Annotated in this window: 53 protein-coding genes and 1 pseudogene (1 of these 54 only partly in view); 37 read left to right on the forward strand and 17 right to left on the reverse strand. The window is 65.3% G+C overall.

The window, feature by feature from the left end; genetic code table 11:
- The 6 genes from WAQ08_RS01780 to WAQ08_RS01805 all read left to right on the forward strand — a co-directional run.
- A partial coding sequence (locus WAQ08_RS01780) for a YgiQ family radical SAM protein (RefSeq protein ID WP_422188921.1) occupies positions 1-1777 on the forward strand: 1777 nt, incomplete at its 5' end.
- Positions 1778-1784: 7 nt separating this feature from the next.
- A complete protein-coding gene (locus WAQ08_RS01785; protein WP_422188993.1) occupies positions 1785-2426 on the forward strand; it encodes an alpha/beta hydrolase family protein in 642 nt (213 codons plus the stop codon).
- A gap of 206 nt (positions 2427-2632) precedes the next feature.
- On the forward strand, positions 2633-3397 hold the full coding sequence (minC, locus tag WAQ08_RS01790; RefSeq protein ID WP_422188922.1) for a septum site-determining protein MinC: 765 nt from the start codon (positions 2633-2635) through the stop codon (positions 3395-3397).
- Positions 3398-3442: 45 nt separating this feature from the next.
- Positions 3443-4258 (forward strand): septum site-determining protein MinD, encoded by an 816-nt coding sequence (gene minD / locus WAQ08_RS01795; RefSeq protein WP_422188923.1) that lies wholly within the window; start codon positions 3443-3445, stop codon positions 4256-4258.
- Between the two features lie 4 nt (positions 4259-4262).
- On the forward strand, positions 4263-4526 hold the full coding sequence (gene minE / locus WAQ08_RS01800; RefSeq protein WP_422188924.1) for a cell division topological specificity factor MinE: 264 nt from the start codon (positions 4263-4265) through the stop codon (positions 4524-4526).
- Positions 4527-4592: 66 nt separating this feature from the next.
- Entirely contained in the window at positions 4593-5360 is a 768-nt protein-coding gene (locus tag WAQ08_RS01805) for a ParA family protein (protein WP_422188925.1), read from the forward strand.
- Between the two features lie 2 nt (positions 5361-5362).
- On the opposite strand, the gene WAQ08_RS01810 is transcribed toward WAQ08_RS01805, so the two are convergent.
- Entirely contained in the window at positions 5363-5776 is a 414-nt protein-coding gene (locus WAQ08_RS01810) for a hypothetical protein (protein WP_422188926.1), read from the reverse strand.
- A gap of 123 nt (positions 5777-5899) precedes the next feature.
- Between WAQ08_RS01810 and WAQ08_RS01815 the strand changes: the two genes are divergently transcribed.
- Complete coding sequence (locus WAQ08_RS01815) at positions 5900-6736, forward strand: helix-turn-helix domain-containing protein (RefSeq protein WP_422188927.1); 837 nt, start codon at positions 5900-5902, stop codon at positions 6734-6736.
- Between the two features lie 21 nt (positions 6737-6757).
- On the opposite strand, the gene WAQ08_RS01820 is transcribed toward WAQ08_RS01815, so the two are convergent.
- Both WAQ08_RS01820 and ppk2 read right to left on the reverse strand, forming a co-directional pair.
- On the reverse strand, positions 6758-7642 hold the full coding sequence (locus WAQ08_RS01820; protein WP_422188928.1) for an HDOD domain-containing protein: 885 nt from the start codon (positions 7640-7642) through the stop codon (positions 6758-6760).
- 174 nt (positions 7643-7816) lie between these two features.
- Positions 7817-8671: a polyphosphate kinase 2 gene (ppk2, locus tag WAQ08_RS01825; RefSeq protein WP_422188929.1), complete on the reverse strand. Its 855-nt coding sequence runs from the start codon at positions 8669-8671 to the stop codon at positions 7817-7819.
- 102 nt (positions 8672-8773) lie between these two features.
- Here ppk2 and WAQ08_RS01830 point away from each other — a divergent pair, with 102 nt between their 5' ends.
- Positions 8774-9775 carry a tRNA dihydrouridine synthase gene (locus tag WAQ08_RS01830; protein WP_422188930.1) on the forward strand — a complete coding sequence of 334 codons (1002 nt, stop codon included), beginning with the start codon at positions 8774-8776 and terminating at the stop codon, positions 9773-9775.
- Here WAQ08_RS01830 and glpD read toward each other — a convergent pair.
- The gene (gene glpD, locus WAQ08_RS01835; RefSeq protein ID WP_422188931.1) at positions 9739-11463 is read right to left on the reverse strand and encodes a glycerol-3-phosphate dehydrogenase; all 1725 of its coding nucleotides are present in this window, start codon (positions 11461-11463) and stop codon (positions 9739-9741) included. The genes WAQ08_RS01830 and glpD overlap by 37 nt on opposite strands.
- A gap of 136 nt (positions 11464-11599) precedes the next feature.
- On the opposite strand from glpD, the gene WAQ08_RS01840 reads away from it, so the two are divergent.
- Entirely contained in the window at positions 11600-12364 is a 765-nt protein-coding gene (locus WAQ08_RS01840) for a DeoR/GlpR family DNA-binding transcription regulator (protein ID WP_422188932.1), read from the forward strand.
- Positions 12365-12416: 52 nt separating this feature from the next.
- On the forward strand, positions 12417-13928 hold the full coding sequence (glpK, locus tag WAQ08_RS01845) for a glycerol kinase GlpK (protein WP_422188933.1): 1512 nt from the start codon (positions 12417-12419) through the stop codon (positions 13926-13928).
- Between the two features lie 28 nt (positions 13929-13956).
- Here the strand turns inward: glpK and WAQ08_RS01850 are convergent, their stop codons facing one another.
- From WAQ08_RS01850 to WAQ08_RS01860, 3 genes and pseudogenes are all read right to left on the reverse strand, one after another.
- Entirely contained in the window at positions 13957-14238 is a 282-nt protein-coding gene (locus tag WAQ08_RS01850) for a DUF427 domain-containing protein (protein ID WP_422188934.1), read from the reverse strand.
- A 19-nt stretch (positions 14239-14257) separates the two neighbouring features.
- The gene (locus tag WAQ08_RS01855; protein WP_422188935.1) at positions 14258-14764 is read right to left on the reverse strand and encodes a DUF1993 domain-containing protein; all 507 of its coding nucleotides are present in this window, start codon (positions 14762-14764) and stop codon (positions 14258-14260) included.
- A gap of 129 nt (positions 14765-14893) precedes the next feature.
- Positions 14894-15769 (reverse strand): annotated as a pseudogene (locus WAQ08_RS01860) (MFS transporter); the annotation flags it as partial.
- A gap of 100 nt (positions 15770-15869) precedes the next feature.
- Between WAQ08_RS01860 and WAQ08_RS01865 the strand changes: the two are divergent.
- Entirely contained in the window at positions 15870-16682 is an 813-nt protein-coding gene (locus WAQ08_RS01865) for a trypsin-like serine protease (protein WP_422188936.1), read from the forward strand.
- On the opposite strand, the gene WAQ08_RS01870 is transcribed toward WAQ08_RS01865, so the two are convergent.
- Positions 16568-17056: a response regulator gene (locus WAQ08_RS01870; protein ID WP_422188937.1), complete on the reverse strand. Its 489-nt coding sequence runs from the start codon at positions 17054-17056 to the stop codon at positions 16568-16570. The genes WAQ08_RS01865 and WAQ08_RS01870 overlap by 115 nt on opposite strands.
- A gap of 207 nt (positions 17057-17263) precedes the next feature.
- Between WAQ08_RS01870 and ylqF the strand changes: the two genes are divergently transcribed.
- Genes ylqF through WAQ08_RS01885 form a run of 3 tightly spaced genes read left to right on the forward strand, consistent with a single transcriptional unit; the run spans position 17264 to position 21798 of the window.
- Positions 17264-18301 carry a ribosome biogenesis GTPase YlqF gene (gene ylqF / locus WAQ08_RS01875; RefSeq protein WP_422188938.1) on the forward strand — a complete coding sequence of 346 codons (1038 nt, stop codon included), beginning with the start codon at positions 17264-17266 and terminating at the stop codon, positions 18299-18301.
- Positions 18298-20253, forward strand: a complete 1956-nt coding sequence (locus WAQ08_RS01880) for a 3'-5' exonuclease (RefSeq protein ID WP_422188939.1) — start codon at positions 18298-18300, stop codon at positions 20251-20253. Before ylqF ends, WAQ08_RS01880 begins: the two co-directional genes overlap by 4 nt.
- Positions 20254-20286: 33 nt before the next feature.
- Complete coding sequence (locus tag WAQ08_RS01885) at positions 20287-21798, forward strand: NYN domain-containing protein (protein WP_422188940.1); 1512 nt, start codon at positions 20287-20289, stop codon at positions 21796-21798.
- Between the two features lie 10 nt (positions 21799-21808).
- Here WAQ08_RS01885 and WAQ08_RS01890 read toward each other — a convergent pair whose 3' ends face one another.
- A complete protein-coding gene (locus WAQ08_RS01890; RefSeq protein WP_422188941.1) occupies positions 21809-23215 on the reverse strand; it encodes an alpha/beta hydrolase domain-containing protein in 1407 nt (468 codons plus the stop codon).
- A gap of 162 nt (positions 23216-23377) precedes the next feature.
- Positions 23378-24175 carry an alpha/beta fold hydrolase gene (locus tag WAQ08_RS01895; RefSeq protein ID WP_422188942.1) on the reverse strand — a complete coding sequence of 266 codons (798 nt, stop codon included), beginning with the start codon at positions 24173-24175 and terminating at the stop codon, positions 23378-23380.
- Between the two features lie 111 nt (positions 24176-24286).
- Here WAQ08_RS01895 and WAQ08_RS01900 point away from each other — a divergent pair, with 111 nt between their 5' ends.
- Positions 24287-24823: a winged helix-turn-helix transcriptional regulator gene (locus WAQ08_RS01900; protein WP_422188943.1), complete on the forward strand. Its 537-nt coding sequence runs from the start codon at positions 24287-24289 to the stop codon at positions 24821-24823.
- A gap of 39 nt (positions 24824-24862) precedes the next feature.
- Here the strand turns inward: WAQ08_RS01900 and WAQ08_RS01905 are convergent, their stop codons facing one another.
- Positions 24863-26689: a glutamine--tRNA ligase/YqeY domain fusion protein gene (locus tag WAQ08_RS01905; protein WP_422188944.1), complete on the reverse strand. Its 1827-nt coding sequence runs from the start codon at positions 26687-26689 to the stop codon at positions 24863-24865.
- Positions 26690-26876: 187 nt separating this feature from the next.
- Here WAQ08_RS01905 and WAQ08_RS01910 point away from each other — a divergent pair, with 187 nt between their 5' ends.
- Positions 26877-27650, forward strand: a complete 774-nt coding sequence (locus WAQ08_RS01910; protein WP_422188945.1) for a hypothetical protein — start codon at positions 26877-26879, stop codon at positions 27648-27650.
- A gap of 107 nt (positions 27651-27757) precedes the next feature.
- Positions 27758-29017: an oxygenase MpaB family protein gene (locus WAQ08_RS01915; RefSeq protein WP_422188946.1), complete on the forward strand. Its 1260-nt coding sequence runs from the start codon at positions 27758-27760 to the stop codon at positions 29015-29017.
- On the opposite strand, the gene WAQ08_RS01920 is transcribed toward WAQ08_RS01915, so the two are convergent.
- On the reverse strand, positions 29008-29451 hold the full coding sequence (locus WAQ08_RS01920; protein WP_422188947.1) for a DUF3717 domain-containing protein: 444 nt from the start codon (positions 29449-29451) through the stop codon (positions 29008-29010). The two genes, WAQ08_RS01915 and WAQ08_RS01920, sit on opposite strands and share 10 nt — an antisense overlap.
- A 29-nt stretch (positions 29452-29480) precedes the next feature.
- Positions 29481-30791 (reverse strand): tryptophan--tRNA ligase, encoded by a 1311-nt coding sequence (locus tag WAQ08_RS01925; RefSeq protein ID WP_422188948.1) that lies wholly within the window; start codon positions 30789-30791, stop codon positions 29481-29483.
- Positions 30792-30892: 101 nt separating this feature from the next.
- Here WAQ08_RS01925 and purN point away from each other — a divergent pair, with 101 nt between their 5' ends.
- The 3 genes from purN (at position 30893) to WAQ08_RS01940 (ending at position 34121) form a co-directional block, all read left to right on the forward strand.
- Positions 30893-31540, forward strand: coding sequence for a phosphoribosylglycinamide formyltransferase (purN, locus tag WAQ08_RS01930; protein ID WP_422188949.1), 648 nt, complete (start codon positions 30893-30895; stop codon positions 31538-31540).
- Positions 31541-32398: 858 nt separating this feature from the next.
- Positions 32399-33382, forward strand: coding sequence for a DUF2167 domain-containing protein (locus WAQ08_RS01935; RefSeq protein WP_422188950.1), 984 nt, complete (start codon positions 32399-32401; stop codon positions 33380-33382).
- Between the two features lie 4 nt (positions 33383-33386).
- Positions 33387-34121 (forward strand): site-2 protease family protein, encoded by a 735-nt coding sequence (locus WAQ08_RS01940; protein ID WP_422188951.1) that lies wholly within the window; start codon positions 33387-33389, stop codon positions 34119-34121.
- A 9-nt stretch (positions 34122-34130) separates the two neighbouring features.
- Here WAQ08_RS01940 and WAQ08_RS01945 read toward each other — a convergent pair whose 3' ends face one another.
- Both WAQ08_RS01945 and WAQ08_RS01950 read right to left on the reverse strand, forming a co-directional pair.
- The gene (locus WAQ08_RS01945) at positions 34131-35090 is read right to left on the reverse strand and encodes a response regulator (protein WP_422188952.1); all 960 of its coding nucleotides are present in this window, start codon (positions 35088-35090) and stop codon (positions 34131-34133) included.
- A complete protein-coding gene (locus WAQ08_RS01950) occupies positions 35074-38685 on the reverse strand; it encodes an ATP-binding protein (RefSeq protein WP_422188953.1) in 3612 nt (1203 codons plus the stop codon). The genes WAQ08_RS01945 and WAQ08_RS01950 overlap by 17 nt, the downstream gene beginning before the upstream one ends.
- Positions 38686-38847: 162 nt before the next feature.
- Between WAQ08_RS01950 and urtA the strand changes: the two genes are divergently transcribed.
- The 7 genes from urtA to WAQ08_RS01985 all read left to right on the forward strand — a co-directional run bounded on the left by urtA (position 38848) and on the right by WAQ08_RS01985 (position 45701).
- Positions 38848-40104: an urea ABC transporter substrate-binding protein gene (gene urtA, locus WAQ08_RS01955; RefSeq protein ID WP_422188954.1), complete on the forward strand. Its 1257-nt coding sequence runs from the start codon at positions 38848-38850 to the stop codon at positions 40102-40104.
- Positions 40105-40293: 189 nt separating this feature from the next.
- A complete protein-coding gene (urtB, locus tag WAQ08_RS01960) occupies positions 40294-41208 on the forward strand; it encodes an urea ABC transporter permease subunit UrtB (protein ID WP_422188955.1) in 915 nt (304 codons plus the stop codon).
- 46 nt (positions 41209-41254) lie between these two features.
- Positions 41255-42463 (forward strand): urea ABC transporter permease subunit UrtC, encoded by a 1209-nt coding sequence (gene urtC / locus WAQ08_RS01965; protein WP_422188956.1) that lies wholly within the window; start codon positions 41255-41257, stop codon positions 42461-42463.
- 40 nt (positions 42464-42503) lie between these two features.
- The gene (gene urtD / locus WAQ08_RS01970; protein WP_422188957.1) at positions 42504-43250 is read left to right on the forward strand and encodes an urea ABC transporter ATP-binding protein UrtD; all 747 of its coding nucleotides are present in this window, start codon (positions 42504-42506) and stop codon (positions 43248-43250) included.
- Positions 43251-43376: 126 nt separating this feature from the next.
- Entirely contained in the window at positions 43377-44066 is a 690-nt protein-coding gene (gene urtE / locus WAQ08_RS01975; protein WP_422188958.1) for an urea ABC transporter ATP-binding subunit UrtE, read from the forward strand.
- Positions 44067-44092: 26 nt separating this feature from the next.
- The gene (gene fmdA / locus WAQ08_RS01980; protein ID WP_422188959.1) at positions 44093-45325 is read left to right on the forward strand and encodes a formamidase; all 1233 of its coding nucleotides are present in this window, start codon (positions 44093-44095) and stop codon (positions 45323-45325) included.
- Between the two features lie 16 nt (positions 45326-45341).
- Positions 45342-45701, forward strand: coding sequence for an FmdB family zinc ribbon protein (locus WAQ08_RS01985; RefSeq protein WP_422188960.1), 360 nt, complete (start codon positions 45342-45344; stop codon positions 45699-45701).
- Between the two features lie 125 nt (positions 45702-45826).
- On the opposite strand, the gene WAQ08_RS01990 is transcribed toward WAQ08_RS01985, so the two are convergent.
- A complete protein-coding gene (locus WAQ08_RS01990) occupies positions 45827-47740 on the reverse strand; it encodes a UvrD-helicase domain-containing protein (protein ID WP_422188961.1) in 1914 nt (637 codons plus the stop codon).
- Between the two features lie 285 nt (positions 47741-48025).
- On the opposite strand from WAQ08_RS01990, the gene WAQ08_RS01995 reads away from it, so the two are divergent.
- From WAQ08_RS01995 to WAQ08_RS02015, 5 genes are all read left to right on the forward strand, one after another.
- The gene (locus WAQ08_RS01995; RefSeq protein WP_422188962.1) at positions 48026-48166 is read left to right on the forward strand and encodes a hypothetical protein; all 141 of its coding nucleotides are present in this window, start codon (positions 48026-48028) and stop codon (positions 48164-48166) included.
- Between the two features lie 395 nt (positions 48167-48561).
- Positions 48562-48696 carry a hypothetical protein gene (locus tag WAQ08_RS02000; RefSeq protein ID WP_422188963.1) on the forward strand — a complete coding sequence of 45 codons (135 nt, stop codon included), beginning with the start codon at positions 48562-48564 and terminating at the stop codon, positions 48694-48696.
- Between the two features lie 4 nt (positions 48697-48700).
- On the forward strand, positions 48701-49180 hold the full coding sequence (locus tag WAQ08_RS02005) for a hypothetical protein (RefSeq protein ID WP_422188964.1): 480 nt from the start codon (positions 48701-48703) through the stop codon (positions 49178-49180).
- Between the two features lie 82 nt (positions 49181-49262).
- Positions 49263-49637, forward strand: a complete 375-nt coding sequence (locus tag WAQ08_RS02010; RefSeq protein WP_422188965.1) for a hypothetical protein — start codon at positions 49263-49265, stop codon at positions 49635-49637.
- Between the two features lie 117 nt (positions 49638-49754).
- Entirely contained in the window at positions 49755-50450 is a 696-nt protein-coding gene (locus WAQ08_RS02015; protein WP_422188966.1) for a hypothetical protein, read from the forward strand.
- A gap of 140 nt (positions 50451-50590) precedes the next feature.
- Here WAQ08_RS02015 and WAQ08_RS02020 read toward each other — a convergent pair whose 3' ends face one another.
- On the reverse strand, positions 50591-52084 hold the full coding sequence (locus WAQ08_RS02020) for an amidase (protein WP_422188967.1): 1494 nt from the start codon (positions 52082-52084) through the stop codon (positions 50591-50593).
- Positions 52085-52216: 132 nt separating this feature from the next.
- Here WAQ08_RS02020 and WAQ08_RS02025 point away from each other — a divergent pair, with 132 nt between their 5' ends.
- The 5 genes from WAQ08_RS02025 to WAQ08_RS02045 all read left to right on the forward strand — a co-directional run.
- On the forward strand, positions 52217-53254 hold the full coding sequence (locus tag WAQ08_RS02025; RefSeq protein ID WP_422188968.1) for an AraC family transcriptional regulator ligand-binding domain-containing protein: 1038 nt from the start codon (positions 52217-52219) through the stop codon (positions 53252-53254).
- Positions 53255-53395: 141 nt separating this feature from the next.
- Entirely contained in the window at positions 53396-54391 is a 996-nt protein-coding gene (locus WAQ08_RS02030) for a hypothetical protein (protein WP_422188969.1), read from the forward strand.
- 141 nt (positions 54392-54532) lie between these two features.
- Positions 54533-55228, forward strand: coding sequence for a hypothetical protein (locus tag WAQ08_RS02035; RefSeq protein ID WP_422188970.1), 696 nt, complete (start codon positions 54533-54535; stop codon positions 55226-55228).
- A gap of 147 nt (positions 55229-55375) precedes the next feature.
- On the forward strand, positions 55376-55936 hold the full coding sequence (locus tag WAQ08_RS02040; RefSeq protein WP_422188971.1) for a hypothetical protein: 561 nt from the start codon (positions 55376-55378) through the stop codon (positions 55934-55936).
- Between the two features lie 75 nt (positions 55937-56011).
- Positions 56012-56040: the 5' end (the start) of a hypothetical protein gene (locus WAQ08_RS02045; RefSeq protein ID WP_422188972.1), read on the forward strand. 100 nt of this gene lie beyond the right edge of the window; 29 of the gene's 129 nt are visible here — the first part of the coding sequence; it begins with the start codon at positions 56012-56014; its stop codon lies beyond the right edge, outside the window.

The raw sequence follows: 56040 nt of genomic DNA on the forward strand, positions 1-56040 counted from the left end.
CTACATGGGCATGGCCCAGGCCGCTGCCGAGCAGGGCCAGAGTTGCGCACTGGAAGACGCCGGCGCCTTCGACCCGGTCAAAGACGCGGTCGGCAAGGGCGTGCAGGTCCAGCCCATCCGCCTGGACATCCGCGCATCGGTGAAAGACAAGGTGATGGTGTCGGCGCAGGCTGCGTCTGCGGCCCAGACGGAAACGACGGGCAGCGCGCACGGCCACGCCCATGCCCATGGGGACAAAGCCGACGAGTTGGAAGCACCCGCCGCCGACACCCGCTCGCGCCCTGATGCACGCACCGGCAAGATCGTCATGCCACCGCGCGAGCGCACAGTCATCCGCCTGCCCGCCTACGAGGCGCTCAAGGACGACCCGGTGCTCTATGCCCACGCCAACCGCGTGCTGCACCTGGAGACCAACCCCGGCAACGCCCGCGCGCTGGTCCAACTGCATGGCGACGGCCCCGGCGCCCGTGACGTGTGGATCACGCCGCCCCCCATCCCGCTCACCACGCCCGAGATGGACCTGGTGTTCGACCTGCCCTATGCCCGCGCACCGCACCCCGGCTATGGCGATGCCGTGATCCCCGCGTGGGACATGATCCGTTTCAGCGTGAACATCATGCGCGGCTGCTTCGGCGGGTGCACCTTCTGCTCCATCACCGAGCACGAAGGCCGCATCATTCAGAGCCGCAGCGAGGATTCGGTCATCCGCGAGATCGAGGCCATCCGCGACAGCGTCAAGGGCTTCACCGGCGTCATCTCCGACCTGGGCGGCCCCACGGCCAACATGTACCGCATCGGCTGCAAATCGCCCGAGATCGAGGCGGCCTGCCGCAAGCCCTCGTGCGTGTACCCCGATGTGTGCGGCAACCTCAACACCGACCACGGCCCGCTGATCAAGATGTACCGCCGTGCGCGTGCGCTGCGCGGTGTCAAGAAGATCCTGATCGGCTCGGGCCTGCGCTACGACCTGGCCGTCAAATCGCCCGAGTACATCAAGGAGTTGGTCACGCACCACGTGGGCGGCTACCTGAAGATCGCGCCCGAGCACACCGAGACGGGCCCGCTGAGCAAGATGATGAAGCCCGGCATGGGCGCCTACGACCGCTTCAAGCAGCTGTTCGAGCAGTTCAGCGAAGAGGCCGGCAAGAAGCAGTACCTGATCCCCTACTTCATCGCCGCCCACCCGGGCACCACCGATGAAGACATGATGAACCTGGCGATCTGGCTAAAGCGCAACGGCTTCAAGGCCGACCAGGTGCAGACCTTCTACCCCAGCCCCATGGCCACCGCCACGGCCATGTACCACTCGGGGATGAACCCGCTCAAGGGCATCAGCCGCATCGAGGGCAAAGCCGAGCGCGTGGACATCGTCAAGGGTGAACGGCGCCGTCGCCTGCACAAGGCCTTCCTGCGCTACCACGATCCGAACAACTGGCCGCTGCTGCGCGAAGCCCTGAAGGACATGGGCCGCGCCGACCTGATCGGCAACGGCAAGCACCAGCTGATCCCGACCTATCAGCCCACGGGCGATGGCGGCTACCAGAGCGCGCGCCGCAAGAACTCCACGCAGGCCGGCACCAAGACCTCGGTGGTGACACAAGGGCGCACCAAATCGAGCGGGGCGCCGCCAGCCGGGCGCATCCTGACGCAGCACACGGGCTTGCCTCCACGTGAACAGACCGCTCGCGGCGACAGCCCGCGAACCGGCAACAACAAGCCCACCCGCCATGGCGGCAGGCCCGCGATGCCGCCCGCCCGGGGCAAGAAGCAGCGCTGAACGTGCCGTGCGCATGGTGCAGGAGCACCAGGCCGATTACCCGTCGCAGTGGGCGGCGATCAAGTCAATCGCCGGCAAGATTGGCTGCGTGCCGCAGACGCTGCACCCGCTGTTGCGCGCGGGCTTTCAGGTCACGGCCACCGACAACCTGGCGCATGGGCAGTCCACCGGCGACATCGCCGATGTGCGCCTGTGGGGCCAGGGCCTGCTGGCGGCAAGCCAGGCGCTCGACCCCATCCATGCGGTGATCCGCCATTCGGCAGGCTCAGCCGCGTCGCTGTATGCCTTTGCCCACGGCCTGCAGGTCGATGCCAGCGTGCACATCGCGGGGCCGCCCTCGCTCAAGCGCATGGCCACGGGCTTCGCGCTGGCGCACGGCCTGCCACACGATGAGATCGCCGCCTTCCGCGCAGGGCTCGAGGCGCAACTGGGCGTCCCGATGGCGGAGATGGACCTGCCAGCACTGCAAGACGGCCTGCGCCACCCGGCGCTGATCCTGCACGACCCGCAGGACAAGGAGGTGCCCTTCACCGAATCGCTGGCGCTCCATGAGGCATGGTCACTGTCGCAACTGGTGAGCGTGGAAGGCGTGGGCCACCGCCGTATCCTGCGCGCGCCCGAGGTCATCGCGATGGTGATTGCAGCCTGAGCACACCGGTGGCGCAAGCCGCCCGAGCACGACGAGAAAAGCATGTCAAAACAGGCGCGTGCGACATCCGGACGCCCGCGCATCGCAGCCATCCAAGCCCTGCCCCACCCGGGCGACGCCCCTCAAGGGGAAACTCCCTCGCCGCCCTGCCCGGGAACACCCCGTTCGCTGACTTAAAATCGGCGCTTTCTTAGCGACCGCCGTCCATGTCAGCCTCCACCGGGAACGCATCCTCGCCGTTCGACTTCAAGAGTGCCTCGCTCACCTTGATGTCCTTCGTGCTCAAGACCATGAGCCTGCAGACCCTGGCGCAAGCCATGGAGGAGCGTTTCGGCGAGACGCCCGACTTCTTCAGCCGCGACCCGGTCGTGATCGACCTGACCCATCTGGCCAGCCTGGATGCGCTGCCCAACTTCCCCGGCCTGATCGAGCTGTTGACCAAGTTCCAGCTCACGCCCGTGGCCGTGCGCGGCGGCAACCCCGGCCAGATGGCCGCGGCCCTCAAGGCCGGCCTGGGCGAAGCCCCTGACGGCCAGTCCGCACCCGCCCGTGTCGAGACCGTGGTGCAAGAGGTGGTGCGCGAGGTGATCCGCGAAGTGCCGGTCGAGGTGCCCGTTCAGGTGCCCACCGCCGTGCCCACGATGGTGGTCGACAAGCCGCTGCGTTCCGGCCAGCAGGTCTACGCCAAGGGTGGCGACCTGATCGTGCTGGCCGCCGTGAACAACGGCGCCGAGGTGATTGCCGACGGCCACATCCACGTGTACGCCCCGCTGCGCGGCAAGGCGATTGCCGGCGCCAAGGGCAACACCGAGGCCCGCATCTTCGCGGCCAGCATGGAGCCCGAACTGATTTCCATTGCCGGCACCTACCGCACCACCGACAACCCCCTGCCGCCCGACGTGGTCGGCAAGCCGGCCCAGATCCGGCTGGAGGGCGATCGCCTGGTGTACGAGGCGCTGAGCAAATCCTGATTTTCTGAAGATCGACCGAACAACCTCTCGAAAGGACCGCCTTCCATGGCCAAGATCATCGTGGTGACCTCCGGCAAGGGTGGCGTCGGCAAGACGACCACCAGCGCCAGCTTCGCCTCCGGCCTCGCCCTGCGCGGCCACAAGACCGCCGTGATCGACTTCGACGTCGGCCTGCGCAACCTCGACCTGATCATGGGCTGCGAGCGCCGCGTGGTCTACGACCTGATCAACGTGATCCACGGCGAGGCCAACCTCAACCAGGCCCTGATCAAGGACAAGCAGTGCGACAACCTGTTCGTGCTGGCCGCCTCGCAGACGCGCGACAAGGATGCGCTCACGCAGGATGGCGTCGAGAAGGTGCTGAAAGACCTGGGCGAGATGGGCTTCGAGTACATCGTGTGCGACTCGCCCGCCGGCATCGAAACCGGTGCGCTGATGGCCATGCATTTCGCCGACGAGGCCCTGGTGGTGACCAACCCCGAGGTGTCCTCCGTGCGCGATTCGGACCGCATCCTGGGCATGCTCAACAGCAAGACCAAGCGCGCCATCGACAAGCTCGAGCCCATCAAGGAACACCTCTTGATCACCCGCTACAACCCCAACCGGGTCGAGGGCGGGCAGATGCTGTCGCTGGAAGACATCCACGAGATCCTGCGCATCAAGCTGATCGGCGTGATCCCCGAATCCGAGACCGTGCTGAGCGCCTCGAACCAGGGCGTGCCGGCCATCCACATGAAGGATTCCGACGTGTCCGAAGCCTACAAGGACGTGATCGCCCGCTTCCTGGGCGAAGACAAGCCCCTGCGTTTCGTTGAAGCCGAAAAGCCCGGCTTCTTCAAGCGCCTGTTCGGAGGCAAGTAAGGCCATGGGATTCCTCAACTTCTTCCTCGGCGAAAAGAAGCAGACGGCCAGCGTGGCCAAGGAACGGCTGCAGCTGATCCTGGCCCACGAGCGCAATGGCCGCTCCAGCAGCCCCAACTACCTGCCCGACCTGCAGCGCGAGCTGGTGGCCGTGATCTCCAAGTACGTGTCGATCAACCCGGACGACATCAAGGTGCACCTGGAACGCCAGGACGACCTCGAAGTGCTGGAAGTCAAGATCGAGCTGCCGGACGCCGCCAACCGCTGAGCCGAAAAAGCACCCTTGTTGCAGTGCACAATAGCTGCACGATTGACAGCGGACGAGGGTGCAGCCATGCGGTATGTCGTGTTCAACCAGAAGGGTGGGGTCGGCAAGTCCACCATCACCTGCAACCTGGCGGCCATCAGCGCCCAGCAGGGGCTGCGCACCCTGGTGGTCGACCTGGACCCCCAGGGCAACACCACCCACTACCTGCTGGGTGACGATGTGCCCGAGGGCACCCTGGGTGCGGCCGATTTCTTCGACCAGACGCTCAAGTTCACCGCCCGCCCCAAGGACACACCCGAGTTCATCGTGGCCACGCCCTGGGACAATCTGGACCTGATGCCTTCCAGCCCTGAGCTCGACGAGCTGCAGACCAAGCTGGAATCGCGCCACAAGATCTACAAGCTGCGCGAGGCCCTGGACGAACTGGCCGAGAGCTATGACCGCGTCTACATCGACACGCCGCCCGCGCTGAACTTCTACACGCGCTCCGCCTTGATCGCGGCCAAGGGCTGCCTGATCCCGTTCGACTGCGATGATTTTTCGCGGCGGGCGCTCTACAGCCTGCTGGACAACGTGCAGGAGATCCAGGCCGACCACAACGCCGACCTGAAGGTCAGCGGCATCGTGGTCAACCAGTTCCAGCCGCGCGCCAACCTGCCGCAGCAACTGGTACGCGAACTGGTGGACGAGGGCTTGCCTGTGCTGCAGCCTTACCTCAGCGCCTCGGTCAAGATCAAGGAGTCGCACCAGTTGGCGCGCCCCATGATCCACCTGGACGCGCGCCACAAGCTCACGCAGGAGATGGTGGCGCTGCACGACACGCTGCGCGCCTGAGCTCAGGCCAGCGCCGCACGCTGGGCCGCGCGGCCACGGCGCAGCGCCCACCATTGCACTTCGGCGAACACCGCCACCACCGCGGCCTGGAACAGCACGAAGGCCAGGCCCAGCGTGGTCGGCTGCACCCAGCCCAGCGCCAGCAGGGCCACGCTGTCGATCGCCCAGACGGCATTGATCAGCACCACCGCCCAGCCAGCGGCTGAACTGATTCGCTCACGACGCGACAGCCACAACAGCCCCAGTGCATAAGGCAGCAGCACCAGCCCAGCCACCAGCAACAAGGTCGGCGGCAGGCCCAGCAAGGGGGCGAGCAAGGCGTGGCCGGCGGCCATCAACAGGCCGGTGGCACCACTGATGGCGGCGTCGAACAGCAGGGACACACGGAACAGACGGGGCATGGACATGGCAGACATGGCTTTCTCCGGTTGGGTGATGAAACAAGTGACAACGGCGCCCATGGTGTCCGGGCGCATGCAGCGCGTCGATTACCTCGGAGGTCATGGCCGCGCGGCAGGCATCCCGCTATCCTGCGATCCATGAACCGCCTGCCCATCACCGCCGCTGCGCCTTCGCCCCAGACCCCGCCCGTGGGCACGCTGCTGCGTGACTGGCGCCAGCGCCGGCGCTTGAGTCAGTTGGATCTGGCACTGGACACCGAGGTGTCCGCCCGCCATCTGAGCTTCATCGAAACCGGCCGCGCCACACCCAGCCGCGACATGCTGCTGCGCCTGGCCGAGCGGCTGGACATCCCCCTGCGCGAGCGCAACACCATGCTGATGGCCGCAGGGCATGCCCCGGCCTATGCCGAACGCACCCTGGCCGACCCCAGCATGGCCTCGGCCCAGCGCGCGGTTTCGCTGATCCTGCAGGGGCACATGCCCTACCCCGCCATCGCGGTGGACAGCCACTGGAACCTGCTGCAGGCCAACCCCATTGCCCAGGTGCTGATGAGCAGCGTCGATCCATCCCTGCTGCAAGGCCAGGTCAATGTGCTGCGCGCCAGCCTGCACCCCAAGGGCTTTGCGCCCGACATCGTGAACGGGGCCGATTGGCGCGCCCATCTGCTGGCGCGCCTGCACCAGCAGATCGAGGCCAGCGGCGATCCTGTTCTATCGGCCCTGCTGGATGAGCTGCGTGACTACCCCGTGCTCGCGCAGGAAGGCACGGCGACCCACGCCCCAGATGATGACCTCGGCGGCGTGGCCGTGCCGCTGCGCCTGCGCACCCCCTTCGGCGTGCTCAGCTTCATCAGCACCACGACCGTGTTCGGCACGCCGGTGGACATCACCTTGTCGGAACTGGCGCTGGAGACCTTCTTCCCGGCGGATGAAGCTACCCAACAGGCCTTGAAGGCCCTGGCCGCCACACTGTGAGCGCCCGATTGGCGACAGCGCTCAGGCTGAATCCAGGGTCTCGCGCAGCTCTTCTTCCCAGAAGAGCATGTCGTCCACGCTCACATCCAGCCAGTCCAGCGCGGCCTGGCCGTGGCTGAGCCAGTCGGCGTCGGGCTCCTCGGCCTCATGGCGGCGCATCAGGTGCTCGGCCACCAGGCCTGCCGCCACCAGGGTGTGCACCTCGGGTTCGGCACCGCTGCCGCCCAGCACCTCCAGATCATGGTGCAGGCGGATCGCCGCCACCACGCTGGGCGCCAGGCGCCACACGCGGGCCACCAGGGCCCCCACCACCGCATGGTCGGTGCGGTGGTTGGCGTTCTCGGTGGCGATGGGCGAACGGTCGATGCGGGCGCGGGCCTCGATCATCGTGCCGGCATAGCCCTTCACGCTTTGCATCATCACGGGCATGCCCACGTGCGCGAACAGGCCGAAGGTGTGCGCCAGATCGGGCGACGAGCCCGGCAGTTTCTTGGCGATGAAGGCCATGGCCAGCGCGCGCTTGGTCGAGCGCTCCCAGAAACGGGTAAGCAGCGCGTGGTTGACGCGGATGGCGCGCTGCATCAAGAAGCCGGCCATCACCGAGGCTGTGTGCTCCAGGCCCAGGCGGTTCATGGCCTGGCCCACGGTCTGCACGGGCTGGCCTGCGGCAAACAGCGGGCCGTTGGAGCTGCGGATCAGCGTGGCGGACATGGCCACATCGCTGGCGGCGATCCGGGCGATCTCGTTCAGGTCAGGCTCGGCATGGGCCATGGCCGCCCGCAAGCGGGCCAGCAGTTCGGGGCACGGCGGGATGACGATGTGCTGGAGGGGGCCGGTGCGGCGGGCCTGGTCGAGTTCAGCCTGAATGGCGTCCGTGCGAGTCAGCTCGGGGGCGGTCGTCGTCATGTGTCAACGTGGCGATTTCGGACAGAAAATGAATCACGCGGGTGCGTCACTTCTTATCGGCCAACGCCACCCGGAATGAAGCGCCCAGATCGGTAACTTTGCGAAAGTTCCCCCCGCCCGGCCCTTGACAGACCGCCCCCGGGCGTGGCGCGGTGGCGCTGTCAAACCCAAGCGTCAAGCCACGCCGGGAATGGGCCGCAGCGGGCCGCGGAACACCTCCTTGCGCGGCTTGCCGCTGAGCGGCGGAAACTCCACGGTTTGCTCCGGCACATCGCAATCAGGCAGTTGATCCAGCAGATGCCGGATCAGCGTGAGGCGGCCACGGCGCTGGTCGTTGAAATCCACCAGCGTCCACGGCGCATGCTCGGTGTGCGTGGCACGCAGCATCGCGTCGCGGGCCTTGCCGTAGTCCTCGTACTTCTCGCGGGCCTGCAGGTCGATGGGTGACAGCTTCCAGCGCTTGAGCGGGTCGTCGCGCCGCTCGGCGAAGCGCTGCTCCTGCTCGGCCTGGTCCACCGTGAGCCAGTACTTGAAGAGCAGGATGCCGTCGTCCACCAGCAGTTTCTCGAACAAGGGCACCTGGGCCAGGAAGCGTTTCACATCGGTGTCGCTGCAAAACCCCATCACCCGCTCGACACCAGCGCGGTTGTACCAGCTGCGGTCGAACAGGGCGATGTGGCCGCCCGCAGGCAGGTGCGATACATAGCGCTGGAAGTACCACTGCGTGCGCTCGTCCTCGCTGGGCTTGGACAGCGCCACCACCTGGCACTGGCGCGGGTTCAGCGGGTGGCTGATCGCGCTGATCACCCCGCCCTTGCCCGCCGTGTCCCGCCCTTCGATGAGCACCACCAGCCTCTTGCCGTGGTGCTGCACCCAGCGGGCGACACGGTCCAGCTCCAGGTGCAGCGGGGCCAGTTGCTCCTCGTACTCCTTGCGGCCCAGGCGTGACTCGTTCTTGTCGCCCTTCTTGTGAGCTTTTTTGTCGTCTTTGGTCCCCATCTTGGCAACAGCGGTTTTCTTGCTCGGCATTGGTCACTCTCCTGAAAAAGGGGCGCACAGATGGCGCGCCATCTCCGTACACTAGCGCCTTTTCCGCCCCGCCGTGCCAGCCGTGCACGGCACCCTTTCGCCATGAACATCCTGCTCGCGCCGATGGAGGGCCTGCTGGACTTCGCCCTGCGCGACATCCTCACCCGCGTCGGCGGCATCGACCGCTGCGTTTCCGAGTTCATCCGCGTGACGGACACGCTGCTGCCCGAGCGCGCCTTCCGCCGCATCGTGCCCGAACTCATGCATGGCGGCCGCACGCCGGCCGGTGTGCCCGTACGTGCGCAGTTGCTGGGCTCCGACCCCGCCTGCATGGCCGACAACGCCGCGCGCCTGGCCGGCATGGGCCCGGCGGGGATCGACATCAACTTCGGCTGCCCGGCCAAGGTGGTCAACCGCCATGGCGGCGGTGCTGCCTTGCTCAAAGAGCCCGAACTGATGGAACGCATCGTGGCCGCTGTGCGCAGCGCCGTGCCCGCCGAGATGCCCGTGTCGGCCAAGATGCGCCTGGGTTTCGACGATGACAGCCGCGCCATCGAGTGCGCCCAGGCCATCGTCTCGGGCGGCGCGGGCGAACTGGTGGTGCATGCGCGCACCAAGGCCCACGGCTACCGGCCGCCGGCCTACTGGGAACGCATCGCCGACATCCGCGCCGCAGTGAACATCCCCCTGGTGGCCAATGGCGAGATCTGGACCGTGGACGACGCCCTGCGCTGCCGTGAGGTGTCCGGCTGCACTGATTTGATGCTGGGGCGCGGCATCGTGACCGATCCTGGCCTGGCGCTCGCCATCCGCTTCGCAGTGCAAGGCGACGCCGATGCGCCCTTACCAGGCTGGCCAGAGTTGCAGCCGCTGCTGCGCACCTTCTGGGGGCTGATCGAAGCCAACATCGAGCCCCGTCATCGCGCCGGCCGGCTTAAGCAGTGGCTGAACTTCCTGCGCCGACGCTTCCCCGAGGCCGAAGAGGCCTACCAGGCCGTGCGCACCATCACCGATTCACGGGTGATCACCGCGTGGTTGGACAAGGCGCTCGATGCTGAGCCGGCACCTCAGCCCATCACGACGGTGGTGCCACTGGCCGCCTGAGCATGCGGCGAATCAGGTCGCCTCTGCCACCAAGCTCCCACCATCTGCGAAGCCGCCTCGGGCGTTGGCGTACCGTTCAGGGCGGCATCCATCCAGTCGCTGACGCGCTGGCACTGCTCAGCCGTGAAATGCAGCCCCAGCTTGCTGCGCCGCCACAGCACATCGTCTGCAGAGCGTGCCCATTCGTGCCGCATCAGGTAGCGCAGTTCGCACTCGTACAGGCCGGGTGCCACCTCATGCCCCAAGCCTGCCACAGACGTCGCCCCATCGAGCACCTGATCGACCCGTGCGCCGTAGGCCTTGGCCCAGCGCTCGGCCACAGCCAAGGGGATCCACGGGTGCTTGTGCCGCCAGCGTGACGCAAAGGCCAGCATGTCGCGGTCTGGCCGCATCGGCGGGCCGATCCAGGCATCCAGATCACCACCGGGCAACCGTGCCTTGCCCGTCCAGGCCCGGCCCTCCTCGCCCAACAAGGTGGTGATCTGCCCGGCAGCCTCTTCGGCCAGCTTGCGGTACGTGGTGATCTTGCCGCCCCACACGGTCATCAAGGGCGCGCCCAGCGTGCACGTTTCCAGCAGGTAGTCGCGCGTCACGGCCGAGGCATCCGCGTGCGCATCTTCCAGCAAGGGGCGCACGCCAGCGTAGCTCCACAGCACCATGTCGGGCTGGAGCGGCGCCTTGAAGTACAGGCTGGCCTGCTCGCACAGGTAGGCCGTCTCTTCCTCGGTGATGTGGGCCTTGTCGGGCATGGAAGGGATCTCCACATCGGTGGTGCCGATCAGGGTGAACTTCTGCTCGTAAGGGATCGCGAAGATGATGCGCCTGTCCTTGGCCTGGAAGATGTAGGCGTGCTCATGCTCGAACAGCCGGGGCACCACGATGTGGCTGCCCTTGACCAGCCTCAGGCTGTGCTGCGTCAGGGCCTCACCGCCGGGCGCGTTGGCCACTTCGCGCAAGAAGGCATGCGCCCAGGGGCCGGCCGCATTGACCAGCATGCGTGCCTTCACCGTGTGCAGGGTGGCCTGACCCTGCGGGCCAACCCCGTCGCGCTGCAGGCGTACCGTCCAGCCCTGCTCCCCACGCGTGGCGCGCACGCAGCGGGTGCCCGTCAGCACGGTCGCGCCGCGCTCGCGCGCATCCATCGCGTTAAGCACCACCAGGCGCGCATCGTCCACCCAGCCATCGGAATAGACAAAACCGCGTTTGAAACGCGCCTGCAGCGGCGCACCCAGCCGATGCCCGCGCAAGGCCACACCGCGTGAGCCAGGCAATAGCTCTCGCCTAGCCAGGTGGTCGTACAGGAACAGGCCCAGGCGGATCAGCCAGGCCGGCCGCATGTGCGGATCATGCGGCATCACGAAGCGCATCGGCTTGATGATGTGCGGCGCGCTGCGCAGCAGCACCTCGCGCTCCTGCAGGGCCTTGCGCACCAGCGAGAATTCATGGTGCTCCAGATAGCGCAAACCGCCGTGGATCAGCTTGGTCGATGACGACGAGGTGTGCGCCGCCAGATCGTGCTGCTCCACCAGCAGCACCCTCAGGCCCCGCCCGGCCAGATCACGCACGATGCCGGCGCCATTGATGCCGCCCCCCACCACCAGCACATCGCAGGCCTCCAGCATGGCGGGGCTCAAGGCAGCTTGCATCTCTGCAGGCGAGGGGTAGGCGGGCAAGGCATTGCTGTCCATGGCGTGCTCCAACAGACCGGCGCCGGCAAGGGCCTTCCTCACACAGCACTCGAATCAGTTCGGTTTCATTCGTTCTGCATCATTGTAGTTCGTTTAAATTCTTTTCTGTGTGAACTGATTCGCTTATGATCGCCTCATGAACCTCAATCCGCGCCAGACACGCCTGCTCGAACAGGTCCGCGCCCAGGACGTGGTCAGCATCGAGCACCTGGCCAACACCCTGAGCGTCACGCTGCAGACCATCCGGCGCGACGTGCAACTGCTGGCCCAGGCCGGGCTGCTGGCGCGCTACCACGGGGGCGTGCGCCTGCCCACCTCCACCACCGAGAACCTGGCCTACCAGCAGCGGCAGGAGCTCAACGCTCAGGGCAAGCAGCGCATCGCCCGCGCCATCGCGCAGGCCATACCCCACCACTGCTCGCTGCTGATCAACCTGGGCACCACCACCGAGGCCATCGCCCGTGAACTGCTGGGCCACCAGGGCCTGCGCGTGATCACCAACAACCTCAATGTGGCCGGCATCCTCGCGGGCAACACCTCGTGCGAGGTGATCGTGGCGGGCGGCGTGATGCGGCCTGTGGACCGGGGCATCGTGGGTGAGACGGCGGTGGATTTCATCCGCCAGTTCCGCGTCGACATCGGCCTGATCGGCATCTCCGGCATCGAGGCCGACGGCACCCTGCGTGATTACGATCTGCGCGAAGTGAAGGTGGCCCAGGCCCTGATAGAGCACAGCCGCGAGGTATGGCTGGCCGCCGACCACGGCAAGTTCAACCGCCCGGCCATGGTCGAGCTGGCGCGCCTGGAACAGATCGACCGGCTCTACACCGACGCGCCACCGCCCGAGCCCTTCCCTGCCCTGCTGGCCGAGGCCGGCATCGATTGCGTGATCGCGCCCTGACCGCCCGCGCCACCCTTTTTCACGGACTCCACGGACACAGGATCAACCCACCATGGCCCACATCCTCGCCCTCGACCAAGGCACTTCCAGCTCGCGCAGCATCGTGTTCAACGAGGCCGGCGAGATGCTGGCCATCGCCCAGCAGGAGTTCACGCAGCACTTCCCTCGCCCCGGCTGGGTGGAGCACGATGCCCTGGAGATCTGGCGCTCGCAGCTGGCCACCGCGTACGAAGCGCTGCGCAAGGCCGGCATCACCGCGGCGCAGGTACACGCCATCGGCATCACCAACCAGCGCGAAACCACCATGGTCTGGCGCCGCGACACCGGCGAGCCCTTGGGCCACGCCATCGTCTGGCAGGACCGGCGCGGCGAGGCCCTGTGCCAGCAACTGCGCGAACAAGGCCACGAAGCACTGATCCGCGAGCGCACCGGCCTGGTGGTCGACGCCTACTTCTCGGCCACCAAGCTGGCCTGGATCCTGGCCAACGTGCCCGGTGCACGTGACCTGGCCAGCCAAGGCAAGCTGGCCTTCGGCACCATCGACAGCTGGCTGCTGTGGCAGCTCACCGGCGGCACGGCCGCACAGGGCGCCGTGCACGCCACCGACGTGAGCAACGCCTCGCGCACCATGCTGTTCAACATCGCCACGCAAGCGTGGGACGACGAGCTGCTGGCCCTGTTCGACATCCCCCGCTCGTTACTGCCTGAGGTTCGCCCCTCGTCCCACGTGTTCGCGCACACGGCCGACAGCATCTTCGGTGGCACACGCGTGCCCGTTGCCGCGATGGCGGGTGATCAGCAAAGCGCCCTGTTCGGCCAGGCCTGCTTCACGCCGGGCCTGGCCAAGAACACCTACGGCACCGGTTGCTTCCTGCTCACGCACACGGGCGGGCGGCGCTTCGATTCGCACAACGGCCTGATCAGCACTATGGCCGCCACACCCGATGCGCAACCCGCCTACGCACAGGAAGGCAGCGTCTTCATCGGCGGCGCTGTGGTGCAGTGGCTGCGTGACGGCCTGCAGGCCATCGAGGGCAGCCATCAGGTGGAGCAGTTGGCCCTGAATGTGCCCGATGCGGGCGGCGTGGTTTTCGTACCGGCCTTCACCGGGCTGGGTGCGCCCTATTGGAAGCCGCACGCCAAGGGCGCCATCCTGGGCCTGAGCCGAGGCACCACCGTGGCCCACATCGCACGCGCCGCGCTGGAGAGCATCGCCTTCCAGAGCGCCGCCCTGCTGCAGGCCATGGCCGCCGACATCCGCGCCGGTGGCGGCACCGAGGTGTCGGAGTTGCGCGTGGATGGCGGGGCCTGCCGCAACGATCTGCTGATGCAGTTCCAGGCCGATCTGCTCGGCATCCCGGTAGCGCGCCCGCAGGTGACAGAAACCACCGCACTGGGCGCCGCCTACTTGGCGGGCCTGGCCACCGGCGTCTATGCCGGGCTGGACGAGCTGGCCGCCAAATGGCGTGTGGAGCGCCGCTTCATGCCCACCATGCCGCACGCGCAGGCCGAGGCACTGATGCAGCAATGGCAGAAGGCCGTGTCGCAGGTGGTGGCCGACTGAGCGGCACCTGCGCTGCACCGGCCTGCGATCAATCCTCGATCTTCACGCCCTTCCAGAAGGCCACGCGATCCTTGATCTCGGCCGCGGCCTCGCTGGGCTCCGGGTAGTACCAGACCGAATCCGGGTTGGCATCGCCCTTGACGAACAGCGTGTAGTAGCGCGCCTGCCCCTTCCACGGGCACGATGTGCGGTGGTTGCTGCTCAGCACGTACTCCTGCTTGAGTGCGCTGGCCGGGAAATAGTGGTTGCCTTCGACCACCACGGTGTCGTCACTCTCGGCCACGACGGTGCCGTTCCAGATGGCTTTCATCAGGGTGCCTCCCATGTCTTCAGTGATTGGCCAGGAAATCTTTCTTGCCGATCTCGACCCCGCCATGGCGCAGCAGGTTGTAGGCCGTGGTCGTGTGGAAGTAGAAGTTGGGCAGCACCTGCTCGGTGAGGTAGGCCAGGCCAACGTATTCCACTGTGCCGGATGAGCGCACGATCTGGATGGTGCGCTCGTCACTGCCATCGAAGTCGCCAGGCTTGAAGGTGGCCAGGTAATCGATGGTGCGCGTCACGCGGGCCTGCAGTTCGGCAAAGCTGGTCTCCGTGTCTTCATAACGCGGGATCTCCACCCCGGCCAGCCTCGACACGCCACCCTTGATCATGTCGGTGGCGATCTGAACCTGCCGCACCATCGGGAACATGTCCGGGAAAAGGCGCGCGCTCAGGAACGCCTGCTCATCGATCTGGCGGGCCTGGCAATGGGCCTGCGCCTTGGCCAGAATGCTGGACAGGGCCTTGAGCGTGCGCGTGGCAGGTACCACGCTGGCGGTGTACATCGAGAGGGTCATGGAAAACTCCGTGGTGGCCGATTCGGACCTGGGGGATGGGGCTCAGTGCATTGGATGCACGTGAGCATTTGGAAAGGACTGCGCGCATTACACCGCATCACGCGCCTTCGTGCAGGCGCCTGGCGCCCATCAATGCATCGCCACCGGCCCCGCCCCTGCCCCGGCCTGCGCCCCCGGGCGCAGCAGCGCAGCGACCAGCAAGCCGGCCACCAGCGCAAATGCCGCACCCACCACGAAGGCAAACTGGTAGCCGCCATTGAGCGCCTCCGGCAATGAGGCCCCTGCCGCCGTGAGCACGTGCGTGCGGGCATCGGCCAGGCCCACTGCGCCGCCCATCATGAAGGATGGTGTTCACCATGCCCGAGGCCAGGCCCGATTCGCTGGGCGAGACATCGCTCATGGCCGCCAGCAGCATGGGGTTGAAGGCCACGCCCGCGCCCAGGCCCAGCAACACCATGCCGGCACCACGCCCGCCAGCGGCACGCGAATGCCGAAGCGCATCACCAGCCTGGCCGACAGCCCCAGCGAGAACACCGCCATGATGATGTTGGCCGGCAGGGAGGCCAGCCCCACCTGCATGGGCGTGAAATTCAGCACCCGCGGCATGTACAGCGCCGAGATGAAGAACCACGCGAACATGGCCGCCGCCCACAACACGCCTGCCACGTTGGACACGGCCACGTTGCGCAGCCGGAACAGACTCAGCGGCATCAGGGGCTCGGCCACGCGCGATTCGATCACCAGGAAGGCCACCATCAGCACCACCGCCGCGCCCAGCATGCCCAGCAACTGGCCAGAGCCCCAGCCCACCTCGTTGCCATTGACGATGGCGTACACCGCCAGCATCAGCGCACTCGTCACGGTGATGGCGCCCGCCACGTCCAGCCGCCCGCCCAGCAGCAGGAAGCCGCCAAAGGTCAGCATGTAGGCATTGACCACTCACACCAGCGATGTTTCGGTGACACCCAGATCCGCCTTGATGGAGGGCAGCACCACGTTCACGATCAGCCACAGGCCACCCCTTGAGAAAGGGGGGCATTGTCGTGATGCGTCAAGCATCTGCGCACAATCGGCCTGCACACATTCATCCAACAGGGGTTACATCATGACAAGGTCCTGGCTTTCGTTCGCTCGCTGTCTGGCGCTGGCCACCGGGCTGGCCCTGAGCACATTGCCGGCACACGCGCTGCAAGGCGGCACATCCACCACCAGTTTCGTGGTCGTCGGCGAACTTGGCGGTACCAGCGGCGTGCTCATCGCCGACAACTGGGTGCTCACTGCCGCACATGTGGCCAAGGCATTGTCAGCGGGCAGCACCTTCACCTCTTTGCAGGGCAGTTCGGTGATCAGTGCCGTCGAACTGTTCAGCAACCAGGCCTTCCCCGCCAACGACATCGCGCTGGTGCAACTGGCCACCGCCATCACGGGTGAGCACGCCTTGCTCAACGACACGGTGGTACTGAACAGCCATATCGCATCGCTGGGGCCATTGACCGCCGCCAGCGCACAGAACCAGCAGCCGAACGGCTACGCTGCCACCACGGCAGTGGCGGCCACGGTGCAAGACGACGTCGATGCAGGCGCCAACACCGTGAACTGGTTGATCACCGAAGGCGGCACCGTACAGGGTGGCGACAGCGGCAGCGCATTGTTCCTGGGCCAGATCACGGATTCCAGCGGCGCCACATTGCTGGGCATTGCCTCGGCCCTGATCAGCTTCGACGATGGCCGCCCGTCACAGTCGGGCTATGTGCAGATGGCGGCCTACAAGAGCTGGATCGACGACACGCTGGGTGCGTCGGGTCAGCAGGCGACGTGGGTCTCGGCCGTGCCGGAACCCTCCCTGCCCATCCTGCTCATCGCCGGCGGGCTGATCGCCGGCATCGCCGCACGGCGTGGCCAGCGCGCCACGCGGTAGGCATTGAGGAGTGCCTGCTGCAGGCGCTCCACCAGAAAAGGCTTGGTCATCACCTCGTTCATGCCGGAGGCCATGCACTCATCGAGTTCATGGGGCATGGTCAGCGCCGTGAGCGCCACGATGTAGAGCGGGCGCAACCCCAGCGCCTGCTCATCGGCACGGATCAGGCGGGTGGCGTCCAGCCCGTTCATCACGGGCAGGCCCACGTCCATCAGCGCCATGTCGAAGGTGTCATGATGCGCGGCCCCGACGGCGTCAACGCCCGAACGCGCCACGGTGACGTCGCACCCGAGGTACTCCAGAATGGCCTGGGCCACCTCCGCGCTGCGGAAGTCATCCTCGACCAGCAAGACCCTGCACCGATGGCTGTCCACGATGTCTGTGCTCCGTGATTTGGGCTGCGATTTCTGCAACATCTGCCACTTTGGCGCCTATTCTGTGGTCCATGTCATGACAAGCGCTACCAGTTTTGGTAACCGGTTGTCAAAACGCCTCACTCGGTTTGCACCTCGCCAGGCCTGACAATCGGGGTACGCCGCTCAGGCCCCCCGATACCCGCCAGCAAGAAACGAGAACGCCCCATGGCCATCCAATGGTTTCCCGGCCACATGAACGTGACCAAGAAGGCCATCGCCGAGCGCATCAAGGACATCGACGTCGTCATCGAACTGCTGGACGCCCGCCTGCCGGGCTCCAGCGCCAACCCCATGCTCGCCGAGATGACCGGCCACCGCCGCCGCCTGAAGGTGCTCAACAAGCAGGACATGGCCGACATCGCCCGCACCGAAGCGTGGCTGGCTTACTACAACGCCCTGCCCGATACCAAGGCCATCGGCCTGGATGCCTCCGAGCCCCGCCCTGCTCAACGCCTGCTGCAGGCCTGCCGCGAACTGGCACCGCACCGCAGCGGCATGACCAAGCCGCTGCGCCTGATGATCTGCGGCGTGCCCAACGTGGGCAAATCCACCCTGATGAACACGCTGGCAGGCCGCAAGGCCGCCAAGACGGGCGACGAAGCCGGCGTGACACGCATCGAGCAGCGCATCAACCTGGCCGATGACGTCTACCTGTTCGACACGCCCGGCATGCTGTGGCCCAAGATCATCGTGGAGAAATCCGGTTACCACCTGGCCGCCAGCGGCGCGGTGGGCCGCAACGCCTACGACGAGGAAGAAGTGGCGCTGGAACTGCTCAACAGCCTCAAGGACCCTTATGCCGACCGGCTGGCCGCGCGCTTCAAACTGGCCGATGCGGACAACATCTCGCAACGCCACGACGAAGAACTGCTCGAAGAGATCGGCCGCCGCCGGGGCGCCGTGATGAGCGGTGGCCGCGTGAACATGCAGAAGGCCTCCGAGGTGGTGCTCAACGATTTCCGCGACCTGTCGCTGGGCCGCATCACGTTGGAAACGCCCGAAGAATTCACCACCTGGCTGGCCGCCGCGCAAGCCATCGAGGCCGAACGCCAGGCCAAGAAGCTCGCGCGCCAGAAAAAGCGCAAGGGCGGCGCCAATGCCGCGGCCACCGAGCCGCAGCCCTTGGATGAAGACACTGAGGATGGCGATACAGACGACACCGGCGAGGCCGATCAAGCCGACAACCCACCGGGCCGTGAATGACGGACACCGTCTTCCAGCCCAAGGGCCTGAACCCCACGGCCGAACAGCGGACGATCCAGCTGGAGCGCCACCGGCATGTGGTCGTCGAAGCCAACGCGGGCGCGGCCAAGACCACCACGCTGGCCCTGCGCCTGGCCCAGGCCCTGACGCGCGGCGCGCAGCTTGAGCACATCCAGGTCCTGACCTACACCGAGGCCGCCGCCACCTCTCTGCGCCTGGCGCTGGAGCGCATTGGCATCCCGGCCTCGGTACGCAAGCATCTGCGCATCCAGACCTTCGACCAGTTCTGCGCGGAACGCCTGGCCACCGTCGAGGCACCGGGCGTGACGCAGTACACCACGCCCGAACAGCTCAAGCCCTACGTGCTGCAGGCCATCGACCGCGTGCTGTCCAACCAGGACGAGCGCAACCGCGACGAGTTCACGCTGGAAGGCACCGGCGAAGGCAGCGTCGAAGGCCTGCTGGCCTCGTTCGCCAGGATCAAGGGCACGCTGCAGCTGATGCTGGAAGCCGCCGACCGCACCTTGACGCCCACCCTGGCCAGCGAACTGGGCCACGACTACCTGACCCTGCGCGTGTTCTGGGCCTACGAGCATATCCGCCGCGGCGGCCACCCGGACCGGCCTGCCTTCCGAGCCCCTGATGACGCCACCTACGACCTGGCCCGCCTGCTGCTGAGCGAGGATGCCTTGCTCGAAGGCGAGCACCCCGCGGCCCTGGGCCTGCACCTGGTGCTGCTCGATGAGATGCACGACACCAACCGCGCCATGTTCGCGGTGCTGCAGCAAGTGCTGCGCCAGAACCCGGCCGCCTTCATCGGCTTCGGTGACCGTGACCAGGTGATCCATGCCACGGCCGGCGCCGATGCGGGCTTCATGGGCGAGCTGTTCGACCGCGAGATCGCCCCGGCACAACGCCTGCCGCTGACCAGTTCCTACCGCTTCGGCCCGGCGCTGGCCCAGCACGCAGGCCGCCTGGCGCTCAAGCCCTACCTGTCGCAGAGCACGCATGCCACCACGGTGAACGTCGTGCGCTGCGCGCAGGCCAAGGAAGTGCACTGGCACATCGCCCAGTGCATCCGCACGCGTGAAGGTCTGGCTGCCACATCACCCGCGTCGCAGACGGCCATCCTGCTGCGCCAACCGCACCAGTCCGTCGAGCTGGAGAACCACCTGCTGGACCAGGGCCTGGACTACCGCACCGCCGGCTTCGAGCCCTACCTGATACGCCCCGAGGTGCTGTTCGTGCGCGGGCTGATGGCTCATGCGCGTGGCGAGTTCGCCGCCATCGAGGACGAAGCCACGCGCGTGCGCATCCTGCAATCGCTGCTGCTGTTCAGCGGCTCCTTCGTGGAAGCCGACACCACCGACCACGAGAAGCAGCAGCAAGTCGAGCGGCAGGCCATCAAGGAGGTGGCCCAGCAACCCGGGCTGGCCACGCACTTCATCGACAACCAGGTGCTGCGCAACGCGCCCTCGCACATCCAGAACTTGATCGAAGCCGCGCTGGACCTGATCAGCACCAATGCCACCGACCTGCTGATGGAGCGCTTCACCCGCGTGCTCTCGCCCCAGCGCCTGGCCGCGCGCGTGATGGTGCGCGCCGACGACATCGAACAGGTCAGCGCCAACATCCGCGGGCTGATCGAGTCCGCCGCCACCTTCGACAACGTCGAATCGTTCTTCCGCGCCATGAACGCCCGCGAGGTGCGCCACAAGGCCATGCGCAGCCAGCATTGCGTGCTGCTGTCGAGCATCGAGGCCGCCAAGGGCCTGGAGTTCGAACACGTGATCCTGCCGGGCCTGAACAAGGGTGAGTTCGCCGTTGGCGGCAATACCACCGACAATCGCAACCTGCTGTACGTGGGCATGACCCGCGCACGGAACCGGCTCACCGTCCTCTACGACGGCGCCCGTCCCAGCAAATACCTTCAAGACGCCGGGCTGATCTGATCAGCCGGCCCCCCAGAGATCCAGAGACACCAGATGCCCCAACATCCCGACCACATCAGCATGGCGCTGTTCTGCGACTTCGAGAACGTCGCACTCGGCGTACGCGAAGCCAACTACGACAAGTTCGACATCAAGAAGGTGCTCGAGCGCCTGCTGCTCAAGGGCAGCATCGTCGTCAAGAAGGCCTATTGCGACTGGGAGCGCTACCGCGGCTTCAAGGGCACCATGCACGAGGCCAACTTCGAGCTGATCGAGATCCCGCACGTGCGCCAGTCGGGCAAGAACTCGGCCGACATCCGCATGGTGGTGGACGCGCTGGACCTTTGCTACACCAAGTCGCACGTCAACACCTTCGTGATCATCTCGGGCGATTCGGACTTCTCGCCGCTGGTTTCCAAGCTGCGCGAGAACGCCAAGCACGTGATCGGCGTGGGCGTGAAGCAATCCACCTCCGACCTGTTGATCGCCAACTGCGACGAGTTCATCTTCTACGATGACCTGGTGCGCGAAAGCCAGCGCAATGCGGCCCGCCGCGACCAGCGCGAGAACAACCAGCCTCAGCAACGCCGCTCACCAGAAGAAGAGCGCCGCCGCCGTGAAGAGATGGATGCGCGCCGCACCAAGATCGTGGAACTGGCGGCCGAGACGTATGAGGCGCTGGTCACGGATCGGGATGATGGCGGCCGCATCTGGGCCTCGGTGCTGAAAGAAGCACTCAAGCGCCGCAACCCGGGCTTCAGCGAGTCGTACTTCGGCTTCCGCACGTTTGGCAACCTGCTGGAAGAGGCGCAGAGCCGCGGGCTGCTGTCCTTCGGACGGGATGAGAAATCGGGCACCTATGTGTTCCGGGGCACGGGCCAGCCTGTCGATCCGGCTGCCGCGCAGCAGCAGGCCCCGCTGAACACCACCGGCGCACTGCCCTCCGCCGATGAGCCGACGCTGGACAGCGAAGACACCGGCGCACAGGCGTCCGAGACCACGGCGGAAAGCGGTGCCCCTCGTGAGCGCCAGGAACGCACTGACCGTGGTGATCGCAACGATCGCGGTGACCGCCACGAGCGTGGCCGTGGACGAGGTGGCCGTGGTGGCCGCGGCGGCAACGGACAAGGGACGCGCCAGGACGGCGGTCGCCCCCGCCAGGATGCCGATGGCGCCTCGCAGCAGCCCGACCAATCGGCCGCGCCTGCGGATGCCGCAAGGCCCCAGGCCCCGAGCACGGATGCCCCCCGACGCGAGCGCCGCCCCTTCGTGGAGCCTGCCGTGCTGCCGCGCGATGATGCCCGAGCCGAACGCAGCGAATCACCGGTGGCAGCCTCCACCGCAGTGGAAGTCGCAGCCAGCGCCGATCAGGCAGTGCCCAAGCCTGCCCGCAAGACGGCCTCTCGCGGTACGCGCAAGCCCTCGGCCAAGGCCGCGGGCGATGCTGCTGCGCCAGAAGCCGCATCAGCCGCGCCGGACCAACCTGCCACCAAGGCTCCCGCACGCAAGACAGCGCGCAAGCCGACCGCCAAGAAGGCCGCCCGCACCACCGACGCTGAGGGCTGAGCCTTTCAGCTCACTGAGGCACGGCCGCCGCCTGGGCGCGCTTGACCGCGCTGTCCCGGTCGGCCGGGCGGATATAGCCCTTGGCCACGGCCTCATCGGCTGCGGCCTTGTACAGGCTCACGTAATCCGCATGCGTCGGGTACAGCGTCTTGAGCTTGTCTGCCTTGAAGGTGGTGGTGTTGCCACCAGCCACGCAGGCGAACAGGTCCAGAAAGGCCAGCGAGCCCGTCGTGAAGTTCGCGAAGCCGTACTTGGCGATCGGCACCTCGATGTCGGGCAGGCGCACGCCGCCCACGGCGTTGCCGTGCGCATCCTTCTTGATGAAGCCCAGCCAGTCACGCGCCATGCGCGGCGCCACGGGCGGCGCCGTGCCCGCCGTCACCCAGGTCTTGAGGTGATGGATGGCCGCGTTCTGGGCCATGTAGAAGGGCATCGCGTTGTAAGGGCTGCCGCAACCCGGCGGCGTCCAGCCCACGTCACGGCCGCTGACCTCGCCGATGTTGTCCAGCAGGTACTGGTCGGCATGCGAGGTGCCAGCCACTTCCCAGTGGCGCACCTTGGCATTGTCGGGCTGCTTGGAGGTGCTGGGGCCGAAGGACACATCCATTTCCGACTGCAGCACGAACACCGGCACCTGGGTGTCGGCGCGCACCACGCTGCCTGAAGGCACGGTGCTGCCCTCGCCGATGCGCACGCCTGTGCCGGCGCGGCCGTGGATCAGGATGCCGTCATAGGCCTTGTCCAGCGGCTGGATGGCGTTGGCATAGGTCGTCAGGCGCATGGCCGATTGCGAATGGCCGCTGGCGATGATCTTGGTGGGCTTGAGTGGCCCCAGCAGTTCCGAGGCCTGGTCTCGCAGCGCCTGAGCCGTCTGCGAGAAGACGTCGTAGGAGATGTCGTCGTCGGGGATGCTGGTGTTGGCGTAGCGGTCACCGAACTGCTTGAGCTTCTGCACGCCGGTCACGCCCACCTTCTGCACGTTCACGCCCACGTAGGCATAGCCCTCGCGCAGGATGGCTTCGTGCGCCATGCCCCAGTCCACGTCCAGCGGGTAACCAGTGCTCACGTTGAGCCATTCGACGATGACGATGCCGTTGAACTTGGCTGGATCGACCGGACGGCGCACGATGGCCACGGTGTTGTACGGCGTGTTGCTGGAGGCCACGGTGGCGCTCCACTTGCCGTCGCTGCCCAGCGTGCCGGAGCCCTTGAACTTGCGGGCCTGCCCCGAGAGGAAGAACTCCTGCTCCACGAAGTTGGCATCTCCGAAGAACAGGGCGCGGGCACCGAAGCCCGGGGTGGCCGGCCCAGGAGTGACGGTGGCCGTTGGCGCGGCGGCCTGGCTGGCCCAGGTGGCGCAGATCAGGGCGGCGGCCAGCGCGCCTTGGCGCAAGGCGTGGCTCAGAGGGGTGGTCATGGTGTCTTCCTTGAAACGACGTTGGCTGAACGAATTTCGTTAAAAACTGCGTCGCCAAGATAGTTCCACTCATGAACATATTGGCTCCGGGGAAGCCCGGCCTGCCCCCTGTCCACGGGGGCCTGTGTGGGTACAGAGCGCCACCAAGGCGCCCTGCCCCTGTCAGGCTGCGGCCGCCGTCACACGCTGCCAGTGCGCCTGCAAGGTAGGGCTGACGGCACCGGGCGCGCCAACCAGGCCCATGTGGCCTTGCCCTTCCAGCTTGATCACCTCGGCGTGCGGGTTGACCTCGGCCAGACGGCGCACCATCTCGCGTGCGGGCGGCGTGGTGTGCTCGCCGTAGACCAGCGTGGTCGGCACCTGCAGGCGGTAGTGGCCGAAGGCTTCAGGCTCCTGCGAGACGATGCGCACTTCCTGGAACATCTTCCAGCCCACCATGCGCGCCATGGCCTTGGCCTTCTCGGGCATCGAGGCCCACATGCCCGGCTGGTTCCAGTAGTCCACGAAGCGCTCCAGCCAGGTGTCGTCGCCACCGGTTTCTTCGTTGAGCAGCGCATCCGGATCACCGAACAGGGCGCGCACCTGCTCGGCGGCGTCTTCAGGCAAGCTGGCCGGATCGGCATCCAGCAAGGCCTTGAGCGAGCCGAACAGCACCGGCTCGTACAGCCAGATGGAGCGCACGGGCACTTCAGGGTCCATGGCCAGCGCCAGCGCTGCCAGGCCGCCGTAGGAGTGGCCGCCCAGGTGCACGCCGGTGGTGCCGGCGGGGATCTGTGCCTTCAGGTGTGCCACTTCGTCGGCCAGGTTGATGGGCGTGCCGCGCGGCAGCATGTCCATGAAGCTGTAGCCCCGGTTGGTGGGCGTGAGCGGCTGCACGCCCTCGGGCAGATCGGCCAGCAGCTTGGTCCACATGAAGGGACCGACACCGGTGGAATGGACGAACAGGGCGACCTCGGACATGGCAACGTCTCCAACAACTACTTGTTTGATGAAAGTAGCGGAAGCCTAGTCGCTTTACTTGCTTCATGCAAGTATCATGGGCGACAAATGCGCCGCACTTCGTTTTCGGACATGAGCTGTTCCATCGCCCGCTCGCTCGAGCAGATCGGCGAGTGGTGGACGCTGCTGATCATCCGCGAGGCCTTCTTCGGCACGCGGCGCTTCGGCGCCTTCCAGGCCAACCTGGGCATCGCGCCCAATGTGCTGACGCAGCGTCTGCAGGACCTGGTGGCGCACGGCATCCTGGAAATCACAGCCAGCAGCGAGAACGGTCGTGCGCTGGACTACGGCCTGACCGACAAAGGGCGCGATCTCTTCCCGATCATCGTGGCGCTGGCCCAGTGGGGGGATCGGCATGCGGCCGCACCCGAGGGGCCGCCGGTGCGCATCGTCGAGCGGCGCAGCGGTGAAGACATCGAACCGATCACTCTGCGGTCATCGGGCGATGGCCGTGCATTGGGCCTGCATGAAGTGACGGTCGCGCCGGGCCCCGGGGCCACGCCGCAGCAACTGGCCTATTTCGAGCGCGTGCGCCAGCGGCAGGCTGAAAAGGCTGCGGCCCGGGAATCCGGGCCGCAAACGCAGGATCAAAACGATCGCAAGGTCTGATCGCCGAGCACTGCCTTCACACGGCAGCGCTTGTCACCATCACTTCCAGTTGCCGTCCTTCAACCCAGTGATCTTGTTGAACACCGGCTTGCCCGCCGCGTGGTCGTGGCGGTCGGCCACGAAGTAGCCAAAGCGCTCGAACTGGAACTTCTGGTCCGGCTGGGCAGTGGCCAGCGAAGGCTCCACATAGGCCGTGACCACCTTGACGCTGGCCGGATTCAGGCTGGCCTTGAAGTCCTTGCCACCGGCATCGGGGTTCGGGTCGGTGAACAGGCGGTCGTACAGGCGCACCTCGGCGGCGACGCCATCGGCTGCGCCCACCCAGGTGATGGCGGCCTTGACCTTGACGCTGTCGGCACCGGGCGTGCCGCTCTTGGTGTCGGGCACCACGGTGGCTTGCACCTCGGTCACCTTGCCATCGGCATCCTTGATGCAGCCGGTGCACTCGATCACGTAGCCGCCCTTCAGGCGCACCTTGTTGCCCGGGAACAGGCGCTTGTAGCCCTTGGGCGGCACTTCTTCGAAGTCCTCGCGCTCGATCCAGACGTCCTTGCCCAACGTGAAGTGGCGCACGGGCGATTCGGTGCCTTCGGGCGGGTGCGGCAGCGCGGGCAGCGAGCACGGCTCCTGATGGCCGGCGCCGAAGACTTCGTCCCAGTTGGTCAGCACCAGCTTGATCGGGTCCAGAACGGCCATGCCGCGGTGGGCCTTGTTCTCCAGGTCGTCGCGCAGGGCAATGTCCAGCGTGCTGTAGTCGATCCAGCTGTCGGACTTGCTCACGCCGATGCGCTCGCAGAACAGTTGCAGCGCCTCGGGCGTGTAGCCCCGGCGGCGCAGACCGACGATGGTGGGCATGCGCGGGTCGTCCCAGCCCGTCACCACGCCTTCATCCACCAATGCCTTGAGCTTGCGCTTGCTGGTGATCACGTAGGTGAGGTTCAGGCGCGCGAACTCGTACTGGCGCGGCACGGGCTGATTGAGCAGGCCCAGCGTGGCCAGGTTGTCCACCAGCCAATCGTAGAAGGGGCGCTGGTCTTCAAACTCCAGCGTGCAGATGCTGTGGGTGATCTGCTCCAGCGCGTCCTCGATGGGGTGCGCGAAGGTGTACATCGGGTAGATGCACCAGGTGTCGCCCGTGTTGTGGTGCGTGGCGCGGCGGATGCGGTAGATGGCCGGGTCCCGCATGTTGATATTGGGGCTGGCCATGTCGATCTTGGCGCGCAGCACGGCAGCGCCGTCGGGCAGCTTGCCGTCGCGCATTTCGCGGAAGCGCGCCAGGTTCTCGTCCGGCGTGCGGCTGCGGAAAGGGCTGTCTGTGCCGGGCGTGCCGAAGTCACCGCGGTTGGCGCGCATCTCCTCGGGCGTCTGCTCGTCCACGTAGGCCAGGCCGGCGGTGATCAGCGCCTCGGCCGCCCGGTACATGAAGTCGAAGTAGTTGCTGGCGTAGTAGAGGTTGGTCTCGGGCTTGCCGTTGAAGTTCGAATCCCAGTTGAAACCCAGCCACTTCACGGCATCCAGGATGGCGTCGACGTACTCCTGCTCTTCCTTCTCGGGGTTGGTGTCGTCGAAGCGCATGTGGCAGACGCCACCGTAGTCGCGCGCCAGGCCGAAGTTCAGGCAGATGCTCTTGGCGTGGCCCACGTGCAGGTAGCCGTTGGGCTCCGGCGGGAAACGCGTGCGGATCTTGGCCGGATCAGGCTGGCCCTGGCCCTGGTGGGCCGCATCGCCGGGCGAGCCGGCCCAGCGGCGGCTGGCGTAGGTGCCCTGCTCCAGGTCGCGGTCGATGATGCCGCGCAGGAAGTTGGTGGGCTTGTGGTCTTCTTTGCCAGCGTCAAGGGCCGGCGCGCCAGGGGTGGGTGCGTTCATGGATGGGTGGGAGCGTTCAGGGCCAATGGCCTGGGTTTTCACCCAATTCTATCGAGACCGGCCCATGGACGTATCTGGCGTGCCACGTCAAGCGTCTCCAGCGTTGTTTCAAACAATCATAGGTGTTTACCACTCTGTATTTCGTTAATCGTTTCAAACAACATACCGCTCCACCTAGGAGAGGGCCATGCTTCGCACCCAGTACGTCAGGATTCAGCATCTGCGCATCTTCGAGATCCTGCGCATGCACCAGATCTTCGAGCGCTATTACGACCACGGCCCGATCGACGCCTTCCTGAACGATCTGCACAAGAAGGACGGCGTCTTCCTGGTGCGCCGCGAGCGTGACGACGAGATCGTGGGCTTCTCGACGCTGGGCATCTACCACTTCGAGCATGAGGGCCGACAGGTCAAAGGCCTGTTCAGCGGCGACACCATCATCGAGAAAGAGTACTGGGGCACCCGCACGCTGCAAGGCGCCTTCGCGCGCAAGCTGCTGGTCGAGGCCTTGAAGCGGCCGTTCTCCAAACAGTACTGGCTGCTGATATCCAAGGGCTACAAGACCTACCTGCTGCTCACGCGCAACTTCCCCATCTTCTACCCTAACAGGCGCGTGGAGCACCCGGGCCTGAAGGAGCTGGTCACCAGCTACTGCGAACGGCTCTACCCCGGCAAGCTCGACGCCAAGCGCATGGTGCTGGACTTCGGCCCCCAGGCCAACTGCCTGAAGGACTCGGTGGCCGACATCCCGCCCGAGCTGCTGATGCGTGACGCCGACATCGCCCACTTCGCGGCCCTGAACCCCGGCTGGGTAGACGGCCAAGAGCTGCCCTGCATCGCCCAGGCCGATCTCTTCACTTTTGCCAAGGCCATCGTGCCCTTCATCCGCAAGGCACTGCGACCCAGGCCCGCCCAGGCCATCACCACACCTGACAGCGCGGCATCTGCCCTGCCCGATTGACGCATCGCAAAGCCAACATCTCGTTGCAGTGCAGCATAGGAAGTGCGTGCCTTTACAAGCCCTGCATGCCATACTGCGCCGCGACTTGACCGAGGAGACAAACCGCCATGCAACGGAGTGTCAAGCAGTCTCTGGGGCCACTGGCTGATCTGCCCGGGCGCCATGGTGCCGACGTGCCCTCGGCGCGCCGCACCGCACGAACACTGCGATGGTTGATCAGGGGCCATGACCCGGATCCCAGCGCCGACCAATGGCGCGCCGTGGGCGCCTCGCTCACGCGCGGCGACCCGCCCGCTGATCGCCTGGCCACGTGGATGCGTACCCACGGCCTGGCCACCACGCAGCCTCTGTTCGAGCAGGCGCTCAACCTCGGTATCGGCGACGTGCCGGATGCGCCGGCCGAGTTGCGCGAGTTCTTCCATGCTATCGAGGCCACGCCGGATTGGCTCCAGCCCAAGCGCCTGGTGGCCGGCGCCAAGGCCTGCCACTTCTCCGGCCTGACGGGCCTGCAGGTATTGCGTGATGCGGCCCTGATGGGGGGCTACCAGGCCTCGGCCATCAACCGCACCCTGGTGCTGACCGGTGCGCTGGCCAAGGGCGCACAACGCCGCGTGGCCGAGACCACCAAGTGGTGGATCGATTGCACCACCTGCGGCGGGCTATCGCGCTTTGCGCCGGGCTTCAAGAGCACGGTGCGCGTGCGCCTGATGCACGCCCTGGTGCGCCAGCGCGTGCGCGCCCTGCCCGAGTGGGACGAAGCCTACTTCGGCATGCCCGTCAACCAGGGGGACATGCAGGCCACCTACCTGGGCTTCTCGGTGATCTTCCTGTTCGGCCAGCGCGCCATGGGCGTGCCCCTGAGCCGCTGCGAGGCCGAATCCGTGATGCACCTGTGGCGCTACATCGGCTGGCTGATGGGGGTCGAGGATGAGTTGCTGTTCGAGACGGAAATGGAGGGCCGTGTCGGCCTGTACCGTAACCTGCTCAGCCAGGCTCCGGCCGACGACAGCAGCATCGCGCTGGGCCGGGCCCTGATGGACGAGCCCCTGAGCCGCCACTACGGCAATGCCCTGCCGCTGCTCGACCGCCTGCAGGGCCGCTACGAGCGCGCCAAGCACCTGAGCATCTGCCGCTTCTTCCTGGGCGGGCGCAGCATGAGCGCGCTGGGCCTGCCGGGGTGCGTGCTGCCGTGGTTTCCGCTGATGGCCGTGCCTGTCACTGCCCTGCGGCATCGCCTGATGCGGCTGCTGCCCGGCGGCCACCAGGCCCTGGTGCGGCAAGGCCGCGCGGCGCAGGAGAACTACCTGGCCATCCTGTTCGGCTCTGGCGAGCCGGACATCGCCCGCCTGCCCCAGCCTCACGGCTGAGCGGGCTCGTCAGGCTCTACCGCCACCTTGCCCTCACGCGCCCGCTCGGCATAGCGGTTGAAACGCCAGGCCGTCGATTCCATCGTGATGCGGCGCCAGGTCGAGCGCTTCTCGCCCGGGGTCATCTCCGGCCACAGTTGCACCTCGTCGAAGGTACGGCCGCAGCCCTTGCACAGGTCATCGCCCTGGCTGGTCGAGCAGATGGCGATGCAGGGCGTGTCCGGCGTGGTGTCGTACCAGCGCAGCCAGGCCTCGCGGGCCTTGCGGGGCATGGTGTCCTCATCGCAGGCGGTCTCGTGGTAGTAGACCATCAGCGCGTAGACCTCGGCCAGCGCGCGCACCTCCGGGCCCAGGCTGATGTCATCGGGCGACGGTGCGCGCTCACGCCACCAGTTGATGGCGGATTCGATGTCGGTGATGTGGATGCCGGCCATGCTCGTGCGCGAAGGACTGAACGCCCCAATCACTCCTGCGCCGCCACCAGGGCAGCCAGGGCTGCTTCCACCGCGGTGCGGTCTGCCCCCTCACCCAGCGTGACAGGCGCATCGGCCAGCACGGCAGCGCCTTCCGTCTTGAAGCGCTTGACCCAGCCGCCTGCCTCACGCCCCTCCGCGAAGCCCTGGCTCTGCAGCAGCAGCGAACCATCGGCGGCAGTGAGCTTGAAATAGAACAGGTTGTCGGCCTCACGGTACTGCTTGAACACCGGCACGGCGGATTTTTCAGCACCCGCGGCCTTGGCGGCCTTCGGCTGCGACACGGCCACCATGCGGCGCAGGCCCACGGCCTGGCGCAGTTCGGCCAGCAGCGGCGTGGCCGTGGTGCGGGCCTTGCGGGCGCCTTCCTGCAGGATGTCTTCGATGCGCTCAGGGTGCGCCACCAACTCGGCATAGCGCTCGCGCATCGGGCCCACGTGGGCCTCGATCAGTTGCACCACGCGCTGCTTGGCATCGCCCCAGCCCAGGCCGCCGCGCAGGTCGGCATGGAAGGCGGCGCGCGTGGCCGCATCGGCAAAGGCATCGTGGATGGTGACCAGGTGGGCGCCTTCCGGATCCTTGGCCTCACCGGGCAGCTTCGAATCCGTCACGATGCGCGCGACCGCGTCCTTCAAGGCCTTGGCACCGCCTTCGAACAGCGGCACGGTGTTGTCGTAGCTCTTGGACATCTTGCGGCCGTCCAGGCCGGGCAAGGTGGCCACGCTCTCTTCGATCTCGGCCTGGGGCAGCACGAACAGTTCACGGCCCTTGCCGAACAGGTGGTTGAAGCGCTGCGCCACGTCCCTGGCCATCTCGATGTGCTGCACTTGATCGCGGCCCACGGGCACGCGGTGGGCGTTGAAGAGCAGGATGTCGGCCGCCATCAGAATGGGGTAGCAGTACAGGCCCATCGTCACGTTGGCATCGGGCTCCTCGCCGGCGGCCACGGCCGCATCTACCGTGGCCTTGTAGGCGTGGGCACGGTTCATCTGGCCCTTGGCCGTCACGCAGGTCAGCAGCCAGTTCAGCTCGGTGATCTCGGGGATGTCGCTCTGGCGGTAGAAGGTGACGCGGCTGGTGTCCAGGCCGGCGGCCAGCCAGGTGGCGGCGATCTCCAGGCGCGAGCGTTCGATGCGATCCGGGTCATCGCACTTGATCAGCGCGTGGTAATCGGCCAGGAAGAAGAAGCTCTCGACCCCGGGCTCACGGCTGGCGGCGATGGCAGGCCGGATGGCGCCGACGTAGTTGCCCAGGTGGGGCGTGCCGGTGGTGGTGATGCCGGTGAGGACGCGTTGGCTCATGTCAGGGGCTCGAAGATGCGCGAAAAAGAGCAGGAATTGTAGGCGCAGGCCCCGGGTTGAGCGTCCGGCGCCCTCCCCGCCCCCACTACACTCTAGGCCGCATGAAACACATCGTCATTATGATTTCCGGACGCGGCTCGAACATGGAAGCCATCGTGCAGGCCTGTGCGCAAGAGCAGTGGCCTGCCCGGATCGCGGCCGTGGTCAGCAACAAGGCCGATGCCGCCGGGCTGCAGTTCGCGGCCGAGCGGGGCATCGCCACCGCCGTGCTGGACCACAAGGGCTTTGCCAGCCGGGAGGATTTCGATGCTGAACTGGCCAAGGTGATCGACGGTTTCGCCCCTGACCTGGTGGTGCTGGCCGGCTTCATGCGCATCCTGACGACGGGCTTCGTGCGCCACTACGAGGGGCGACTGCTGAACATCCACCCGTCGCTGCTGCCCTCCTTCGCCGGGCTGCACACGCACCGCCGCGCCATTGAAGAAGGCTGCAAGGTGGCCGGAGCCACCGTGCACTTTGTAACACCGGAGCTGGACCACGGCCCCATCGTGGCCCAGGCCGTGGTACCCGTGCTGCCCACGGACACAGAGCAGGATCTGTCAGCCCGCGTGCTGGTGCAGGAGCACGCGATCTACCCACGTGCGGTGCGCTGGTTCGTGGAAGGTGCCCTGTCGGTGGATGCGCAAGGGCGCGTCACGCATACAGGCGGGCAGGCGCAGGCGGTGCTGGCGCCCCAGGCAAACGCCTGAACGCCCCCCCAGCACGTTCAAGGCCTCATCAGGCGCGGCGACGCAGTCGCATCCCGCCAACCACCGCCAGCCCCACACCAGCGCCAAGGCCACACTGCCTGGCTCCGGCACTGCCGTGACGCGCACGTTGTCGATGCCCACCACCTCGATCGGCCCGTCACCGGATTCCAGATTGATGGTCACGCTCTGCAGGCTGGCCAGCACCGATGGCAGGCTCGCGCCCCAGGTCGCTGTGTCCAGCGTCACGCTGTAGGCCTTCCAGCTCGGGGTGGGGTCGGTATCGGCAGGCACGATGTCCAGCGACAGCGAACCAGCCGCCGAACTCAAGGTCACCACGCCGAAACCGGACCAGTTCGGCGGCGTCCCGTTGAGGATCCGCGCATCGAAGGCCAGTGTGCCGCCCGCGTAGGCCGACCAGTCCACCGTGGCACCGCCCAGCGGCAGGCTCAGCAGCACATCGCTCAGGTCCAGGTCAGTGGCCTGCCGAAAGCCATTGCCGCCTTCGGTCTGGTGAACCAATGCCCCACCCGCGTTGAGCGTGAAGCCTTGCGCATCGGTATCGAAGGTGTAAAGCAGATCAGCCTGGGCAGTGCAGGCCGCCATGGACAGGGCCAGGGGCAAAAGGACGCGGGTTGCGCGCATGGGTGGTTCTCCTGAAGTTGGATGAATAGGAAGGGCAGATCGTCCGGAAATCTTCAACATGCGTCCATCGCACGAATCACGTTCATCTCCAAGACAGCATCCGGCAGCGCTGCCCCGCGTCTCCGCAGCAACGACACCGGCCTCTGCTACCCTGCCCGCCAGCCATTGCCAAGGCCTGCTCACAGGGCCCACAACAGTTTTTTCAGGGGAACACTCATGACGACTCGCCATCTGTCCGGGCAGGCATCGCCCGCGCGCGCCACATCACGCCTCTTCACCGCCATCGCCTTGTGCACGGCCTTCGCGTGGGGCCTGCCGGCTTCAAGCGCCTGGGCCGCTGAGCCAGGCATCGCGGCGGATGCGAGCACCGAGGCCACCGCCTCGGCAGATCCTCACGCCAGCGACATGGCCGCCGCGGCCCAGGCCGCCAAGGCCAGCCAGATCGTCGGCCCGGCCGACATCCCGCTCAAGGATCAGGCCATCCTGAAGCTGCCCGCCGGCTATGTGTGGGTGCCCGAGCCCGCCGCCGGCCAGTTGATGCGCGCCATGGGCAACCAGGGCGGCAACAACGAACTGGGCCTGATCTTCCCGCACGATGGCGACCAGCAATGGATGATGGTCGCCCGCTTCGAGAATGCTGGCTACATCAAGGACGACGACGCCAAGAACTGGAACGTCGACGACCTCTTCAAAAGCCTGAAGGACGGCACCGAAGCCGCCAACGAAGAACGCCGCAACCGCGGCTTCAACGAGATCGAGATCATCGGCTGGGTGGAAAAGCCCACCTACGACGCCGCCTCGCGCCGCCTGATCTGGTCCATGTCGGCCAAGGACAAGGGCGCCTCCGCCCAGGATGGCGCCGGCATCAACTACAACACCTATGCGCTGGGCCGCGAGGGCTACATTACCCTGAACCTGATCACCGACCTGCGCCAGGTCGAGCAGGACAAGCACCACGCCCGCACCCTGCTGGCCGCACTGAACTACAACGACGGCAAGCGCTACGAGGATTTCAACGCATCGACCGACCGCACCGCCGAGTACGGCCTGGCCGCGCTGGTGGGCGGCGTGGCCGCCAAGAAGCTGGGCCTGTTCGCACTGGCTGCCGGCTTCCTGGCCAAGTTCGCCAAGGTGATCCTGCTGGGCGGCATTGCCGTGGTCGGCGCACTGACCAAGATCTTCAAGCGCAAGCAGGCCTGATCCGGTGGGCAAGCTGCTCTTGCTGCTGCTCGGCGGCGCGAAGTTCGGCAAGCTGCTCACCACGGGCGGCACCATGCTGATCTCCCTGGTGGTCTATGGCTGGATGTTCGGCTGGCGGTACGCGGCCGGCTTCATCGCGCTGCTGTTCGTGCACGAGATGGGGCACTACATCGCGGCACGCCAGCGCGGGCTGCCGGTGGGTGCGCCCACCTTCATCCCCTTCGTGGGCGCGTGGATCGAGATGAAGCAGATGCCGCACAACGCGGAGACAGAGGCTTACGTGGGGCTGGGTGGGCCGCTGCTGGGCACGGTGGGGGCGCTGGCCTGCTACTTCATCGCACGCGATGGCGGCCACGACATGCGCTGGCTGCTGGCCGTGGCCTATGCGGGCTTCTTTCTGAACCTGTTCAACATGATCCCGGTGTCGCCGCTCGATGGCGGGCGGATCACGGCCGTGCTGTCACCACGCATCTGGCTGCTGGGCGTGCCCGCGCTGATCGGCGTGTTCATGATGCGGCCCAGCCCGATCCTGCTGTTGGTGGCCCTGATGGCGGCGCCGCAGGTGGTCAAGGCATGGAAGTACCGTGCGGATGATCCGGAGAACGGCACCTACTACCAGTCATCGCTGGAAGACAAGCTGACGTACGGCACCGCCTACCTGGGGCTGCTGGCCTTTCTGGCGGTGATGACGCACGACGTGCACGAGATGCTGGGGACGGGCTCGTCCTCGTTCTTCTGAGCCCCAGCCTCACCCCGGAATCGCCCGGCTCGCCAGGGCGGCTGCCGCTGCCCGCGTCTCCACCCCCAGCTTCTCGAAGATGTGTTCCAGGTGCTTGTTCACCGTGCGGTGGCTCATGCCCAGGATGTCCGCGATATCGCGGTTGGTCTTGCCCTTGGCCAGCCAGGACAGCACTTCGGTTTCGCGCGGGGTGAGCGAGGCCACGTCCAGCCGGCTGGCGCCTGCGCCCTCACCGGCCGATACCGATGAGGCACCAGCCGTGGCATTGGCCGCCGCCGGGCGCTCGGTGCTGAGCAGCACCATGGTCTCGCCCAGACCCGCCGCGCCCAGGCTGCGCGCGATCAGGCGGATGCCCACGGCGCCCGCGCGCAAGGCCGGCCCTGCCACCTCGTGCCCGGTCGGGCTGCCCACCAACTGCGCCAGCCATTCCGCCGGCGCGCCACCTTCCAGCTCAGGGAAGGCTTCACGCAGCCAGCGCTCGGCCTGGGGCGAGCGCCAAGCGATGCGCTGGCGCACATCCAGCAGCAGCACGCCGTGGCCACCCACGTCCACGGCCTCACGCGCCAGCCGCGTGACACGGGCATTGCGCATGTGCGTGGCCAGGCGCGCCAGCACTTCTTCGATGCGCACGGGCTTGACCACGTAATCCACCCCGCCGGCCTCGAAGCCCGCCACGATGTCCGAGGTTTCCGACAGCCCGGTCATGAACACCACCGGCACATGCGTCCAGGCCGCATGGGCCTTGATGCGCCGGCAGGTGTCGAAGCCCGACAGGCCGGGCATCACCGCATCCAGCAGGATCGCATCGGGCACCACCAGCTCCAGGCGCTCCAGTGCCTGCTCGCCATCGCGGGCCACCAGCACGGTGTAGCCCTCGGCCGCCAGCGCATCACACAGCATGCGCAGCGTATCGGGTGCATCGTCGACCACCAGCACCGTGCCCAGGTGGCGCTCAGGATTGGGGCTCATCAAGCGGATCCTCGTTCAAGGCTGGCGTCAGGTCGGCCAGCAGTCCATCCAGATCGAAATCGTCCACGCGCTGCTGCAGCGATTGCCAGCGCACCTCGTGTTCAGGGTAGGCCTGGGCCCATTGCGCCAGCGCGCGCGCCACGCCCTGCACATGGCCCATGCGCGCCAACTGGCACAGCTCGGCCGTGGCATCGGGCGGCAAGGCAGCAATCGGCGCGGGCCCACCACCGCTCACCACATGCAGCACCGGCGCGCTGGCCTGGGCCAGTACCGCCCGTGTCTGCGCATGCGCTCGCTGGTGAGCATCGGCGCCCCCCGTCGTACCGTGCCCCACCGTCGCCGGCACCCGCCCATGCCCGGGCAGCGGCGACAGGCCGGTGCTCCACTCGATGTCCAGGTGCTCGCCCAGCGTGTCCAGCAGCTCGGATTCGATTACCGGCTTGGCCACGAAGGCCTGGCACTGCGCCGCGGCCAGGTTCTCGGGCCGGTTCTCGAACACATTGGCCGACACGATGATGATGGGCACGTCGGCAAAGCCGGCTTCGCGGATCGCGCGCGAGGTGCTCCAGCCATCCATGTCGTCCATGCTCACGTCCAGCAGCACGGCATCGGGGCAGGCGTCGCGCACGCTCTCCAGGCATTCCAGCCCGCCGGCCGCTTCGCGCACCTGGAAGCCCAGGGGCAGCAGCATGCCGGCCAGCATCTGGCGCTGGATGGGCTGGTCGTCCACCACCAGCAGGGTCAGGCGCCGGCCGTGGTAGCCGGTGATGGGGCGGTGGCGCGGCCTGTCGCTGTGGCCGTTGCTGACCAGCGGCGTGGCCGGCGCCGCGATCTCGCGCAGGTACACGCGCACGCTGAAGGTGCTGCCCTCGCCCATCGTGCTCTGAACGCTCAGCTCGCCGCCCATCAGCTCGGTCAGCAGGTGCGTGATGGTCAGGCCCAGGCCCGTGCCCGGCACATTGCTGCGCCGCCCGCCGCTGCCACGCTCGAAGGGCAGGAAGATCCGGTCCAGATCCTGCGGCGCAATGCCGATGCCGGTGTCGATCACCTCGAAGCGCAGCACCTCGCGGCGCGCATCCAGCCGCAATGTGACCTGGCCCTTATCGGTGAAGCTCACCGCATTGCCCAGCAGGTTCAGCAAGATCTGGCGCAGGCGCTTGGCATCCGCGTGCACCCAATTAGGTACGCGCCCGCGCGTCTCCAGCCTGAAATCCAGCCCCTTGGCCAGCGATTGCGGCTCGACCATGCGCACCACGTCGTCCAGGAACTCGTGCAAAGGCACAGGGCCGGGGTCCAGCCGCAGGCGGCCGGCTTCTATGCGGGCCAGGTCCAGCAGGCCGTCGATCAGGCCCATCAGGTGCTCACCACTGCGCTGGATGGTGGTCAGTGCACCACGCTTGGGGCCTGTGCGCGCCTCGTCCTTCAACAGGATCTGCGCATAACCCAGGATGCTGTTGAGCGGCGTGCGCAGCTCGTGCGTCATGCCCGCCACGTAGCGTGTCTTGGCTTGGTTGGCCGCCTCGGCCAGTTCCTTGGCCTGCTGCAACGCGGCGTCAGTGCGGCGGTGCGCGTCGATTTCGAGCTGCAGCAGCTGGTTCTGGCGGTTGGAATCGTCCTGCGCCATGCGCCGGCTTTCGCTGGCCAGCACCACCCACCAGGCGCACACGGCCGCCGCCAGCAGCAACAGGGCATACACCTTGACGAAGGGCGCCTGCAGCAGGCTGGGCCCCGCATCGCCCACATGCTCCAGGGCGTGGTTGACCACGCCCTCCTGGTAATAGACCACGCCCAGCACGAAGGCCAACATGGACGCCAGCGCCAGGAACACCACCAGGTAATGCCCCACGCGGAAGTTCACCCGCTTGGACCACTGCACCGGCAGCACCACCCTCAGGCCATGCGACACCTGCTCGGCGGCGCGTGACTTGGATTTGCAGCGGTCATGGCAGCGTGATTCGAGCGTGCAGCACAGCGAGCAGATCGGCGCGTCGTAGGCCGGGCAGGTGGCCATGTCTTCCGACTCAAAGTGGTTGTCGCACACCGAGCATTGCACCATCTGCCCCGGCGCCCAGCCCTGCGGCTCGGGCTGGCGGGCCAGGTAGAAGCGCCCCTTGGTTCCCCAGGCCAGCACGGGCGAGGCCACCAGCGCAATGCCCAGTGCGATGAAGGGCGACCACGCCGCGGCCATGTCACCCATCACGCCCGCGTGCGCCACCATGCCCACCACCGCCGCCAGCAAGGTAGCCCCCAGCCCCACCGGATTCAGGTCATATAAATAGGCGCGCTTGAACTCGATCCCTTTGGGCGACCAGCCCAGCGGCTTGTTGATCACCAGATCCGCCACCAGCGCGCCCACCCAGGCAATGGCCACGTTGCTGTACAGCCCCAGCACGTGCTCCAGCGCGCCGAACACGCCCAGCGTCATCAACAGCACGGCGATCAGCACGTTGAACACCAACCACACCACCCGCCCCGGGTGGCTGTGCGTGAGCCGCGCGAAGAAGTTGGACCACGCCAGCGAGCCCGCATAGGCATTGGTCACATTGATCTTGATCTGCGACACGATCACGAACACCACCGTGGCCCCCAGCGCCCAGGCCGGTGAGGTGAACACCTCGCTGAAGGCGGCCAGGTACATCTGCGTGGGCTCCACGGCCTTGTCCACGGGGATCTCGTGCTGCAGCGCCAGAAAGGCCAGAAAGGCTCCGGCCAGCATCTTGAGCATGCCCGGCACGATCCAGCCCGGCCCGGCCACCAGCACAGCTCCCCACCAGCGCCACCGGTTCTCACGCGTTTTCTCGGGCAGGAAGCGCAGGTAGTCCACCTGTTCGCCCACCTGCACGATCAGCGAAAACGCCACCGTGGCCGCCATGCCGAAGGCCAGCGGCGTGAAATCGCTGCCACCCGTGGTGCGCCCGGCCAGAGTGGTGAACTCCACATAGGCCTCTGGCCGCTGGATGGCCACCGCCACGAAGGGCAGCACGAACAGCACCGCCCACAGCGGCTGCGTCCACAGCTGCAGGCGCGAGATCAGGGTGATGCCGTGCGTCACCAGCGGCACGATCACCAGTGACGAGACGATGTAGCAGACCTCCAGCGGCCAATCGAACAGCATCTCCAGCGCGAGCGCCATGATGGCCGCCTCCAGCGCGAAAAAGATGAAGGTGAAGGTGGCGTAGATCAGCGAGGTCAGCGTCGAGCCCAGGTAGCCGAAGCCCGCCCCTCGCGTCAGCAGGTCCATGTCCAGGCCGTACTTGGCCGCGTAGTAGCTGATGGGCAGCGCCGTCAGGTAAATGATCAGCCCGACCACCAGGATGGCCCACATCGCATTGGTGAAGCCGTAGTTCAAGGCAATGGCGCCGCCGATGGCCTCCAGCGCCAGGAAGGACACCGCTCCGGAGGCGGTATTGGCCACCCGGAACTCGCTCCACTTGCGGAAGGTTCGCGGCGTGTAGCGAAGCGCGTAGTCCTCCAGGGTCTCGTTGGCTACCCAGGAGTTGTAGTCACGGCGAATGCGAAAGATCTTCTGCCGGGCGACGGACACGAACAGGCCCCGTGAAAGAACACATCCCCTGTTCCGCAAGAAGCAGGCCATGCGGATCCATGTGCCCTGCGTACGTCACCTACGTTGAATGACGTATTCAGAGAAAACCCGCGCATACGCAACATAAGGCCCAAGGTTGTACCGACAAGGTGCGTTCACGGGGAACGCACCAAGGCGCAGCGCAAGCACCTTTTTTGTGCGAGGAGTTTTTTAATGTCTCACGACCGCGACGATCACACCAAGCATGACCAGCGCCGCCGCCAGGTGATGCAAGGCCTGGGCGCCCTGCCCCTGATCGGCCTGCCGACCCTGGGCCACGCCCAGGCCACGGCCAAGGTCAACACCACCAAGCTGGCCGTGACCGACACAGAGGTCACCGTGGGACAGCTGCACTCGGCCACCGGCACCATGGCCATCTCCGAGACCGGCTCCATCCAGGCCGAACAACTCGCCATCGATCAGATCAACGCCATGGGCGGCATCCTGGGCCGCAAGATCAAGGTCATCAAGGAAGACGGCGCCTCCGACTGGCCGACCTTCGCCGAGAAGTCCAAGAAGCTGCTGGTCAACGACAAGGTCGCCGCCGTGTTCGGCTGCTGGACCTCGGCCTCCCGCAAGGCCGTGCTGCCCATCTTCGAAAAGGAAAACGGCCTGCTGTACTACCCCACCTTCTATGAAGGCCTGGAGCAGTCCAAGAACGTGATCTACACCGGCCAGGAAGCCACGCAGCAGATCATCTACGGCCTGGATTGGGGCGCGAAAGAGAAGAAGGCCAAGACCTTCTTCCTGGTCGGCTCCGACTACATCTGGCCGCGCACCTCCATGAAGATCGCCCGCAAGCACATCGAATCGGTGGGCAAGCTGGGCAAGGTCGTGGGCGAGGAGTACTACCCCCTGGGCCACACCAACTTCAACTCCCTGATCAACAAGATCAAGGTGGCCAAGCCTGACTGCATCTTCGCCGCCGTGGTGGGTGGCTCCAACGTGGCCTTCTACAAGCAGCTCAAGGCCGCCGGCATCACCGGTGCCAAGCAGTTCCTGCTGACCCTGTCGGTGACGGAAGACGAAATGCTGGGCGTGGGTGGCGAAAACTTCGCCGGCTTCTACAGTTCGATGAAGTACTTCCAGACGCTGACCAACGACAACAACAAGAAGTTCGTCGAAGCGTTCAAGAAGGCCTACGGCCCCAAGGCCGTGATCGGCGACGTGACGCAGGCCGCCTACCTGGGCCCGTGGCTCTGGAAGGCCGCTGTCGAGAAGGCCGGCAGCTTCGATGTGGACAAGGTCGTGGCCGCATCGCCCGGCATCGAGCTCAAGACCGCGCCGGAAGGCTACGTCAAGGTCCACGCCAACCACCACTTGTGGAGCAAGTCGCGCATCGCGCAAGGCCAGCCGGACGGCACCTTCAAGGTCGTCGCCGAATCGCCCGAGCTGATCGAGCCGAACCCGTTCCCGAAGGGATACCAGTGATCCACCCCCTACGGCCTGCGGCCGCCCCCTCAAGGGGGCCACACCGACGGCCCGGCAAAGCCGGATCCGTGGTGTGCGCTGGGCCACCTCTGGTGAGCGCGCGGGTGGTTGCGATCTGAACTGCCTGCTTCCTGCGCCGGCCACTCGGCTGGCGCAGGTTTTTTCGATACACGAGCGACAGGTGCCTCCATGACTTTTTCTGAAATGCTCAACATCGGCCTGATGCAAGGCTTCGCGGGCTTGAGCCTGTTCTCCGTGCTGCTGCTGATGGGCCTGGGCCTGGCGGTGATCTTCGGCCAGATGGGCGTGATCAACATGGCCCACGGTGAGTTCATGACCATCGGCGCCTACACCATCTACATGTCGTCGCTCGTGACCGAGAAGTACGCGCCCGGCCTGATGCAGGCGTACTTTCCCATCGCCATCGCCCTCGCCTTCGTCATCGCCTTCGGTGCCGGCTGGCTGACCGAATGGGCGCTGATACGGCACCTCTACAAACGTCCGCTGGACACCCTGCTCGCCACCTGGGGCTTGAGCCTGGGGCTTCAGCAGTGCTTCCGCAGCTTCATCGGCCCGAAAGAAGTGAGCCCCACCCTGCCCGACTGGCTGATGGGCTCCTGGGCCCCGGCCGAAGGCCTGGACATCCCCATCAACGGCCTGTTCGTGATGTGCCTGACGGCCATCGTCACTGGCCTGCTGCTGCTGGCCCTCTACAAGGCCCGTTGGGGTCTGCGCGTTCGCGCCACGGTGAGCAACCGCGTGATGGCCAACGCCATCGGCATCAACACCAAGAAGACTGACCGCGTCACCTTCGCCATCGGCTGCGGCATCGCCGGTGTGGCGGGCGCAGCCTTCACCACCATCGGCTCGACGGGCCCCACCAGCGGCTCGCTCTACATCGTCGACAGCTTCCTGGTCGTGACCTTCGGCGGTGCCGCCAGCCTGCTGGGCACCGTGGTCTCCGCCTTCGGCATCGCCCAGACGCAATCGATCTCGGAGTTCTTCATGAGCGGCTCAAACGCCAAGGTGCTCACGCTGATGCTGGTGATCATCATCCTGATGCTCCGCCCGCAAGGCCTGTTCGCCGCCAAGGTGCGCCGCTAACTCCTACCACTAGATACCCTGGATTCGACGACTCGGAGCTTTACCCATGACCAAGATTCAAACCTGGATCGCGAACCAGAAGCTGGGCAGCCTGGTGCTGCTGGCCATCCTGCTGATCGTGGTGTTCCCGCTCACGCTGGACATCTTCCGCCTCAACCTGGTGGGCAAGTACCTCACCTACGCCTTCGTGGCACTGGGCCTGGTGATGCTGTGGGGCCACGCCGGCATCCTCAGCCTGGGCCAAGGCGTGTTCTTCGGCCTCGGTGGCTACATGATGGCCATGTTCCTCAAGCTGGAAGCCTCCACGCCTGAGGCCACCAAGATCCAGTCCACGCCGGGCATCCCCGACTTCATGGACTGGAACCAGCTGACGGAGCTGCCCACCTGGTGGCTGCCCTTCAAGAGCCTGCCTCTGTCGATCCTGGCCGTGCTGATCGTGCCCACCTTGCTGGCCCTGATCATCAGCTACGCCATGTTCAAGCGGCGCGTGGGTGGCGTGTACTTCGCCATCATCACGCAGGCCGTGGCCCTGGTGATGACGGTGCTGATCATCGGCCAGCAGGGCTACACCGGCGGTGTCAACGGCATCACCGACCTCAAGACCCTGCTGGGCTGGGACATCCGCACCGACAGCGCCAAGTACGTTCTGTACTACGTGTGCGTGGGCCTGCTGCTGGCCTCGGTGCTGCTGTGCCGCTGGGTGCAACGCTCCAAGCTGGGCACCTTGCTGCTGGCCATGCGCGACAAGGAAGACCGCGTGCGCTTCTCCGGCTACGACGTGGCCAACTTCAAGGTCTTCGCCTTCTGCCTGGCGGCCATGCTGTCGGCCATCGGCGGCGCCATGTTCACCTTGCAGGTGGGCTTCATGTCGCCGTCCTTCGTGGGCATCGTGCCCTCCATCGAGATGGTGATCTTCGCCGCGGTGGGTGGCCGCATGAGCCTGGTGGGCGCCATCTACGGCGCGCTGCTGGTGAACTTTGGCAAGACCTACTTCTCCGAGAGCGCGCCTGACATGTGGCTGTTCCTGATGGCCGCCCTGTTCATCGGCGTGACCATGGCCTTCCCTGATGGGCTGGCCGGCCTGGTGGAAAACAAGCTCAAGCCCTGGTGGGCCAAGCGCCGCGCGGACCGCGTGATCCAGAAGCAGCGCACGTTGGAGGCCCACGCGGCCTACCCCGAGCCCCTGCCCCCCCTGAAGGGCAAGGACAAGGGCGACGGCGCCCTGCCCGACGGCATCAGCAGCCAGCACGGCTGAACCCCGATCTTCGACATCCCACCCTAGGAGCACCCTCACCATGAGCGCCGCCAAGGAATTCGTTCTCTACGTCGAAGACCTCACCGTGTCCTTCGACGGCTTCAAGGCCATCGACAGCCTCAACCTCTACGTCGACAAGGACGAGCTGCGCGTGATCATCGGCCCCAACGGCGCCGGCAAGACCACCCTGCTCGACCTGATCTGCGGCAAGACCAAGGCCAGCAAGGGCAGCATCAAGTTCAACGACACCGAGCTGACCAAGATGGCCGAGCACAAGATCGTGCGGGCCGGCGTGGGCCGCAAGTTCCAGACGCCCTCCATCTACGAGAACCTCAGCGTCTTCCAGAACCTAGAGGTGTCCTTCCCGCAGGGCCGCTCGGTGATGGGCGCCCTGGGCTTCAAATGCACCGACGAGGTCAAGGCCCGCGTGCAGGCCGTGGCCGAAGAGATCGGCCTGGCCGACAAGCTGGAGAGCGAAGCCGGCCTGCTCAGCCACGGCCAGAAGCAATGGCTTGAGATCGGCATGCTGCTGATGCAGGAGCCCGAGCTGCTGATGCTGGACGAACCCATCGCCGGCATGAGCGCCAAGGAGCGCGATCTCACCGCCGACCTGCTCAAGCGCATCTGCAAGAACCGCTCGATGATCGTGATCGAGCACGACATGGACTTCGTCGCGCAGATCGCGTCGAAGGTCACCGTCATGCACCAGGGCAAGATCCTCGCCGAGGGCTCCATGGACCAGGTGCAGAGCGACCCGAAAGTCATCGACGTCTACCTGGGGCATTGATGACCCACCCCCTACGGCCTGCGGCCGCCCCCTCAAGGGGGCACCACCAATGGCCCGGCAAAGCCGGTTCCATGGTGGTCGCTGGGTCAACACCACCGCTGCACACGCAACGATAGGAGCACCTCGATGTTGCAAGTCAAAGATCTGTACGTGAGCTATGGCCAGAGCGAGGCGCTGCACGGCATCTCGTTCGAGGCCAACAAGAACGAGACCGTCGCCATCATGGGCCGCAACGGCATGGGCAAGACCACGCTGTTCAAGAGCCTGATGGGCGTGCTGCCCGCCAAGGGCGGCGAGATCAGCGTGGCCGGCCAGAGCGTGGCCAAGGACGAGAGCTACAAGCGCGTGGCCAAGGGCATCGCCTACGTGCCCCAGGGCCGCATGATCTTCCCCACCCTGTCGGTGGAAGAGAACATCCAGACGGGCCTTGAGAACAGCAAGACCCGCAAGATCCCGGAAGACATCTATGCCCTGTTCCCCGTGCTGTGGGACATGCGCAACCGCAAGGGCGGCAACCTGTCGGGCGGGCAGCAACAGCAACTGGCCATCGCCCGCGCGCTGGTGACCGACCCCAAGGTGCTGCTGCTGGACGAGCCCACCGAAGGCATCCAGCCTTCGATCATCAAGGACATCGCCAAGGCGCTCAACGAGATCCGCAAGCTGCGCGAAATCACGATCGTTGTGTCAGAGCAGGTGCTGTCCTTCGCGATGGACGTGGCCGACCGCCTGTTCGTGATCGAAGGCGGCCGGCTGGTGCACGAGACCAAGCGCACCGACACCGACGTGGCGCACATCAAGCAATACCTGTCGGTCTGACGAAGCTTTTGTACGAAGGAGCAACCATGCCTGAAACCCTGATCAAAGTTGATCTGCAAGACTCGCCCTACAACAACCCGCAGGTGCACAACCGCTGGCACCCGGACATCCCGATGGCCTGCTGGGTGAACCCCGGCGACGACTTCGTGCTGGAAACCTTCGACTGGACCGGCGGCTACATCAAGAACAACGACAGCGCCGACGACGTGCGCGACGTGGACCTGACCACGGTGCACTTCCTGTCGGGCCCCGTGGGCGTGAAGGGCGCCGAGCCCGGCGACCTGCTGGTGGTCGATCTGCTGGACATCGGCGCCAAGCAAGACAGCCTGTGGGGCTTCAACGGCTTCTTCAGCAAGAAGAACGGCGGCGGCTTCCTGACGGAGCACTTCCCGCTGGCCCAGAAATCCATCTGGGATTTCAACGGCATGTTCACCAAGAGCCGCCACATCCCTGGCGTCGAGTTCGCCGGCCTGATCCACCCCGGCCTGATCGGCTGCCTGCCCGATCCGAAGATGCTGGCCACCTGGAACGAGCGCGAGGTGGATTTCATCGCCACCCAGCCCGACCGCGTGCCGCCCCTGGCCAACCCGCCCTTCGCCAAGACCACCCACGCCGGCAAGGCCACGGGCGAGCTGAAGGACAAGATCGCCGCCGAAGGCGCCCGCACCGTGCCCCCGCGTGAGCACGGCGGCAACTGCGACATCAAGGATCTGTCGCGCGGCTCCAAGGTGTTCTTCCCCGTGTACGTGGAAGGCGCCGGCCTGAGCGTGGGCGATCTGCACTTCAGCCAGGGCGATGGCGAAATCACCTTCTGCGGCGCCATCGAAATGGCCGGCTGGGTGCACATGCGCGTCACGCTGATCAAGGGCGGCATGGCCAAGTACGGCATCAAGAACCCGATCTTCAAGCCCAGCCCCATCACGCCCAACTACAAGGATTACCTGATCTTTGAAGGCATCTCGGTCGATGAATACGGCAAGCAGCACTACCTGGATGTGCATGTGGCCTACCGCCAGGCCTGCCTGAACGCCATCGAGTACCTGACCAAGTTCGGCTACAGCAAGGCGCAGGCTTATTCGATCCTGGGCACGGCGCCGGTACAGGGGCACATCAGCGGGGTGGTGGACATCCCGAACGCGTGCGCCACCTTGTGGTTGCCGACCGAGATCTTCGAGTTCGACATCAACCCGACGGCGGCCGGCCCCGTGAAGATGCTGGACGGCAGCATCGACATGCCGATCTCGCAAGACGTGGAATAAAGCCAAGGAGCAGCCCATGCCCACCTACGACTATGCGTGCGCGGATTGCGGGGGCTTCGACGCCTTCCGCAGCCTGGCCCAGCGTAATGACCCGGCCGTGTGCCCGGAGTGCGGCGCGGATTCACCCCGCGTGTTCGTGAGCGCGCCGCGGCTGGCTTGCCTGAGCGGGGATACGCGCGTGGCGATGGACCGCAATGAGAAGGCTCGGCATGAGCCAAGGTCATCGAAGGACCAGGGGAGTTATGGGCGGTTGAAGCATCCGACTGGGTGCGGGTGCTGTTCGACGGCTTCCAAGGGGATCCGCAGTGCAACGGTGACGGCGGCCAATGGGAACAAGGCGTTTCCTTCTAAGAGGCCTTGGATGATTAGTCACTGAAGGACGCTTTGGCCTGTCCCATTGAAGGGCTCTGTCGAAAGGCAGAGCCCTTTTGCATTTGCGGACGGGTTGCGTAATCGTCCGAGGGTTGGCGCGACCGAGACAGCGAAAGACACCCGCATTCTCTAGACTACGGTCATATGGGTCTGGAAGAAGGGGCGAAAAGTGCTTTCGGAGGAGTCGAATATCACTAAGTTTTTCTGCGCGCGGGTGATCCCGGTATACACCATTTCAGCTTCGTCCTCTGGTGCGAGGATGCAGAACACGGTTTGCGCTTCTAGTCCCTTGAAGCTGTGGATGGTTGAGAGCTTGATCAGCCCCGAGTTCTGCATGAAAAAGCACTTCTTGCGGCGCCTAATCTTGTCGATCTCTTCCTTGAGTTGCGGAGAGTCCGTGCTCATCCTTGCAGCGAGTGCGTTGATCTCTGCCGCATCCTCGAACATGACTTTTGTTTTTTCGGATCTGCTGAAAGCCTCGTTTAGGGGCATGAGCCACTCTACTTTGGAGCTGACCAACGCGATGTCGTTGGGATGTAGCTGGTATTCGCGTATGTAACCCCGAATTTTTTCGAAGATAAAAGTTGCGTCGTAAATCCTGCCATAGGTCTCATAGTGCAGCAGGTCATAGCGCATGCTGGTCTGGGTTGCTTTGACATCGAAGATCTCGGAATCAGCGTACTTCCGGATCAGGTGCTGCATTTGGAAGTTTCTAAACAAGTCGAGCAGAGCTGCGTCCGCTGCAGATCGGTACGACTTCGTTAGTCGGACCCAACTGCCAAAACCTAGCACGATGGGGGACTCGCGGCCATCACTTGGCCGGTCGTAGATGTTCTGCGACTGGTCCCCAAACAAAATCATCTCACCGTTTTCAGCCAAGAAACAGTCACGAACGAGTTTGATCCATTCGGGCTCGTAGTCTTGGACTTCGTCGATAAGGATGGTTTGATACCTCTCTGTCTCTACGCCTTCGAACAGACTCTTCATACCGAAGATTGTGTCGAGGCTGGAGCGTCGGGCCGGCGGGAGTTCTTCTATCTTCGATTTCAGTTCAATGCCGTAATTGTTTAGCTGGGTGCTGATGAACGCGTGATAGTGGATAATTTCGTAAAAATCCTTATCGCTGCCACCTCGCAGTCGGCTGATCGTGTCGCGGATGTGGTGCCGCAGGGTGATGTTGAATGTCAGGATCAATACCTGACCGCGGTGACGTGCATGAGCATTGATCGCACGCTGCGCGAGGATGGTGGTCTTGCCGCATCCTGCCACTCCCTTTACTTTCGCGAAGCCAGGCTTGCTTACGATTAGGCCCTGCTGCTTCGCATCGAAGGCGACTGCGATCCCTTGCTGCTGAGTGTGTGCAGGAGGTCGCAATCTACGTGTGAAGTCTTCGTAGATTTCCGGGGTGAACAGTGGGTGCTTGCCCAGCTTGTCAAGCAGGCGTACCTTCTTGGCAACATTGTCGAAGCCCCATGACAAGCCGAGATCCCGCTCCAGCTTGAAACGCGCGCGGTCACACCAATCCATCTGCTTGTTGTACTCAATCTGGTCGATTTTCTGTCGATTTCCGTTCAGCAGCAGGGTGCGCTCACGCACCTCGTCAAGTGCACTGCTGTAGAGGGTTTTCAATTGCTCACGACTCGCGCAGTGGAAGTAGACGCCGACCGAGATTAGGTTGTAGAAATTAGGATTTGCAAGATGTTGAAGCCCGAGAACCGGAAGGTGTAGGTTGTAGAGATTTTCTTTGTAGCGGAAAGCCTGTTGCTGAGGTGAACGGATTACGCTGCTCTCGTAGTGCCACCGATTGTTGATATCGACCTCGTAGTGAGCAAGGTTCCAATCTTTGACTTCAATGATCAGGGCACCGCAACCCGGTTTGATCACGATCACGTCGGGCCGGTCCCCATCAAGGTAGGGGTTGAAATAAACCTCGTACTTTTCATCGAGTGTGCTGCTTAGAACCATGAGCAGATGCCGTTCACCATCGGTGGGTGGTACCGTGAGCCTGTCTATGTTTTCAAGATCGGGAAAAATTTTTGCCATTGGATCAAACGGTTTATGTTGATTGGGTAGCACCCCTGGGCTGTCTACTTAGATTCCCGCAGTCCGTCACATCGTAGATTCCCCCGTCTGGTGTGATCCACATCCCATCACAGAGGTACGCCGGACCAGTCCCCCCGTCACTGCATGCGCGATAGATCTCGATCATTTCCTCATTGTCAGATATTGCTTGGTCTGTTTCCTTTTCGGCCTGTGCCCACTCATCTTCAGAAATGCACTCGAAGCAACGACCCGCGCAGACATGCCGGCCGCGCCGAGGCCAGCGACATGATGGCCACTGCGCTGGAGGGCTACGCCCTGCTGAAGGTGCTGGGCAAGGGTTCGGGCCTGGATGCCCTGCGCCGCGACATGGCCAGCCGCTTCTCGCTCAAGGCGCCCGCCGCAAAAAACCCGGCTGACGTGGTCTGACACTCGACCGCCAAAGTTCAAAAGCCCCGCTTGCGGGGCTCTTTTCTCGGGCGCTCGCCTCGTGGGCAAGGTCCGCAAGGCTTTGCGGTTTGCGCGCAAAGCAAATAGCTTCGGTGTGCAAGGCAAATAGCTTTGCGCGCAAGGATGCAGGGCTTTGCGTGCAAGCCTTTTCGCTCTGCGCGCAAGGCTTTTTGCTCGGCAGGCCGAGATCCGAGCCTTGCGCACGTCTGCCGAATTCAAGCCAGCGCCCCACACAAGTGCGTGGTCGCCCCGGGGGTTACAAGCTGTCAGCATCGGCTAGCATCCGGGCACAAACCATCAAGGCTACCCAGGGACATCTCTTGAGCCTGGCGCCATGACGCGTCAACAGGCCCAACGCAACAAGCGCATTCGCCATGTCACCCGATCTGCTGCCGCCCATTGCCAGCCTGCGTCGCATCACCCAATCACTGGCCATGCTGGACGCGATCCTCTGCCCCGAATGGGAATACCGCCTACTACAGCTTCAACAGCCAATGGCCCCCCGCTGAAGAGATGGCCTCGATGCGCGATGGGTGCGGAGACGACTGGTTCCTACTGTTCAACGACAACGGTGCAGCCCTCAAAGGCTTCACGCATGAGCTGGCCCAAGGCTCCGCGCTGCCCGATGAGATCCAGCGCCAGGTTCCCGGCAGTTTCTCGTCCTTCCTGGGCGAAGCGGCCTTCTCGATGCAGCACGCCACGTTCTGCTACTGGTGCGCGGCCGGCTCATCGGCATGGCACAAGGTGAGCGGCTTCGATGGCGACGATGGCGCTCAAGACATGCTCGACCAGTTGATCTCGGGACCTTCGGGCTACCAGGCGTGGGCGCAGGCCTACTACGAGGTGCCCGTGCCCTTGGACGCGGTCACGGCCATCTTCTCCCGCGCGCCAATCACCGAGGCCCTGGTGCGGGCGCTCAACCCGCAGACCGAGATGGACGGGGTACTGGCGGACGCACAGGAGATCGGCTACCCCCACGGCACCACCCCTTGATTGAACTGACATGGTGATTCGGTTCTTCGACACGCTGAACGTACCGCTTCCCGTTGGCGCAGCCTTGGCATGTGCAGCGGTCATGCTGGTGTCGTGGCTGCTGGCCTGGGCACTGTCTAGGCGCGGCAAGGCCATCAGGATCACCGCCGCCATCGTCTGCATCGGCATCATCGGCCTGGTGGCCTTGAGCGTTGGCATCGCCCGCGCCTACCCAGGCCCCGCATGGCGCTACGAGCAAGGTACCGCCGTTCATTGGCTGTACCAGCATGTGCTAAACTTGGGCAGCTACCTGGCCTTGCTGATCCCGTTCTGCGCAGCCAGCCTGGTCGCCGTGCGGTGGCCTCACGGCGGCAGGCTGATGAGCATCAGCGCCGTGGTTCTGGCGGGGCTGCTGATCCTTCCGTCGTTGGTGCTGGGGCTGGCTGTGGTCTGCAACCATGCGGGGGTGTGTCCTTGACGACAACGGCTACGGCACGGACAACATGAGCTACACGGCCCACCACAACATGCACGCGCACTGAAGGGCCTCGCCAGATACTGGCTACAGTCATTGGCATTGCCCGGGCCAAACACCATGTACGAATTCGACGACGCCACCACCACAACCGTATTGCAATCATTCAAGCAGGCTTGGCAAGCGTCAACGGAAGACTACGCCTTGCGGAAGATCAACAGCGAACACACGTTGCAGGCGTCGCTCTACCATCACCTGCGGCAATGCCTGACCGAAGAGTTTGTCGTCTACACAGAAGCGGTGGTGCGACTGCCTGAAGGCGTGCTGGACAAATCAAAAGTGGTACTCGATCTGGTGATTTGCCAAGGCACCGAAATCATTGCCGGCATAGAACTCAAGTACGCACCGCGCGGCGTACCCCGTCCAGAGGTACTGAGCAAGGACGTTCACAGCCTGTCGCTGCTGCGCAATCGCAGGAGCGCAGAGGACCGCGTCACCATCGAGATGCCGCGATACCGAAGCAATGACTCCGAAGGTATGGTGTTTTCAATCTCGCCACGCCGAAAGCTGATCCTCGGCATCTATTGCCAGGGGGAGCTGGCCGACTTCGGGTCGAAGACTTGGTGGAATGAGATCAAGCCCGGCGGTGAAAACTTATGGGCATCCGTCCCCGTGATGCCTCCCAACCTCGGTGTGGCCGTTGCAGGCACAAGCTCGGACGGCACAGCGGCCTGCAGCTTCTTGGGCGGCCCCTTCCTTCGGCTTGAATCAATGCTGTTGCCAAAATCAAGTGGTGAGATCGCGGACCAACTCTGACAAACGCTCAGACAGAGGCGGGCCCAAGCGAATTGCAGTCGGTCACACTTCTGGTAGCTACGGTCAATCCATCGCCGATCATCGGGCTGGCCGTGGTCTGCAACCATGCGGGCGACTGTCCTTGACGGCAGGGCCGCTCCTCACGCCGCCAGCCGCGCCATCGGCACGCCCTGAAGCTCCGCCAGCAACTGCGCAAACCTGATCGTCGTGCGGTCCTCATAAGGCCCGCCGATGATCTGCACATTCACCGGCAGCCCCTCGGCCGTGCGCGCCACAGGCGCACTGGTCGCGGGCAGGCCCAGCAGCGTCGCCGGCGCAATCCACATGAACAGATCGCTGTAGTGGCGCGTGCGCCCATCGATCTTCAAGCGGCGCGTGGCGAACAGCGAGGCATCGTGCGGAAAGGCCGTCGTCATCGTGGGTGGCGCCAGGATCACGTCGTAATCCTGGAAGGCCGTGTTGAAGCGCTCGCGCAGTGCGTGCGAATCCTCGATCAGCTGCAGCCACTGGCCATGGCTCATCGTCATGCCTTCGATGAACTTGTCGATGCTCTTGGGTGAATCCACCACCTTGGCCAGGCCGCGCATCAGGGCTGGCGTCCAGCCCATGAAAGGCGCCACCATGCCCTTGGCCATGCGCTCGGAACGGGTCAGCCAGGCTTTCATCACCGCGCCCATCTGCAAGGTGTAGCTGGGGTACAGGTCCATCAGGCCCATGCCGGCGGGCGAGCCGTGGCTCACCTGTGCACCGGCCCGGGTCAGTTGCGCGGCCAGGTCACGGTAGGCAGCGGCCAGACGTGAGTCGATGGGGCAATCGGAATCGTCCGTCCACATCAGCACGCGGAAATCAGCCAGGCGCTCAAGCTTCGGTGCGGGCAGGTCCAGGCGCCAGCCGGGCTGCATGGCCGCAGGAGCCCCTGCAATCACATCCAGCGCGAGCGCCAGGTCATCCGCGCTGCGCGCCATCGGGCCCGCCACGGCCAGGTCGGGCTCGCCGATGTGTCCGGGATCGCCCGGCACGTGGCCGCGCATCGACACGATGCCGTGCGTGCTCTTGTGGCCATACACACCGCAGAAGTGCGCGGGGATGCGGATCGAACCACCGATATCACTACCCACCTCCAGCGGGGTGAAGCCGCAGGCCAGCGCCGCCGCCGCACCGCCCGATGAGCCGCCGGTGGTGAGCGCAGGCGCCCAGGGGTTGCGGCTGAGGCCGTGGACAGGGTTGTCGGTCTGGATGTCCAACGCCTTGTAGGGCACGTTGGTCTTGCCGAAGATGATGGCGCCGGCCTGCTGCAGCCGCTGCACCACCGCAGCGGGCTGCTGCGGGCGGTGATCACGGAACTGCGGCGCGCCCGCGGTACAGGGCATGCCGGGCACTTCCCAGGTGTCCTTGATCGTCATCGGCAGGCCGTGCAGCGGGCCCCAGCGCTCTCCGCGGCGCGTGGCGGCATCGGCCTCGTCGGCGCGGCGGCGGGCCTGCTCGGCGTTCAGCGCGATCACGGCGTTAACGGCCTCGTTGCGCTGCGCGATGCGGGCCAGGTAGTGCTCCAGCAGCTCACGGCTGCCGATGCGACCTTCGGCCAGTGCCTTGGTCAATTCGCTTGCATTGAGCGTGTGGTCGATGGGGCTCATCCGGATCTCGTCCCTTTGGTGCATGGCCAAGCCTTGTGGCGATAGACATGATTCTTGGTGAGGACCCCGCCTTGGCGTGAGGGGCGGCACAGCCATAATGCTTGTCAGTTTCGGCCACATGCACGCAACACGATGCGCAGACTCGACACCGGCACCCCGGCCACGCCCATGGTGCCTGCCCTGTTCACCCGCAGCTATCTGGCACTGGCCGCGGAGCACGGCCATGCGCCGCCAGAAGTGCTTCGCCAGGCCGGCATCACCCTGGCAGAAGGCCCCGCCGCGCATGAGCTGTCGATGGACGAGTACCTGCGCCTGCTCGACACCATCACCCGGCTGATGGGGCACATCAGCATCGGCACCGAGATGGGCTGGCGCATCCCGCCGACGGCGCTGGGCCCGCTGGGCGCGGCCGTGCTGTCCTGCGCCACGGGGCACGATGCGCTGGCCCTGTGCCAACGCTTCTGGCACTTCTACGGCATGGGGCTGACACTGGACATCACCACCACCGACGGCGTGTGCATGGTGGAGTTCCAGACGCAGCCCGCCCTGGTGCCCGCCACGCACCGCCACGTGGTGCTGGAGGCCGTGATCGCCGGCTTCGTGCGCGGCATCACCGGGCTGCAGCGCATCGCGCCCGAGCACTTCACCATCTGGTTCGATCTGGAGCAGCCGGCCTATGCGGAACAAGTGCGGCAGCGCCTGGGCCATGTGCGTTGGGGCATGCCCACCACCTCCATCCGCCTGCCTGCCCACCTGCTGGACAACCCCCTGCCTCAAGCCAGCCCGCTGGCCTTGCAGGATGCCGTGGGCCAATGCGAGCAGGCCGAGCGGCTGCTGGGCAAGCGCCCCGACGACATCGGCGAGCGCGTGCGGCGTGAACTGGTGCCGCGCGATGACGGCTATCCCAGCCTGGAAGCCGTGGCCGAGCGGCTGAACATGAGCACGCGCACCTTGCGCCGCCGCCTGCAGGACCAGGGCCTGGGCTTCATGGACCTGCTGCACGCGGCCCGCCGCCGTGATGCCCTCTCGCTGCTGGAGCGCCCTGCGCTGGAGGTGGCGCAGATCGCCCAGATGCTGGGCTATGCCGACCCGGCCAACTTCACGCGGGCGTTCCGGCAATGGACGGGGCTGGCACCGAGCGCGTGGCGTGACGCACATCGCCAGGCTTGACCTCGCGCTGCCGAGGCCTGGACGCAACGTCTCCGTACTTTCGGACGGGTGCAAATCCTGGATGAGCGCCACACAATTCCCCTCGCCGCGACAAAAGTATCGGCACCTCACCCACCGCCAGTCCACAAGGGGATATGCACCATGAGCAAGTACGTGTTCGACTCCATCTGCAGGCAATTCGTCGACGACTACAAGGCCGTTGCCGATGCGAACTCCAGCCCATCCGACAAGAACGAACACGACAAGAAGGTGTACGCGGCCCTGATGCCCTCCTTCAACAACGTCCGCAAGTTCTACGAGACCTATGAGAAGAGCCTGGAGCTGTTCAAGCAGCAGGCCAAGCACAACATGGACGCCATCGAGAACACGCTCAAGAAGAGCAAGGGCAAGCCATCGGCCTCCGAGCTCAAGCTGTGCAAGACCAGCCAGGGCATCATCAACCAGGTCGGGGACGCCTACGCCAAGCTGGGCGTGCAGCTCAAGACCGAGATGATGGACTGGCGCGGCGGCTGGAACTCGTCGTGCTCCGCTGTCGTCTTCAACAAGAAGATGCTGGAGACGATGATGGGCTACCGCAAGGAAGTGATCGACAAACAGGCAGCCCAATGGAACCCGACGGGCGAGCGCCTGGAGCAGTACGTGATCCGCGCCGAGACCCTGATCAGCGCAGCGGCGAAGGCGACGGCCCAATCGGAGAGCAGCGCCAGCGACGACCTGGACCGCCTGACCGCCGCCCACAAGGAGTGCATGGCCGCCGGCACCAAGGGCCTGCCCAGCCTGATGGACACCGTGAACGTGGATGCCGGCGCGCTCAAAGGCGAGGTCAAGGCCGGCCTGAGCGACAGCCAGCGCAAGGATGCCGCCAAGCTGTGGAAGGTGCTGGAGTCCAAGTACGCCCAGTACCCGGCCTATGCCAAGTCCTTCTCCGGTGCCATCAAGACGCTGGACATGCTCAAGAAATCGGTGGAAACAGGCGCCAAGTCCGCCACCAAGGAGACGGCAGCCGCCTGGAAGCAGCTCAAGACGGACATCGAAGCCAACCTCAAGAAGCTGGCCACCGCCGAGAAGGACGTGGCGGAGTGCATCAAGCTGTCCGGCAAGATGGCTGAGCTCTACAAGAAGGCCATCAAGGGCTGAAGCGTTCGCGCATCCCTGCGTAGTCGCCCGAATGTTACAAATGCATCACATGGGATAGCATTTGATGACAAACCGCTTCACGACAACGCAGGGACGTTCCTGACTGGCTTCAGGGACGCCGCCGCTTCCACCCTTGATTCCATGAGACTCCTTCTCGCATCCATTGCCGCAGCCCTTTTCCTGTCTGGTTGCGCGGCCCCGGTACACAAGCATGAAGTTGCAGGCCTGCAGCGCTCAGAAAACATCCACTTTGTGGATGCGCGCCCCAAGGCTGAATCCGAGCAGGAGCTTTTCAGCGCCTTGATCACCAGCGACGCCTACGCCACATACCGGTACAGCACATCGAGCCTCGACCCGTCCGCCGTGCGGCTCTTCCAGCACAAGGTGTTCGAGAAGTTCGCGGACAGCGCGAAGCCGGTCGACGTGAAGGTCTACCACTTCGTCTCGTACATGAACATGCAGTCGGCCTTCCGGCGCTCCTCGATCGGCGCTGTGTTTGGTGTGGTCGGCGCCGTCGTTGCGGTAAGCACTCAAAAGAACGATGCCGACTTCAAGGTCAACATGGTGGACCGCGAGCAGTTCGACGCCATCACCGCGGCCAACGAGTACACCAAATCGTTCTTCACGGAAGCAGAGAACCCCAACAAGGCGCCTGTGTTCGTCGTCTACATCGACGCCGACATCAACGGCAAACGAACCTTCATCAGGGGCCTTGCACCCACCACCCGCAAGGACGGCCAGAACCCGTACCTCTATGTGGTGGAAAACACCATCTCGGCGTTCCTGGACAATTACCAGGCTGAGGCCGGCGGCAGCGAAAAACTGGCTGGCCAGTGAGCAGGTCCCTGCATTCTCTTGCAGGGCATTCACCATTTCGCTTGAGACAGCGTCATGAAATTCTTTCTGATCAACACCCGCAGGGCATTGCTCATCGGCGGGGCAGTCCTCGGTCTGTCTGGATGCGCTGGTGTCTCACATGTCCGCATGAACGACACCGACCGTGCACAGATCCGCACGGTCTCCGTGGACAAGGCCGTGTCCATGCCCGACACCGTATTCTTCTTCGGCAGCAAGCAAGCCTGGCTAGGGGCCGTGGGCGGCGCATTGGGTGCCGTGGCCGCCGAAGGCATGCTCGATGACAAGGGGCGCCTGCAGAAGCTCCTGCAGGACAACAAGATCCAGGTGGGACAGATGTTCCGCACCGAACTGCAGTCGCAACTGGCAAGCAAGAAAGCCTTCCCGGCCGTGACCGACAGCGGTGGCGATGCCAGGTTCGTAATTTCAGTGGCCAATTACGGGCTGTTCAAGAAATCGAGCTTTGATGGTGACCTGCGCCCGGCGATCTGGGCAGATGTATCCTTGCTCAAGGCAGACGGCAGCATATTGTGGCAACAGCGTGTGAAGCCCGAGGCCTCTGAAGACCGGCTGCCCGCCCACGACCTGCCCTACTACGAGGACAACCCCTGGGACTTGCGCGACGCCTTCTCCAAACTGGTGAAGCTGTTGTCGGCAGAGATCATCGCTGACATCACAGCGAAAGACTAAGCCAACAGTTTGAACACGCCGCACTCGGGGGATTCCATGGCGGACGACACAAGATCCAAGCACTGGCGCCAGACCATGCCGGGCCCCATCGGGGCCGTCACCGC

The sequence above is a fragment of the Aquabacterium sp. genome (assembly GCF_049274795.1).
GTDB lineage: Bacteria > Pseudomonadota > Gammaproteobacteria > Burkholderiales > Burkholderiaceae_C > Aquabacterium.

What these genes read in the sequence shown, in the direction of transcription:
- minC (WP_422188922.1), top strand. Translation starts at nt 2,633, where the DNA reads ATGTCAGCCTCCACCGGGAACGCATCCTCGCCGTTCGACTTCAAGAGT.
- minD (WP_422188923.1), top strand. Translation starts at nt 3,443, where the DNA reads ATGGCCAAGATCATCGTGGTGACCTCCGGCAAGGGTGGCGTCGGCAAG.
- minE (WP_422188924.1), top strand. Translation starts at nt 4,263, where the DNA reads ATGGGATTCCTCAACTTCTTCCTCGGCGAAAAGAAGCAGACGGCCAGC.
- WAQ08_RS01805 (WP_422188925.1), top strand. Translation starts at nt 4,593, where the DNA reads ATGCGGTATGTCGTGTTCAACCAGAAGGGTGGGGTCGGCAAGTCCACC.
- WAQ08_RS01810 (WP_422188926.1), bottom strand. Translation starts at nt 5,776, where the DNA reads ATGTCTGCCATGTCCATGCCCCGTCTGTTCCGTGTGTCCCTGCTGTTC.
- WAQ08_RS01815 (WP_422188927.1), top strand. Translation starts at nt 5,900, where the DNA reads ATGAACCGCCTGCCCATCACCGCCGCTGCGCCTTCGCCCCAGACCCCG.
- WAQ08_RS01820 (WP_422188928.1), bottom strand. Translation starts at nt 7,642, where the DNA reads ATGACGACGACCGCCCCCGAGCTGACTCGCACGGACGCCATTCAGGCT.
- ppk2 (WP_422188929.1), bottom strand. Translation starts at nt 8,671, where the DNA reads ATGCCGAGCAAGAAAACCGCTGTTGCCAAGATGGGGACCAAAGACGAC.
- WAQ08_RS01830 (WP_422188930.1), top strand. Translation starts at nt 8,774, where the DNA reads ATGAACATCCTGCTCGCGCCGATGGAGGGCCTGCTGGACTTCGCCCTG.
- glpD (WP_422188931.1), bottom strand. Translation starts at nt 11,463, where the DNA reads ATGGACAGCAATGCCTTGCCCGCCTACCCCTCGCCTGCAGAGATGCAA.
- WAQ08_RS01840 (WP_422188932.1), top strand. Translation starts at nt 11,600, where the DNA reads ATGAACCTCAATCCGCGCCAGACACGCCTGCTCGAACAGGTCCGCGCC.
- glpK (WP_422188933.1), top strand. Translation starts at nt 12,417, where the DNA reads ATGGCCCACATCCTCGCCCTCGACCAAGGCACTTCCAGCTCGCGCAGC.
- WAQ08_RS01850 (WP_422188934.1), bottom strand. Translation starts at nt 14,238, where the DNA reads ATGAAAGCCATCTGGAACGGCACCGTCGTGGCCGAGAGTGACGACACC.
- WAQ08_RS01855 (WP_422188935.1), bottom strand. Translation starts at nt 14,764, where the DNA reads ATGACCCTCTCGATGTACACCGCCAGCGTGGTACCTGCCACGCGCACG.
- WAQ08_RS01865 (WP_422188936.1), top strand. Translation starts at nt 15,870, where the DNA reads ATGACAAGGTCCTGGCTTTCGTTCGCTCGCTGTCTGGCGCTGGCCACC.
- ylqF (WP_422188938.1), top strand. Translation starts at nt 17,264, where the DNA reads ATGGCCATCCAATGGTTTCCCGGCCACATGAACGTGACCAAGAAGGCC.
- WAQ08_RS01880 (WP_422188939.1), top strand. Translation starts at nt 18,298, where the DNA reads ATGACGGACACCGTCTTCCAGCCCAAGGGCCTGAACCCCACGGCCGAA.
- WAQ08_RS01885 (WP_422188940.1), top strand. Translation starts at nt 20,287, where the DNA reads ATGCCCCAACATCCCGACCACATCAGCATGGCGCTGTTCTGCGACTTC.
- WAQ08_RS01890 (WP_422188941.1), bottom strand. Translation starts at nt 23,215, where the DNA reads ATGACCACCCCTCTGAGCCACGCCTTGCGCCAAGGCGCGCTGGCCGCC.
- WAQ08_RS01895 (WP_422188942.1), bottom strand. Translation starts at nt 24,175, where the DNA reads ATGTCCGAGGTCGCCCTGTTCGTCCATTCCACCGGTGTCGGTCCCTTC.
- WAQ08_RS01900 (WP_422188943.1), top strand. Translation starts at nt 24,287, where the DNA reads ATGAGCTGTTCCATCGCCCGCTCGCTCGAGCAGATCGGCGAGTGGTGG.
- WAQ08_RS01905 (WP_422188944.1), bottom strand. Translation starts at nt 26,689, where the DNA reads ATGAACGCACCCACCCCTGGCGCGCCGGCCCTTGACGCTGGCAAAGAA.
- WAQ08_RS01910 (WP_422188945.1), top strand. Translation starts at nt 26,877, where the DNA reads ATGCTTCGCACCCAGTACGTCAGGATTCAGCATCTGCGCATCTTCGAG.
- WAQ08_RS01915 (WP_422188946.1), top strand. Translation starts at nt 27,758, where the DNA reads ATGCAACGGAGTGTCAAGCAGTCTCTGGGGCCACTGGCTGATCTGCCC.
- WAQ08_RS01920 (WP_422188947.1), bottom strand. Translation starts at nt 29,451, where the DNA reads ATGGCCGGCATCCACATCACCGACATCGAATCCGCCATCAACTGGTGG.
- WAQ08_RS01925 (WP_422188948.1), bottom strand. Translation starts at nt 30,791, where the DNA reads ATGAGCCAACGCGTCCTCACCGGCATCACCACCACCGGCACGCCCCAC.
- purN (WP_422188949.1), top strand. Translation starts at nt 30,893, where the DNA reads ATGAAACACATCGTCATTATGATTTCCGGACGCGGCTCGAACATGGAA.
- WAQ08_RS01935 (WP_422188950.1), top strand. Translation starts at nt 32,399, where the DNA reads ATGACGACTCGCCATCTGTCCGGGCAGGCATCGCCCGCGCGCGCCACA.
- WAQ08_RS01945 (WP_422188952.1), bottom strand. Translation starts at nt 35,090, where the DNA reads ATGAGCCCCAATCCTGAGCGCCACCTGGGCACGGTGCTGGTGGTCGAC.
- WAQ08_RS01950 (WP_422188953.1), bottom strand. Translation starts at nt 38,685, where the DNA reads ATGGCCTGCTTCTTGCGGAACAGGGGATGTGTTCTTTCACGGGGCCTG.
- urtA (WP_422188954.1), top strand. Translation starts at nt 38,848, where the DNA reads ATGTCTCACGACCGCGACGATCACACCAAGCATGACCAGCGCCGCCGC.
- urtB (WP_422188955.1), top strand. Translation starts at nt 40,294, where the DNA reads ATGACTTTTTCTGAAATGCTCAACATCGGCCTGATGCAAGGCTTCGCG.
- urtC (WP_422188956.1), top strand. Translation starts at nt 41,255, where the DNA reads ATGACCAAGATTCAAACCTGGATCGCGAACCAGAAGCTGGGCAGCCTG.
- urtD (WP_422188957.1), top strand. Translation starts at nt 42,504, where the DNA reads ATGAGCGCCGCCAAGGAATTCGTTCTCTACGTCGAAGACCTCACCGTG.
- urtE (WP_422188958.1), top strand. Translation starts at nt 43,377, where the DNA reads ATGTTGCAAGTCAAAGATCTGTACGTGAGCTATGGCCAGAGCGAGGCG.
- fmdA (WP_422188959.1), top strand. Translation starts at nt 44,093, where the DNA reads ATGCCTGAAACCCTGATCAAAGTTGATCTGCAAGACTCGCCCTACAAC.
- WAQ08_RS01985 (WP_422188960.1), top strand. Translation starts at nt 45,342, where the DNA reads ATGCCCACCTACGACTATGCGTGCGCGGATTGCGGGGGCTTCGACGCC.
- WAQ08_RS01990 (WP_422188961.1), bottom strand. Translation starts at nt 47,740, where the DNA reads ATGGCAAAAATTTTTCCCGATCTTGAAAACATAGACAGGCTCACGGTA.
- WAQ08_RS01995 (WP_422188962.1), top strand. Translation starts at nt 48,026, where the DNA reads ATGATGGCCACTGCGCTGGAGGGCTACGCCCTGCTGAAGGTGCTGGGC.
- WAQ08_RS02000 (WP_422188963.1), top strand. Translation starts at nt 48,562, where the DNA reads ATGTCACCCGATCTGCTGCCGCCCATTGCCAGCCTGCGTCGCATCACC.
- WAQ08_RS02005 (WP_422188964.1), top strand. Translation starts at nt 48,701, where the DNA reads ATGGCCTCGATGCGCGATGGGTGCGGAGACGACTGGTTCCTACTGTTC.
- WAQ08_RS02010 (WP_422188965.1), top strand. Translation starts at nt 49,263, where the DNA reads ATGCTGGTGTCGTGGCTGCTGGCCTGGGCACTGTCTAGGCGCGGCAAG.
- WAQ08_RS02015 (WP_422188966.1), top strand. Translation starts at nt 49,755, where the DNA reads ATGTACGAATTCGACGACGCCACCACCACAACCGTATTGCAATCATTC.
- WAQ08_RS02020 (WP_422188967.1), bottom strand. Translation starts at nt 52,084, where the DNA reads ATGAGCCCCATCGACCACACGCTCAATGCAAGCGAATTGACCAAGGCA.
- WAQ08_RS02025 (WP_422188968.1), top strand. Translation starts at nt 52,217, where the DNA reads ATGCGCAGACTCGACACCGGCACCCCGGCCACGCCCATGGTGCCTGCC.
- WAQ08_RS02030 (WP_422188969.1), top strand. Translation starts at nt 53,396, where the DNA reads ATGAGCAAGTACGTGTTCGACTCCATCTGCAGGCAATTCGTCGACGAC.
- WAQ08_RS02035 (WP_422188970.1), top strand. Translation starts at nt 54,533, where the DNA reads ATGAGACTCCTTCTCGCATCCATTGCCGCAGCCCTTTTCCTGTCTGGT.
- WAQ08_RS02040 (WP_422188971.1), top strand. Translation starts at nt 55,376, where the DNA reads ATGAACGACACCGACCGTGCACAGATCCGCACGGTCTCCGTGGACAAG.